The organism is Gluconobacter cerevisiae, assembly GCF_015244675.1.
In the GTDB taxonomy this organism is placed as follows: domain Bacteria; phylum Pseudomonadota; class Alphaproteobacteria; order Acetobacterales; family Acetobacteraceae; genus Gluconobacter; species Gluconobacter cerevisiae.
This window is the reverse complement of the sequence record NZ_JABCQO010000008.1, coordinates 1-57,671: the sequence shown is the minus strand read 5'-3', so window position 1 is coordinate 57,671 and position 57,671 is coordinate 1. Positions and strand designations below refer to the sequence as shown.

The window sequence follows — 57,671 nt, the reverse complement described above, 5'->3', positions numbered from 1 at the left end:
GAGCATAGTATCTGCTGTCTAGGAAAAGTCGTACCTTTGGGCGGCGCTGACTTGAAACCGGAAAAATTAGCTGAACATCGGGGTAGTAGACTCTCTGGCGTCGGGGAATATCGACTGCGTGGCCCCGATGAAATGATGTACCCGGTCATAGGGGGAGGGGCGCATCCGAACTTGCTGCCATGGACTGGAGGTTTTTGTGATCTCCCGGTTCAACTAGGCCTGGGGTATAGGTCGAGCAAATTCTGCGTCATGCCTTGTCCCCCGGACCTTCCAGATACAGGGCGGACGATTGTTCAAGACCTGCTTGCCAGTTTTATTTCAACGCCGGTCTCTGCCGAAGCGGTGCCAAGCAGGCAATAATCAAAAAAATATATCTTTCCAAACAAATGCCGCTCAATATGTAGAATAAAAATATTTAAATTAATGAAACCTGATCTATTTTCATATTAGAAAGAAAAGTTCCATAAAATAATTTATTGCCGTATATTGTGATAATATTCTATTTTATTTAATAAATAATTTTAGTTAATTTAATTTTTTTTGCTTATTGTAAAAAAAGTTTATACGTATTTTGGAGACTATTATGTCATCTTCTTCTGTGGGGGAAGTATCTCCTTCACGGCCCACGGAGCAAGTTAAAACAAAAAACACAGACTCAGATCTTAATTTAGATACTTTAAATTCAACAGAAATTCAGAATAAATTTTCTGAATTAAAAACATCGCCTAAGGGTTTGACTTCTATAGAAGCTCAGGATCGTCTCGCGAAAGATGGTCCAAATGCAATTCAGGCGCACGAAGAGAGTCGTTGGAAGAAACTTCTGGGTTATTTTTGGGGACCAATTCCCTGGATGATCGAGATTGCAGCGGTTATTTCATTTTTACGCGCCGATTGGCCAGACTTTTTCGTTATAGCTGGTTTGCTTCTTTACAATGCTGCTATCGGGTTCTGGCAGGATAATAAAGCCGCGAACGCTCTTGCGGCCTTAAAAAAAGGTTTGGCTCTCAAAGCCTCCGTCTGCCGCGATGGAGCCTGGACTTCGATTGCAGCAACCGATCTTGTGACAGGAGATGTTGTAACAGTTGCCGCAGGAGAAATTATTCCTGCAGACCTTCTGTTAATTAACGGAAAATATCTGTCAGTTGATCAGGCTGCTTTAACGGGCGAATCTTTACCTGTTTCTAAAAAAATTGGTGACGGGGCATATTCTGGATCGATTGCGCGGCAAGGATCCATGATTGGTTTGGTTACAGCGACAGGTAATAATACTTTTTTTGGTCGTACGGCCAAGTTGGTGGCATCTGCTGGTAGCAAGTCGCATGCAGAACAGGCTGTTCTGCGTATCGGCGACTTCCTGATTATTCTTGCCGCAGCACTTGCTGTTGTGTTGGTTGGAGCGCAACTCTGGCGCGATTTAGCTCATAACGCTATCTGGCATTGGAGTGAAGCAGGGGCTATTGCCCAGTTTGTCTTGGTTCTTCTTGTAGCCTCCGTGCCGGTGGCCATGCCCGCGGTTATGTCCGTTACAATGGCACTTGGAGCGCTCGCCCTTTCGCGACAAAAAGCCATCGTATCCCGTCTGTCAGCTATTGAAGAACTGGCGGGCGTAGATGTGCTGTGTTCGGATAAGACAGGAACACTCACCCAAAACAAGCTGACATTACAGGCGCCGATTCCATTTGGAACTGCAAAGGCAGATGATCTGGTCATCGCAGCCGCTTTGGCAACGCAAAAGGAAAGTACGGATGCGATTGACCTTGCTGTTCTTAAAGCGCTTCCAGAAAATAATCCGTTTGGCACCTATAAGCGCGTGGACTTTATTCCGTTTGACCCTGTTAATAAAAAAACAGTCGGAATTGTGCAGGATACTGCCGGACATAACCTTCGTTATGCCAAAGGAGCACCGCAGGTTATTGCGAAGTTATGCGGGTTGACGGAAGGAGTAATCAGCTCAAATGATAGTACTCCAACAACCGAGTATTTCGGCAAGGTTTCCGAGTTAGCCAGTCACGGAACCAGATCTTTGGGCGTGGCTGTTTCTCACGACGACGGTAAGACTTGGGTCTTGTTAGGGCTTCTGCCTATGCTGGACCCCCCGCGTCCTGACGCAGCGGCTACAATTGCCCAAGCAAAAAAGCTTGGGCTATCCGTGAAAATGGTCACAGGTGACGATGTCGCGATTGGTTCTGAAATTGCACATCAATTAGGGTTGGGGGAGCACCTGCTTAAGGCAAGTGACATATTTTCACCTGATATGAACCCAAATAAAATTCCGGTTGATGCGGCACGCGCGGTTGAAGCTGCAGATGGGTTTGGGCGGGTCTTCCCTGAACATAAATTTGAAATTGTTAAAGCTCTGCAGGAACGCGGTCATATCGTCGCCATGACAGGAGATGGTGTTAATGATGCTCCGGCTTTAAAACAGGCAGATTGCGGTGTTGCTGTGAGTGGAGCTACTGATGCAGCCCGTTCCGCAGCAGCACTTGTACTGACAGCACCGGGATTATCAACGATCGTAAATGCGATAGTGGAAGCTCGAGCAATTTTCGAACGTATCACATCATACATTTATTATCGTATCGCAATGACGATCGATATTATGTTCTTGGTTGTCGCCTCTTATCTTGTTTTCGGCTTTCAGCCTTTGACTGCCATTATGATTGTGGTTTTGGCCCTTCTTGACGATATCCCGATTATGACGATTGCATACGATAATGTTGTGACGTCTCCTCAACCCGTGCGCTGGGACATGCATCGCATTATTTCCTTTTCTTCAATTATGGGTATTGCGTCTTTAGCCGAGAGTTTTGGTATGCTACTTCTTGGTATTGCCTGGATGCATACACCATGGTTGATGGAAATAGTTCCGCTAACAACCGCTCATCTCCAGACAATGATCTTCCTCCAACTTGCTGCCGGTGGCCATCTGCTTCTGTTAGTCGTGCGAACGCGGCATACGATTTTTAGACCTCCTTATCCTAGCCGCCCGCTCTTTCTTGCAGTAGTTGGAACACAGATTGTGGCAGTTGTGCTCTGTGTATTCGGTATTCTTGTTCCAGCGTTACCTTGGATAATGATTGCTGTTGTTTGGGCATATGCTCTTGTTTGGATGGTAATTATTGACGGGATTAAGATTTTCACTAACTTGCAAATGATGAAACGTGAGAAAAATAGCCAAAAATTATCTCACCCTATTTCCGACAAGTAACTAACAATAATTATTAAGGAATGTATGTCATGGATTTACGTCGTAAACTCATCGTCAAACCAGGAACAGCCGTTCGCCTGAAAAATGTAGATGCCTCTTATCATGCTCACTACAAATCAGAACATGAAGCTGAAAAAGACATTGAAAATCATCAGGCTCGTGTTGGGGAGCACCAGCAGAAACTATATGCTGAAAAGAAGCACGCTCTTTTAATTGTTCTTCAAGGCATTGATGCTGCCGGAAAAGACGGCACTTGCTGGCATGTCATGAAAGCAATGAATCCTCAGGGAACATCCGTACAGGGTTTCAAGCAACCGACAGAAGAAGAAAAGCTTCATGACTTCTTGTGGCGTGTCCATCCACACACACCTGGCCGAGGACAAGTCGGAGTTTTTAATCGATCACATTACGAAGATGTGTTGGTAACAAGAGTGCATGAGCTTGTTCCAAAAAAAATCTGGTCAAATCGATATGATCTCATCAATGATTTTGAAAAAATGCTGGTCGCGAACAATGTGACTATTCTGAAATTCTTTCTTTATATTACTCCAGAAGAGCAATTGGAACGCTTTCGTCAACGTCTGGATGATCCTGCCAGACAATGGAAAATCAGTGATTCTGATTATAAAGAGCGAGAGTATTGGGATAAATATACCAACGCATATCAGGACATGATGGAAAAATGTTCAACAAAACACGCGTCTTGGTACATCATTCCGTCAAACAACAAATGGTTTAGGAATCTCGCTGTATCCAATATTATATGGAAGACCCTTCAGGATATGAATCTGGCTTTCCCAGAGCCTACCGTTGATATTGAAAAAATCAGAGAAGAGTATCATCAGGCTAAGGAGAAGAATCTTTAATTTAATCGTTTAAGATTGCCCTTCCGGCTTGAGCTTTAATGCTCTTGATGTTTTGAATGGTACAATTCATGAATGTAACTCTTTTTATTTTCTTAATGGTTTATTTGGCGATGGGGCTAGGCAAATTGCCTGGCTTCAAAGTCGATCGTACCGGGGCGGCCATGATTGGCGCTATGGCTATGATGGCTGTAGGTAGTATTGGCGCTAAAGCAGCTTGGGTGGCGGTAGATTATCGAACGATTGGCATGCTTTTTGGCTTAATGGTCGTATCAGGCGCGTTTGCTGAATCTGGTTTTTATGAATGGGCAGCACGTAAAGTCGCTACTTTATCTGTCGGTCCAATAACGCTTTTGGCCGTCTTTGTTGCTGTTTCTGGTTGTCTCTCTGCACTTTTAACAAACGATGTTGTTGTCGTCGCTATGACGCCTCTTTTAGTATCAGTCACTTTGGCTCGAGGACTTAATCCTGTACCATTTTTACTCGCTTTTTGTTTTGCAGCCAACACCGGATCAGCCGGAACTTTAATCGGCAGTCCACAAAATATGATCGCGGCACAAGAGCTCGGGATTTCATTTACAGGATTTTTATCTGCAGCTGGAATACCTGCTTTGTTATCGCTGCCGGTTGTATGGGGCGTTGTTGCCTGGATGTATCGGGGAAATTTCGACTTAAATAAATCAGATACTTCCAGCAGCGTATCAACAACGAATCCTGTAATAACGCCTTTAAATATTCACGAAACTTGCAAGGCAGCCATCATTACCCTTGCTGTTATTATAACATTCGTTTTGGATTTTTGGCCAAAAGAATTAGTTTCTCTAACTGCCGCCGCAATATTGTTGCTAAACCGTAAAATCTCTTCTAAAGATGTTCTTCATAGGGTCGATGCTAATCTTTTGCTTTTAATATCTGGATTATTCATTGTAAACGCAGCCTTGTCTAATACAGGATTGCCACAAAATATTTTGTCACATCTTCACAAAAGCGGTGTTGATTTAAATAATCCCATAGAATTGTTTTTAAGCAGCGCTACTTCGAGTAATATTATTGGAAACAATCCGACTGTTATGTTGCTCGTTCCATTTTTAAATCCTGGAACACATGTTAACGCTATGGGTGCAGCCATTGCTTTAGGAACTGGTTTTTTTAGTAACCTAATAATTTTCGGAAGTCTTGCAGGTATTATCGTTGTTGAACAGGCCGCTCTTTGTGGAGTGAAGATTTCATTTAAAACATTTACGCGCGTGGGCGCTCCAGTTTCTATAATTTGTATGTTGATGGCAGTGGTCTGGATCTTTTTTCTTATGAGATCTTAATTAATAGGACAATAAAGATCCTGCTATTTTCCCCTAATTATTATTGTGTTTCTTGGGAGCCGTTTGCAAAATCTGACAGTCAAAACTTAAGAACAGGCATTTCGAAAAAAAATCATGGCGTGAATTTCGGCTTTCCCTTAAATTCAGACCATGCATCATATCGGATTTTTTGTTTGCCAGAACCACCGCATCCTCGACCTTGCGGGCCCCTTAGGCGCTTTCGAAGAAGCGAATATTCTCATTGAGGGGGAGGCCTACCGTTTAACGGTAATTTCTGAGTGCGGAGGCGTCGTTGTAGGGAGTTCGGGGGTCCCCATCCATACTCAGTCTTCCCGTAACGCGGCCTTTGATACGGTTCTCTTCATAGGCGGAGATATCGACCCTTTTCAAAGTCATGACGTAGTCGCAGCAGCAAAAAATCTCACACTAAACACTGTCCGCGTCGCGAGCGTGTGTACAGGCGCCTTCCTCCTTGCAGAGACCGGACTGCTCGATGGTCGCCGTGCAACAACCCATTGGCGTCTCGCACCGGAACTGCAACAGCGTTATCCCCAGATCAGGGTCGATGCGGATCGTATTTTCATCTCAGACCACAACGTATGGACTTCCGCAGGCATTTCGGCAGGGATCGATCTGGCACTGGCCCTCATCGAAACCGACCACGGCATCGCAATCGCACGCGACGTGGCTCGTGAACTTGTTGTTCCTTACCGCCGCTCCGGCGGACAGTCGCAGTTCTCGGCCATGTCCCAGATGGAACCGGAATCAGACCGTATCCGCATGGCTCTTGCTTTCGCACGTGATCATCTGGTCGAACCGCTCCCTATCGAACGTTTAGCGGAAGCCGCCCGGTTAAGCGTCCGCCAGTTCGGACGTGCTTTTCGCAGTCAGACTGGGGAGACACCGGCCAGAGCAGTGGAACGCCTACGCGTGGAAGCGGCCTGTGGCCGCCTGCAAAGCGGGTCGGAACCGATTGAGCAGATCGCAAAATCCGTGGGGTTTTCCGATCCGGAGCGCATGCGCCGCGCGTTCGTCAAGCTGCACGGTCATCCACCGCAGGCAATCCGTCGCGCCGGTCGTCAGGACAACTCGCTCTGAATGACGACATCGCCATGATCTCAAAAAGATATGACGCCCATCAGTGCCTCCACCGAATCATGAATGAACCCATCAGCCTTGAGCATGACCAGACCGTGGAGTTGCCCCCATCTGACATGCGCGGACAGATGTGATGTCGGCGAATCCAAAGCCGTAACGCGATCAAGAAGCGGCTGAAAACTTGCGCTCGCTGCGCGTTTGAGGGGGCTGTCGGATGCAGCCCCCGGAACCAGACCCGATGCAAACATAAGGCGGTAAAGCTCTACATTCCGTTCCCCGAACACAAGATAGGCAGCCGCCATCCTGCTCAGCGCGCTCATATCGTCTCCGTCCGACGCGGCTTCGAGAAGAGCTTCGGTAAATCGCTCGAACCCATCTGTCGCAACGGAGAAAAGCAGGTCTTCACGGTCGCTAAAATGACGGTAGGGCGCCGACTGCGCCACGCCAGCCCTGCGTGCCAGTGATGCCATGGAAAGACCCCGCGCCCCATGAGCGGCGATTTCCGCCCGCGCTGCATCGAGCAACACCTTCCGCAGAGCGCCATGATGATAGGTTTTACGAGAACCGGAGGATTTTGCGCCTGCGCTGTGCTTCATGTGATGACGTATAACATTTAAGTTGACACTGGATCAATGCATGACAATGTGATGGTGTATCACATTGGAGACCATTATGCCGCTGACACCAAATTCCTCCATTCCCAAACATTCAGGTGCATCTTATCTCGCCAATAATTTCAAACCGATCGAAGCCGAAACGACCACTTTCGATCTGGAAGTCATCGGCCATATTCCCGAGGCTCTGAATGGCCGTCTGCTTCGTATCGGTCCCAACCCCGCCAGTATTCCAGACCCCGTACAATATCACTGGTTTTCAGGATCAGGCATGGCGCATGGCTTACGTCTGCGGGAGGGAAGGGCAGAGTGGTATCGCAGCCGTTATGTCAGGGATGCGTCCGTAGTTGCCGCTCTGGAATTGCCAAGGCTTGGAGGGCCTGGTGCCGGTCTGCGCGATGGCAGCGTGAACACGAATTTTACCAGTGTTGGAGGAAAGCTCTATGCCGTTGTCGAAGCAGGCAGCCTTCCAGTCGAACTAAACTACGAGTTAGACAGCATCGCGCGTGCGGATTTCAATGGGACTCTTGAAGCCGGCTTCACCGGTCATCCAAAATTCGATCCCATAACTGGCGAACAGCACGCTCTCGCCTATGAACCCGGGCAGCCTGTTCGCTATATTTCGCTCGGGCAGAACGGATATGCCACGACGAAAGCGCGGATTGATTTGCCCCATATTCCACTGATCCACGATATGGCATTTACCTCGTCGTTCGTCGTCATACCCGATCTGCCTGTCACGTTTCAGCCCGAGCATGCGAAGGCGAAATTCCCCTGGCTCTGGGATGAGCGACGGGATGCGCGGATTGGGTTGTTACCCCGCAACGGAGACGTCACGAACATCCAATGGTTCGAAGCCCCACGCTGCTTTGTTTTCCATTTCATGAATGCTTATGACGATGGCCACCTGACCCTCATTGATCTCGCCCGTCATCCCCGCATGTTCGAGTGCGATCATAATGGCCCGAACGAAGGTGCGCCCAAACTTGTACGCTGGACGCTCAACCGGCGTTCCGGACGCTTGAGCGAGACGCTCCTTGACGATCACGGAACTGAGTTTCCACGCATCAATGAGCGGTTCGGTGGCCAGTCCTATCGCTTCGGCTACACAGCCCATTGGGGCCAGGACGTGCGCTTCGGACCGGCCATGAAACATGACATGCTGCGGGGAAGTACAGAAATACATCACTATGGCCCGGACCGAATGACGCTTGAGCCTATCTTCGTGCGCAAGCCAGAGGCACTTGCCGAAGATGAGGGTTGGATCATGTCTTACGTATACGATGCAGCCCGAAATCTGAGTGACGTCGTCATTCTGGATGCTCAGGATTTTACCGGAGAGCCTGTCGCTACTATACGCCTGCCAGTCCGGGTTCCGTTTGGTTTTCACGGAGAATGGGTCGCGGATCGCGCCACTATGTCCGCGACAGATTGACTTCGAGTTTCTGGTTGTCGGGAGAGGGGAGCAAGATTTCCCCTCATTATCGACACCAGAAACGGGAAACAGCTCAATCGTAATTTACAAAATATTTATTTCTGTCTACAGACCTTTTGCGAGTTTAGGGACTAGAGAAATAGCCTCATATGGTCTCGACAGTAGTGGAGAGATTTCCTCAAGAAGCGTGGACATTGATGCTATACTTTCATCCCGTTTGCACGCGTCCATATCTTCGAAAGTCTGGATCATCCATATATCGTCTTTGTCATCCAGTGAGTTTAACAAGGCGCAGATTCGAATCTTATTATCTGCGCTGGCTGCCCTGACCAGCGGTTTGAGCTTTTGCAATAGTGTCGATGCTTGACCGGGCTTTGCCTTTAATATCCGCACCACTGCGAAGTCCGCGATAGTCTGGTCGCCTCCGTAAGGCCAGATCTTTTCATTCGGTTTCCGCACCCGGCCCCTCAGTGCACTTGGTTGGGGTGAGGGGCCATCGGCGGCAAGAAGTTCAGGAATATCAGTGAACAGCCCGAGGACGCGCTTCTTCCATGCATTCAAGTAGTCGACGCGACGGTCCGAACTGACATGCGCAACGGACCAGACGTAGAAGGGAGGCATTACATCGAACCCTGCGTAAGCCAGCAAGCCATTCTGGATTGCCTCAAACCGCTCGGATTGCCTGCTTGGGACGGCTCCCTGACGCGGTTCAGAGGCACCAAGGGTCGTGCCGATCAAGGCACGCTTGCCTTTCAGACCACCTTTCCCGTAAGCACCGAGACTTGGGTGTTCATTGCTATATATCCGGTCATACGCAAATACCCTGTCGAACCAGCCCTTAAGAATTGCCGGAACGTGGAACCAGTACATCGGGAATAAAAAAATAACTGCATCGGCCCAAGCCAGCTTGTTCAGTTCGTCAAGAATGTCGGGGGTGTATCCCGCATTGATTGAAGCAACCCGCTGGCGTGACTGGTAGTCAGTACCCGAACCCGGTCCGCTGCCCGGCCGAGGCGTGATAAAGTCAGCGTCATCTGCGACGGCTTTGAACTTCATGGCATGCAGGTCAGATACGCGCGTGTTATGCTCCTGCTGAGCAAGGGCTTTAAGAGCGCAATCCAACATTGCTTTGGCGAATGAATTCGGATCATGATGCGCGTAGAGAATAAGAACATTTTTGCGCATGGGGCACCCAATAGTAAAATTATTGAATCAGCGGTCATCTGACTTTAATGGACCATCGTCGTTCCAAATATCGCGATGAAGTTTCCAGCCATTGCTCTGCTTTAAAAAAATGAGAATTTGCTTGCCACGTGACTTTAATTTTCCGTCATGATCCCGAACAATCGAATTCGAAACTTCGGTTACTACTTTATCATTGCCGTAGAACTCAAAATTATTGAACGTCACCGTATCCGGTGCTGTCCCAGCATATCCGTCCGTAAAATATTTCGAAATTGCTGCAGCGCCAGTAATCCGCTTGCCGCCTGGCTGTAGCAATGTTCCATCTTCAGTATAAAGACGACCAATAGCTTGGTAATCGCCTCGCTTAAAAGCATCGGCCCAACGATTGTTTTCAGCTTTGATAGCTGTCTCTACAGATTTTTGAGGACGATCAGCATAAGCTGCAATCGGAGTGATAGTGACGCTTGCAACGATACAAAAAGGAGCGATCTTAGTAAGAACTAATTTCATATGAATTGCTCAGGGAGCCCTCTAGGTAATTTAAAAATGTCTGGAGATCACTGACAGGTTGGTTTCCTGTTATGCCGCACGATTATTTATCGGATCTTGCAATAAATAATCGCTTGTTTTTAGGATCAGAAATCTCCGCGATCTGCTCACCCAATTAAAGAATTGGGCGCATTAAACCGTCTTTGGATCCGGGCAACATTTTATAAACAGTGTCGCGGATTTTGGGGGGCGCCTCAGCAGGGCTTCCGGCATGAAATGGCGGCTGCGGATCATACTGCACAAGAAGCTGCACTTCCTGCGCGGCCTGCGCCCCACGGAGTTCAGCCGCAATCGCCAGACCGAAATCAATACCAGCCGTCACCCCACCACCGCTCATGAAACGGCCATCTTTCACGATACGTGCGGAATCCGGAATAGCTCCATACTCCTTGAGTACGTTCAGGAATGCCCAATGACAGGCACTTCGACGTCCCTTCAGAACCCCTGAAGCTGCGAGAATAATCGAGCCCGTACAGACGGAGGTCACATATCTCGCCGTCTCGGACAGACGCCGGACATGCCCCAGCATCTCGGGCTTCATCATGGCCGAAAGATTCAGGGCGCCAGGCACGCAAATGACATCGACTTTGTCGATATCGGAAAGTTTCTCCGTCGGCCCGAAAACAATGCCCTTTTCCAGCGTGACGAAACCGCCCTCAGGACTGGCAAAACGAACATTCGTGTTGGGAATGCGAGACAGGATTTCGTTGGGACCGGCAAAATCGAGAAGTGTCCCGTTCGGATAAATCGCAAACAGAAAATCGATAGGCTTTTCGGCTGTTCCCAGCACAGCCGCCCGTGCGCTTTGCGGCAGAAGGCGCGTTGCCGCCGTTGCGGCAATCGCAGCGCTCCCGATTAACATCATGCGCCGCCGTGTACTCCCTGCCTCGTTCAACTCTTCCAAGGTCGTTTCATCGAATATTTCTGGCATCTCTGCCTCCTCGTTTCTTCTGCCTCTAAGGCTTGTTGTCGGACGGTCTTGAGACGTAGTCCCCCACGATAATTTCCCAAAGGACCTATTTCCCTTATTTTGCGCCATAACCTAAGTCGCGAATTATCATGTCTCGAAAAGAGGGAAATATGTCCTTTAGGTCGCAAACCTTTTGGCTAGTATCAACGGGAACGATGATCAGCGTCCGGAACGCTTGTCACGTTTTTCTAATATGAGGATCTGATATGAGACTTTCGGGAAAAACTGCCCTTATCACGGGTGGTACGAGCGGTATCGGCCTTGCGACCGCAAAGAGATTCATCGCAGAAGGTGCCCGCGTTGCCGTGACTGGTCGTGACGAAACCCGGTTTGCCGATGTTCATGCAGAACTCGGCGGCGAGGCGCTGGTTCTTGCTGCTGACGTGCGGTCTATCGAAGATATGAAATCCGTTGTGGACAAGGTTCAGAAATCATTTGATGGCCTCGATATTCTGTTTGTGAATGCCGGCTACGTCATTCCGACACCATTACAGTCAATCGATAAGCATCAGTATGACGACGTCATGGATGTCAGCGTCAAAGGCGCTGTGTACACGATGCAGGCGGCATTGCCTGTGCTGCGTGAGGGATCATCCGTTATTTTGACGACTTCGTTCATCGACCAGACCGGCAAGCATGGTCTGTCGCTGGTTGCAGCTGCCAAGGCGGCGGTTCGCTCATTCGCACGCAGTTGGTCCTATGAGTTTCTTGATCGCAAAATCCGCGTCAACGCTGTTGCCCCCGGCGGTATCGAAACACCGCTCTTGAGCAAGATCGGTCTCTCAGAAGCGGAAGTGGAAAACTTCAAAACCCAGTTCGCTGCGAGCGTCCCTCTTGGGCGAATGGGCCAGGCCGAAGAAATTGCTGCCGCCGTTCTCTACCTCGCAAGCGACGAATCCCGATACGTCGTCGGCACAGAACTGGTCGTCGATGGTGGTTGTTCACAGCTTTAAAGCATCAATCCGACCGCCTCAACGACCTTCCATTACAAGGACAACCATTATGACATTTACAAAACCGCTCTCCTGTTTTTTGGCCGCCTCTATGGCACTTGCCCTGCAATGCGCTCCTGCTCTGGCGGCCAATACGCAATCGCCAGATGCGGACGCCGTGAAAGGGGTGACCGAAGAGTTTGCTGCGGACCTTGCCAAAGGTGATCTCAAGGCGATTTCGCGTCTCTACACCGATGATGCCAAGCTGCTGCCCCCCAACGCAGACCCGATTTCCGGCCGTGCTGCAATCCTCGCCTATTTTGAGAAAACTCTGCGGCCAGATCTCGTCGGCGGCGCCACATTCGATGACTACGAGATCTATGGTGGCGAAGCATCCGCGATCAGCCTCTCTCAAATCAGAATGCTTGATCCCAAAGGACAGGTTATTGAGCACGGCAAACAGACGATCGTTTTGCTCAAACAGGATGGAAAATGGAAAATTCATCGGGATATGTGGTCAGATAATTCACCCACCAGTCCTTGAGCTTACCGAACAGGACCTTGGTACGATTGCGGCGTTTATAACGCTGTTTATCGTATTGGATGGGAAGAGCGCTGGATTTTCGGCTGTAAATACACGCCCTGATCACTTCCGCCTTTAGAACTTCACAACGCCTATCGGCTGCATAACCCCGATTCATCAACAAGCATTGGGCATTTTTCAGGCTTTCGATAGGGGCATGATGCCTATATTATCGCAACCAATTCGCCAGCGCCTAAACCGAAACGTCGGCATCTCCGATGCGGGTGTGTGATGATTATTTCGAAACCAACTGTTCTTTGTTTGCAGATCTTGCTTCGACGAGGGCGAAAGGGCTTCCTAAAATAATCGGACTATGCTGATGGACAGGGCTCATATATGTCTCGCGAAAATTTTAATGACCGGATTGCATTTCTGGCCGTTGCTCGTGAGAAAAGCTTTACGCGTGCTGCCGCAAAACTCGGTGTCTCACAGTCGGCACTGAGCCATACAATCCGGTTATCGCTTCATTCACCAAAGGAATAAATCGCAAAACACTATTATTGGCGCTGATGAGCATGATGATTGTTTCAAAAACGGTTGTTTCGCTGATGCCGAACTACGTCATCTTCATGCTTGGCCGGGCGATGATCGGCGTCGTGATTGGTGGTTTCTGGTCGATGTTTGCCGCCACAGCGATGCGTCTTGTCGAAGAGCATCATATTCCACGCGCGTTGGCGATCCTAGATGGCGGAAATGCGTTAGCGGCAGTGATTGCTGCGCCTGCGGGCAGTTTTCTAGGGAATCTGATAGGCTGGCGTGGTGCTTTTTTCTGCGTAGTACCGGTTGCTGTGATTGTTTTCGTCTGGCAGATTCTCAGCCTCATTCCATGAAAATTATGGAATATAATTTGAGCGTGCCACAATAAGAAAAATTACATTGTTTTCTGTGGAAAAATGAATGATCCGTTTGCAAACGGGATCAGAAAACTACCTGTTTGCAAACGGATTCTGGTAGATGTTCCTCTATGCCCACTGAGGAAAAGGATCGGTTAGGTTGTCGTAATGCCAAGGCATAAATACCTCGTTTTGTGAGGGAGGGACAAGGCAGTCGTCCAGAGCCGTGCGAAGAGCGGTTTCATCCATTCCAGCACCGATAAAAACGAGTTCCTGTCGGCGGTCTCCATAAATATCATCCCAATACCCTGCGAGAGTAGTGCGCCAGGCTTCATCATCTGGCCAGTTTTGATGCGGGACGCTGGCCCACCAGCGTCCCGCAGCCTGGTGGCGGGCCAGGGCGCCTGCGATACTCAGATCACCAACCCAGTCTGGTCGTGTCGCGAGCCAGAAATAGCCTTTGACCCGGACGACACCCTCCCATGATTTTTCGATGAAGGCGGCAAAGGCTTCCGGGTTGAAAGGGCGTCGGGCACGATAGACGAAACTGGTGATGCCATATTCCTCTGTCTCGGGACGATGCTCGGCATGTCCGTGCAATTCCCGGAACCAGGTCGGGTGCTGGTGTGCGCGGTCGAAGTCGAAAAGACCTGTATTCAGGATCTTGTCTGGTGAAACCTGACTCTGCTGTGTTTCGATGAGCTTTGCATCGGCGTTCAGGGAGCGGATGATTAGCCGTGCCGCCTCAGCCTCCGCAGCCGAGGCCGTATCCATCTTGTTGAGGATAATGACATCCGCAAACTCAATCTGATCGACGAAGAGATCCACAAGTGCGCGTTCATCGTCCTCTCCCGCCACTTCACCCCTGTCCCGCAGAAAATCGGTCGAGCCATAATCCCGAAGCAGGTTTACGGCATCCACGACTGTAACCATCGTATCGAGGCGCGCGATATCGCTCAGGCTGCGACCGGCTTCATCGCGGAATTCGAATGTTGCGGCCACGGGAAGGGGCTCGGCAATTCCAGTGGACTCGATCAGGAGATAATCGAACCGCTTTTCCTGTGCCAGCCGGTTCACTTCCGTCAGAAGGTCGTCGCGTAGAGTGCAACAGATACATCCGTTGGTCATCTCGACCAGTTTTTCGTCTGTTCGCGACAGATTGCTGCCGCCGTTGCGGACGAGGTCTGCATCGATATTCACATCGCTCATGTCGTTGACGATGACTGCGACCTTCAACCCTGCACGGTTATTGAGGACATGGTTGAGGAGTGTTGTCTTGCCAGCGCCCAGGAAGCCGGAAAGGACAGTCACGGGCAATCGGGTATCCGACATGGGGGAGATCCTTGGGATGTGAGGCGGGTTGATGTGCTTCTATTATTAGATATGTTATAACATATCAACAATGAGGAGTATTTTTCGTCATGTCTGCATGTCCGACATGCTGCTTTCTGGAGCGTCAGTTGCCGTTCGGCGGTATCCTGTCTGTACATCGCAGTCTTGAGCTACATCGGATGGACATGTCCTCAGCCCTGACGACGGCAGCGTCAGCATATCTTGCGACGGGCCCGCGTCTGCTCATGGCAAAGGGGGAACTGTCGGAAATAGCGGCGCAGCTTGCTTCCCGTTGTCCGGAACCTGCGCTGCTTCTAATCCCGGATATGCTTGAGCTTGCGGAACTTTACAGTGTGGTTTCTGAACACCGAAACCTGCGTGTGCGGCTGGAGAAGATCACCACGGACAGTTGCCGGAAATTCCACGTGGACTGTGTAGACCTGCGGCTGCTTCGGGCTTATGTCGGGCCGGGCGTGCAGTGGACCGCTGACGAGGGGCGGACCGTACAGGAAGCCCCGACGGGAGCTGTTGTCTTCCTCAAAGGGAAGCATTTTCCGGGGTGGGACGAGGCGGAGAAAATTCTCCACCGCTCGCCGCCTTTATCATGCCGCCCCATCGAAGAACGCATCAGACTCCTCCTGACCATCGACGAAGTGAATGCTTGCCCTGATGCACCTTTCGACATGACCACCTGATTTGCATTTGGCTCTAGAAAACCGGTCACACATGTCCAACCAGAAGGAAAGCATCATCAAAGACGCCATCCAGATCCCTACTCGTATCGTAGCTTTTGTCGGATTTGATACTCCCTTTCGCTTTTAGGACGAGGAAGCGTGTACCGTTTTCATCACGTTCTCTACGAAAGCTGCAAACTGGCGTGCTTTTGCCGTTATCATCCGTCCCGCGGGAAAGACTGCCCACAGATCGATCGAAGGCAAAGACCAGGCATCAAGAACACGAACGACAGTGCCATCTTCGAGCTCTGGTACAAACATCCAGTCGGACGCGATGGTTAATCCCATATTCGCCAGAACAGCAGCCCTGAGGCCCTCGGCTGCACTAACCCTGAGCCTTCCGCTTACGGAAACCGATATCGCAGCGCCGTCTCGGAGGAACGACCATACAGTCGGCAGTTGGCTGTATATGATCGCTTCATGGTTCGGCAGATCTGCCGGAGAGCGGGGCGTCCCTGCCTGATTCAGGTAGGCAGGTGTGGCGAGGACCGAGCGTCGTCCCGTTGCAATCTTCCGGGTGATTGCAGTGGAATCCGCAAGTGTCCCCATACGAAGGGAAATATCGACGCCTTCTGCCACGAGGTCGATCATCCGGTCATCAAGGAGAATTTCGACTGTCAGATGAGGATGTTCCTCCAGAAAGCGAGGCAATTCTGGAATGATATGTAGTCTTGCGAACGTTGTTGCCGCTGAAACCCGCAACCGTCCCGACAGGGCAGTTCCCGCTCCCTTAGCTGCAAGTTCCGCCTCATCGGCCTCCTGAATGGCGTTTCGTGCCCGGTCGTAAAAATTCTGCCCGGCTTCGGTCGCCGTCAGGCCATGTGTGGAGCGGATGAGAAGACTGACCTGAAGATGCGCCTCAAGCTGCGCGATGGTCTTGGACACCGCTGGTTGCCCTACGCCGAAATGTCGGGCGGCGGCTGAAAACGATCCTGTATCTACCACGCGTATGAACGTGGCCATTGCCTGATAACGGTCCATGACATTCCTCCAGGGAATGACCTTTATCGCCTCAAGACATCTGCTCTGTCGAGCGCGGAAGAGGCATCTCTTGGGCATAAACTCCGGACAGGCCGGAGCGAAGACGGAAAAGAAATTGCCGAAGACCTTCTTGAACAGATCATTTCCTACCCGTCTTCTACAAGCCAGGGAATAATCGCCGATGCTGGACATCTATGCTTTCGCGACGCCCAACAGCGTCAAAGTCACAATCGCACTGGAAGAACTGGACCTTCCTTACACGCTTCATGGCGTGAATGTTCGCAAAGGGGAGCAGAAAACCCCGGAGTTCCTGGCCTTGAATCCCAATGGCAAGGTGCCCGTTCTCGTGGAAACGGATGAAGCGCGACGCATGTTCGTCTTAACGGAATCGGCGGCCATTCTTGTATTTCTTGCCGAGAAAACAGGCCAGCTTCTTCCGACTGGGGCTCAATCCCGGGCCCGGGTTTTCGAGCAGCTTTTCTTCCACGCCTCCGGTCTTAGCCCGGCTTTTGGACAGTCGGGGTTTTTCCAGAAATTTGCGGCAGCGCCGGAACCGATTGCTCTTGAGCGTTTCTCGACCGAAGCAAAACGCACGCTCCACGTGCTCGATACAATTCTGGCAAAAAGCTGGTTTGTAGCAGGGGAAGAGTTCACCATCGCCGATATCGCTCATTTTGGCTGGTTGTGGCGTCGCAACTTTCCCAACATCACCCTCGACGACACACCTCATGTTGCTCGCTGGTATGCAGACATCGAGAGCCGACCTGCCGTGCAACGCGGTATCGCCCGTATCGAAGCGCTTGCCCCTTAGGAGTGAGCCATATCCGTCAGGGCGGAGGCGCATATGGCTACACCTCAGACCCACGCACTTAATGCTCCGACTGACGACCATTCCGGCACGGAATGAGCAATAGTCCTTCTTCGTGTCATCCCAGACCGTTCCAGCCAGTCTAACCTCAGACTTCCATAAATTAAGGAAATAACCCATGTCCCTTCAGGCAAAACTTGATGCTTTCAAAGCCGATTTCGAAGCTGGAAAGCCGCCCTATCGCGTTCCTGCTTCAGTGATCGAGGTCATGCATCGTGCAACCGCTGAACTGGTCGCTTCAGGTGCAGCAGAGAATACGCTTAAGGCTGGTGACAAGGCTCCGGCGTTCACCCTGAACGACCCAGACGGTCATCCCTTGTCCAGCGCCGATCTGTTGGCCAAAGGCCCGCTGGTCATCAGCTTTTATCGCGGCGTGTGGTGCCCATACTGCAATATGGAGCTTCAGGCTCTTGAGGCCGCACTTCCATCCTTCCGGGAACTCGGTGCAAACCTGATTGCCATCTCGCCGCAGACAGCCGTGAACAGTCGTAAGTCAGTCCGTCAGAACCATCTCGACTTCCCAATTCTTTCAGATACGCACAACGACGTTGCAGCAGCGTTCGGTCTGCGTTTCGCACTGCCGGACTATCTTGTAGAACTCTACACCAACCTGAAAAACGATCTTCCGTCCTTCAACGGAGATAATAGCTGGACTCTGCCGATGCCTGGCCGTTTCGTCATCGGGCAGGACGGAGTGATCCTCTACGCCGAGGTTAATCCAGACTATACTCGCCGCCCAGAACCAGAAGATATGCTTCCGGCGCTTCGGAAAGCAGCGCAGTCGCTTGCCAGCTGAACATCGATGCTATGGCGGTCGGACACTTCTGTATCAGGATCAGTCCGGTCGCCATCAGGCAAAAGTTTTCCTGAGTTGACTCGAGAAAAGTGATACGTGATTCATTTTTACTACGGTCCCGGCCCGAACCCGGAAAAAATTGCCCTGTTTCTGGCTGAAACGGGAATGCCTTTTGAAGCCATTCCCGTCGATACCTATCGCGGCGCGCAGCATGATGCCGCATTCCGGACCATCAATCCCAATGGTAAAGTTCCTGCTCTTGTGGATACAGATGGTCCGCAGGGCAGCAGCGCAACGCTATTCGATTCCACGGCCATCCTTCTTTATCTGGCCGAAAAAACGGGACATTTTTTAGCTAGAGCGCAGGATCGTCCTGAACTTCTATCCTGGCTTATGTTCATTGCAACAGGCCTCGGACCCTTTTCGGGGCAGGCTGTGCACTTCCAGCATGCGGCGCCGGAAGGTCTGGATTATGCGACCACCCGATACCGCCGCGAAGCGGAACGACATTATCAGGTCCTGAATTCTCATCTGGAAGGCCGATCTTTCATTGTCGGTGATCGTTATACGATTGTGGACATGTCAGCATGGGGCTGGCTTGGTCGGGCAACACGGGTCATGAAAGACGAAGACAGACCGCTGGAACGCTGGCCCAATCTTGCTCGTTTCATGCAGATGATGAACGCCCGTCCGGCAGTCGATCGTGCACATGCCATCATGAGCAGGCACACATTCAAAACCGTTATGGACGCCGATGCGCGTCAGGCCATGTACCCGACCAGTTTTTCCACTGCCTCAAAAGAGAGAGTGTCATGAGCGGAACCTCAGAGTACGTACCCCCCAAAATCTGGACATGGACGACCCCGAATGGCGGCAAGTTCGCCCGCACAAACCGCCCCACCGCGGGGGCTACCCATGAGCAGAAACTTCCGGTTGGCCGTCACCCCCTGCAGCTCTACTCCCTGGGAACACCTAACGGTGTAAAAGTCACGATCCTGCTTGAGGAACTCCTTGCTGCAGGACACACACAGGCCGAATATGACGCCTGGCTTATTCGCATTGGAGAAGGGGATCAGTTCGGATCTGGCTTTACGGAAATCAATCCGAATTCCAAAATTCCGGCCCTTGTCGATCATAGCGGTGACGAGCCTCTGGCAGTCTTTGAATCAGGTTCTATCCTGCTGTATCTGGCCGAGAAATTCGGCGCTTTCATTCCGAAGGATATCGCTCACCGGACGGCCTGCCTGAACTGGCTTTTCTGGCAGGTTGGCAGCGCGCCTTACCTTGGCGGCGGCTTTGGGCATTTCTACACCTATGCACCCGAGAAAATCGAGTATGCGATCAACCGTTTTGCCATGGAGGCCAAACGACAGCTGGATGTGCTTGATCGACGGTTGGCGGAAAGTCCGTTCATAGCCGGCCAGGAATATACGATTGCCGATATGGCCATTTTTCCGTGGTATGGAGGGGTTGTGGAAGGCTGGCTTTATAATGATGCGGCCACGTTCCTGAACGTACAGGACTATCCCCATCTCAAGGCATGGGCCGACCGACTTATGAAACGGCCTGCCGTGCAGCGTGGACGGATGGTCAACCGGACGTCAGGAGAACTTTCCAGCCAGCTTCATGAACGTCATGACGCTTCTGATTTCGAGACTAAGACACAGGATCGGCTGGTCAGCAAAGATTAATCCCGAATTCGCACAACGGATTTTGGAAAATCTGGCTAAAAACCTTCTGATGAAGATTTGCGGCGACCACCGAGACTGTATCGGTTTCCCGGGTATGTGAAGATACCTTTCATGACAACCCGGCCCTTGACCCATGTACGACGTACCAGCTGGAGACAGGGTTCGTGCGGGGTAATGTCCAGCAGGGCCTGAAGTTCGGGCGTAGGCGAGACGGCAAACACGACATGCTCGATCTCATCTGGGCCCGATATATGATACAGATGCCGATGTGGATGTGTCAGGGTAAAGTCTTGCTGAAGGTATTCTGGGGCGAATGCAGGGGAGACAAAACGTTCTTCCACCTGAAGGGGGATATCGTCTTCAAAATGCACGATTACCGAATGAAACAGCTTGCTGCCGGGCCGCATATCGAAGGAAAATGCCAGATTGACGTCGGCGCGGATGGCTTCCAGCGTAATAACACGGGCCGTATGGGCGTGGCCGGAGCTGAGAATATCGTCAGCAATGTCATGAAGCTCCAACAGATCTGCTTTCGGGGAAGGGGGGGCAACGAATGTTCCCACCCCCTGTGCCCGGATCACGATCCCTTCGGTCATCAGTTCCCGAAGAGCCCGATGGACCGTCATGCGTGAAACGCCGAGAAGATCAACCAGCTCGCTTTCTGAAGGAAGTTTCTGACCTTCTTCCCATTCTCCGCCCAGAATACGCTCGGTAATGTGGAGCTTGACCTGTTCGTACCGAGCGGGAGAGCGCTCCCGGGAGACGTCTATTTTCACGTCGCGGCTTGTCCTTCAGCTAAGAAGCGGCAATCCAAAAAAACATCCTGACGAAACTGTTATTTAGACAAGAAGTTGTATGGATAAGACTATAAGAATTTATACCACAGGAAGCGGTTTACCGTCAAAAATTCGCTGAATGGGCCTCTTGCCGCCGATCCAGTATGAAAGTTCGTGCGGTCCGGCAATATCCCACAGAAGCATGTCTGCGGCCCGTCCGGTCGTGAGGGTGCCAGTGACGTTCTGAAGGCCCAAGGCCTGGGCGCCAATCCGCGTCACGGCCGAAAAGGTCTCTTCAGGCGTCATACGAAACAGGGTGCAGGCCATATTCATTATGCCTGTCAGGCTTACGCTTGGGGATGTGCCAGGGTTGCAATCTGTGGCAAGACCCATTGGAACATTATGTTTTCGGAACAGATTGATGGGAGGCATTTGTGTTTCACGAATGAAATAGAAGGCTCCCGGAAGCAACATGGCTACCGTGCCCGCATCAGCCAGATCAATAACATCGTCTTCCACGACGTATTCCAGATGGTCGGTCGAAAGAGCGCCGTAACGTGCAGCCAGTCTGGTTCCACCAGTGTTGGAGAGCTGCTCGGAATGCAGGCGGACAGGAATTTTAAACGCAGATGCGGCAATAAAGAGCCTTTCAATCTGATCAGTGGTGAATGCAATATTTTCGCAGAAGCCATCAATACTGTCGATTAGCTTTTCTTCTGCGGCCTGCGGTAGAATCTCTTTGATGAGATGCGAGACATAGTCGTCCTGGCGGTCCTTGAACTCTGGCGGAAGCGCGTGGGCGCCAAGAAAGGTTGTGTGAACCCGCACAGGCAAGGCTGCGCCAATGGCACGGGCAACCCGGAGTTGCTTGAGCTCGTCCTTTAGAGTCAGACCATATCCGGATTTCATTTCGATTGTGGTCGTGCCTTCAGCGATCATACGCAGAACGCGCTGCACAGTCATGTCAAACAATTCGTTCTCGGAGACAGTGCGCGTAGCGTTGACTGTCGAGAGAATACCACCACCTTTACGCGCAATTTCCGCATAGGAAACGCCTTTGAGGCGCTCCGCAAACTCCAGGCTGCGATCTCCAGCATAAATAACATGGGTGTGAGCATCCACAAGACCTGGCGTCATCCAGAGGTCATGCCCTGAATAAATGTTGCGCGCCAGAGGCTGCGAAGCTTCAGGAAGGTCCTTGGCCGCACCAATCCAACAAATTTTTCCGTTTTCAATACCAATAGCGGCGTTGTGGATGCAGCCATAACCGTCCTTTTCCGACATGCGTGCCGGATCGGCAGTTGCAACATGAATATCTGTCCAGAGCGTATCCCACATCCGCTTTCTTCCTTGCGACATCAAATCCGTTGTTATGGTATATACAAGTCTTATAATTCCATTATCATCACGCAACCAACGGGAAAAGAAAAGACTTTCCGCACACCAAGGGAAGGGGCGTTGAAGTTATGGAACTGTTTGCTGAGCAGGCGTTTCTGCTGGAGGGCTGGCACAGAAATGTGCGAATTTCCGTTGCTCCTGACGGACGATTTGACGCGATCACCCCAGATTCCGATGCGCCTGCCGGGATAGAGCGCAAAGCGGTTGTTGTTCCATCACAGTTAAGCCTTCATTCCCATGCGTTTCAGCGTGGCATGGCGGGACTGGCAGAAAGCCGCCAGAATCCATCGGATACGTTCTGGACCTGGCGCCGGCTGATGTATCAGCTCGCACATCGTATCTCGCCTGAGCAGATGCAGGATATCGCAAGCTACCTGTATATGGAAATGCTGACAGCAGGATATACGCAGGTCGCAGAATTTCATTATCTGCATCATGCACAGGGCGGCGCATCCTATGGGCAGGTGGCGGAAATGTCTTTGCGGTTAGGCGGGGCGGCACATGCAGTTGGGATTGGCCTGACGCTTTTGCCGACGCTTTACCAGCGCGGCGGCTTTGACGGTCGTCCTTTACAGGAGGCACAGGAGCGTTTCGCGACGACGCCTGAACTCATTGAGAAGATCATCAGCGAGGCCCAGTCGGCTTGGTCGGAAACGTCGCTACTTTCCGTAGGGCTGGGACTGCATTCACTGCGTGCGGTTGACCTGAAGACGGTTGCAGATCTTCTGTCTGCGCAGACAGGGCCGGTGCATATCCATGTGGCTGAACAGCAGAAGGAAGTGGAGGAGTGCATTGCCGCCGTCGGCGCGCGGCCTGTGGAATATCTTTTGTCTCAGGCGGATGTGGATGAGCGGTGGTGCCTAGTTCATGCGACCCATTTGTCATCTTCCGAAGTTGTGGATATGGCGCGTTCCGGAGCTGTGGCGGGGCTCTGTCCGATTACGGAAGCTAATCTGGGAGACGGCCTGTTCCCGCTGGCACCTTATATTAATGCGAGAGGCCGTTTCGGAATCGGGAGCGACAGCAATGTGCTGATCAGCCCCTGGGAAGAGTTGCGTACTCTGGAATACGGTCAGAGACTTTTTACGCAGACGCGATGCGCAGCTCTCCCGGCGAAGGCGCTGGGATCTACGGGTGGATGGCTATATCGGCAAGCGCTGGATGGCGGACGTCGTGCCTGTGGGTTGGAGTCTTGGGGACTGGTTGCCGGAGCACGGGCTGATCTGTGCGTGTTGGACGAGGACCTGCTGCCACTGCCAGACCTTCAGGGTGATGCTGTTCTTGACGCGGCTATTTTCGGATCGCGTCAACCTCCCGTGAAGGATGTGCTGTGCGCTGGCCAATGGCAGGTTCGCAATGGCCGACACTTAAAACAGGAAATAGTGACGACTGCCTTCAGGCGCACCGTACGTACCCTTCTCGATCTCTGATCTTACAAGGAAATCCTGATCATGACGGATATTTTTTCCTTTATTCGCGGCACGATGCCCGTATTGGTGACGCTCCCTCATTCCGGCTCCCATCTGGCGCCGGGTATGGAAAGGCGCATGACTGCGCAAGGACGTCAGTTGCCCGATACCGATTGGTATATGGAACATCTCTATGCGGGCGCGCTGTCGAAAGGCATGGGCGTGCTAAAAGCCAATCATTCCCGTTATGTGGTGGATCTGAACCGCGGCGCAGATGATGCGGCGCTTTATCCAGGGCGCCCTAGTACAGGGCTTGTGCCATCCCTGACATTTGACGGGCAGCCCATTTATCGGGCTGGTCAGGAGCCTGACGAAAGCGAGATCGCCGAGCGTCGGGAAGCGTACTGGCGCCCTTATCATGAGGCTGTTGCAGAAGAACTGGAGAGATTGCGCCAGAAATGGGGGTGGGCCGTTCTGTGGGATGGACATTCCATCAAATCAGCTATTCCCCGGCTGTTTGAAGGTACGCTTCCGGACCTCAATCTGGGAACAAACAGCGGTCAGTCCTGTGATGGAGATCTGCAAACGCTGCTGGGCGCCCAGCTAGAAGCAAGCGTGGCTTTCAGTCATGTCGTCAACGGTCGCTTCAAAGGCGGATATACGACGCGGCACTACGGGCAGCCCGAGCGTGGAATCCATGCCATCCAGCTTGAAATTGCACAATCCACTTATCTGCGGAGCGAAGAAACACCTTGGCCGATCGACCTGCAAAAAGCGACGCGTTTGTCCCGGATGATCGACAGCCTTCTTGAAACCGCACTGTGCTGGCGGCCGAAGGCAGCAAGCTCGCGAAAATAAATCCTGATATCATTTCATAAATGCATTGACAATTCCGCGATGCGATCTGAGTATTGGTATATACAAGTTCATACAGGATGAAGCCCATGAGTGATCCCGGCAACCGCCTTTCGAATGATCGTGTCATCCGCGCCCCGATTGGCCCTGAACGTTCGGCAAAAAGCTGGCAAACAGAGGCGGCGCTCAGAATGCTGATGAACAATCTGGATCCCGAGGTCGCGGAAAAGCCATCCGAACTCGTTGTTTATGGTGGCATCGGTCGGGCTGCCCGAAACTGGGACTGCTACGACAGGATTGTCGAGGCGCTGCGCGATCTGGAAGATGACCAGACGCTTCTGGTGCAGTCCGGTAAGCCGGTTGGCGTGTTTCGGACGCATGCGGATGCTCCGCGTGTGCTGATCGCAAACTCCAATCTTGTGCCGCACTGGGCCACCTGGGAGAAGTTCAACGAACTCGATCGGGCCGGGCTCATGATGTACGGGCAGATGACGGCGGGATCGTGGATCTATATCGGCTCGCAGGGCATCGTTCAGGGTACGTATGAAACCTTCGTAGAAATGGGACGCCAGTATTATGGCGGCAGCCTGAAAGGACGCTGGATTCTGACAGGCGGTCTTGGCGGCATGAGTGGTGCGCAGCCTCTGGCGGCTGTCATGGCCGGTGCGTCCATGCTGGCGGTTGAATGCGAGCCGTCCCGTATCCGCAAGCGTCTGGAGACGGGATATCTGGATCGTCAGGTCGACACGCTCGATGAGGCTCTGGATATGATTCAGGATGCCTGTGCGAAGGGTGAGGCGGTTTCCGTGGGGCTTCTTGGAAATGCCGCGGAAGTCTTCCCCGAACTGGTGCGGCGCGGTATTCGACCGGATGGCGTGACGGATCAGACTTCCGCCCATGATCCGCTGAACGGCTATCTGCCTGCGGGATGGTCGCTGGAACAGGCCGAGAAAATGCGGATCACCAATCCGGAAGCAGTCGAGAAGGCAGCACGGGAGTCCATGCGGCTTCAGGTTGAGGCCATGGTGGCATTCCACCGTCAGGGTATTCCAACCTTCGATTACGGCAACAATATCCGCCAGATGGCTTTTGATGAGGGCCTGGAAGACGCCTTCGCCTTTCCGGGCTTCGTTCCGGCCTATATCCGCCCGCTGTTCTGTCGGGGTATCGGTCCGTTCCGCTGGGCTGCGCTTTCGGGAGATCCAGAGGATATTTTTAAGACGGACCAGAAGGTCAAAGAGCTGCTGCCAGACGACAAGCATCTTCACAACTGGCTCGATATGGCGCGGGAAAAAATCCACTTCCAGGGACTGCCTTCGCGTATCTGCTGGGTTGGCCTAGGGGACCGTCACCGCCTCGGGCTGGCGTTCAACGAAATGGTTGCCAGTGGTGAACTCAAGGGCCCGATCGTGATCGGCCGTGATCATCTGGACAGTGGCTCGGTGGCCAGTCCGAACCGTGAGACCGAGAGCATGCGGGACGGATCGGATGCCGTATCCGATTGGCCACTGCTGAATGCGCTTCTGAATACGGCATCGGGCGCGACCTGGGTGTCGCTGCATCATGGCGGCGGCGTCGGTATGGGCTTCTCCCAGCATTCCGGCATGGTGATCGTGGCGGATGGTACACCCGATGCGGCGCGGCGTCTGGAGCGGGTGTTGTGGAACGACCCGGCTACGGGGGTCATGCGACATGCTGATGCGGGTTACGACATTGCAACAGATTGCGCCCGCGAGAAGGGCCTCGACCTTCCCATGATTACGCGCGGAGCCTGAGATCATCATGACGACCAGCATTTTTACACTCATCCCCGGCAAGATTGCACTCAACAACCTACGGGGCTTCTATTTCGGGCAGATGGATGTTCGCCTTGACGATGCGACCTTCGAGGTTCTGCAACGTGCAGCGGAATCCGTGGAGCGTATCGTCGGGCGTGGCGAGCCGGTTTATGGGGTGAATACGGGTTTCGGAAAACTCGCGAAGACCCGTATTCCCGATGACCGCCTGCGGGATCTTCAGCGCAATCTGGTGCTAAGCCATGCTGCGGGGATCGGCCAGCCGATGCCGGAGCGTGTGGTCCGGCTCATCCTGCTGCTTAAGGCCAATGGACTGGCGCGCGGCTATTCAGGTGTGCGTCCGCAGATTGTGCAGCTTCTGCTGGACATGCTGAACCGCGGGGTTGTGCCCGTCATTCCGGAAAAGGGATCGGTCGGGGCTTCCGGCGATCTGGCTCCGCTGGCGCATATGTCGGCTGTGGTGATCGGCGAGGGTGAGGCATTCTACGAAGGTCAGCGTCTGAAGGGTGACGAGGCCCTGAAAGCTGCCGGACTTGAACCTCTGGTTCTGGGAGCCAAGGAAGGGCTGGCTCTTCTGAATGGCACGCAGGCCTCTACGGCGCTGGCGATTGCAGCGCTTCTGGATGCCGAGCGTCTGTTTCACGCCGCCCTCATCACAGGTGGCCTCACGCTTGATGCAGCACGCGGCACGGATGCGCCGTTCGATCCGCGTTTGCATGAACTGCGCGGACAGAGGGGACAGATCGAGTGCGCGGCGGTTTATCGTTCGCTGATGCAAGGCTCTGCCATCCGCGCGTCGCATCTTGAAGATGACGAGCGCGTTCAGGACCCATACTGCCTGCGGTGTCAGCCTCAGGTCATGGGAGCGTGTCTGGACAATCTGCGTCAGGCGGCGCGGGTTCTGGTGATCGAGGCGAATGCGGTTTCGGACAATCCGATCCACTTCCCGGACACGGACGAAATGATTTCGGGTGGTAATTTCCATGCCGAGCCGGTGGCCATTGTTGCGGATCTCATGGCGATTGCCGTGTCCGAGGTAGGCGCGATTGCAGAGCGGCGTCTGGCGCTGCTGGTAGATGCGCAGATGAGTGGCCTTCCGCCATTTCTGGTGCAGGACAGCGGGTTGAATTCGGGCTTCATGATCGCACAGGTCACGGCAGCGGCTCTGGCGTCCGAAAACAAGACGCTGGCCCATCCGGCGAGCGTGGATAGTCTGCCGACGTCGGCTAATCAGGAGGATCACGTCTCGATGGCGACGTTTGCCGCGCGTCGTGTCGGCGATATCGTGGATAATGTCCGGACGATCATTGCGGTTGAATATCTGGCGGCCGTGCAAGGGCTTGATTTTCTGGCGCCCCTTGAAACGTCTTCGCCACTGCTTTCAGTCGCAAAGACATTGCGGAAAACCGTGCCATTCTTTGCGCAGGACCGCCTGTTCACGCCGGATATGGAGGCGGCCCGGGCGCTCATCATTGATGGCGCTCTTGGAGAGTGTGTCGGGCCGGATGTCCCCCTGCCTGTTTTAGAAGACTGATCAGGACGGGAGAATAACGGGGGATGAACCATCATGGCGTCGCGGCTTTGCATCGTCAGGCTGACAGGGTTCTTCCCCGTATTTTTCGTGATTATGTAAATGGCGGTTCTCATTCGGAGCGTACCGTCCGCGCCAATCGTCTGGCCTTTGACCGCTGGGCGGTTGTTCCGAAATGTCTGGTTGATGTTTCGGACTGCGATCTGTCCGCGTCTTTTCTGGGAAGCTTCCATTGGCTTCCCTTCATGTTGGCACCGCTGGGATTTGGCGGCCTCATGTGTCCGGACGGTGAACTCCGGGCTGCGCGGGTCGCGGCCTCGGCGGGTTTGCCGATGGCGGTGTCCACATTCGCCATCCAGTCCCTGGAGACGCTCTCCCGGGTGCCGGGGGTAACGCTCGCGGCACAGATTTATATCTTTCGCGACCGGGGCATTACCCGTGACATGCTGCGTCGGGCGGAGGAGTGCGGCATCCGGACCATCATCCTGACGGTTGATACGCCGATCACGCCGCTCCGGCTGCGCGACGCCCGGAATGGCTTTCGAAATCTGACACGTCCGTCCCTGCGGCATCTCCTCTCCATGGCCACGCATCCGCGCTGGACGGCGGGGATGCTGAGGAACGGGATGCCGAAAATCGGCAATCTGGCGCCCTACGGCATGGGGAACACTCTGATGGAACAGGCCAGAAATGCGGCGTCCCAGATTGATCCAACCCTGACCTGGAAGGATCTGGAGTGGCTGCGGTCTGTCTGGCCGGGGCATCTTGCTGTCAAGGGAATCATGGATGCGGGAGATGCGCTGGCCTGTCAGAAAGCGGGGGCGCAGACGGTCATCATCTCCAATCATGGGGGGCGGCAGATGGACCCGGCCCCATCGTCGCTTTCCGTCCTGCCGGACATTGCCGAAGCCCTGAAGGGCGAGACCGAGATCATTCTTGATGGGGGTGTCCGCTGGGGCGGGGATGCTGTCACCGCTTTGGCGCTGGGTGCTCAGGCCGTAGGGATCGGACGTCCCTGGGCCTGGGCGCTAGCCGCGGGTGGCGAGAAAGGGGTTAACAGTTTGGTAAGCGGATTAGGCGATGAGATCCGCGATGTCCTGCGTCTGGGTGGGATGGTTGATCTTGCGTCGCTTTGGTCTCAGGGCAGGGCGATGCTTCGGCCTGTCAGCTGATACCATAGGCGATCTGACCCGGCTTCAGGATGCTGAGTTCAAAGGAGGCTTCGTCGAGAAGCATGTCGCCAGGCGCAAGCGTGTAGTGCCGACCGCCTATCATGACGTCCCATTGCCCTTCTACGGGCATAAAACCTAACAGGACATTTGAAGGAAGCGTATCCTGTTTGATGCTAATCAGGTTTGGACCTGATCTGTCACAAAAGCGCATCAGGTTCAAAACATTGACGGAACCATTCAGGGGCGTTCCAGTCAGCGGAAGGTCGCCGCTGAACCGAAGAAGATCACCGGGCTGATCCAGTAGAAGGGGGAGGGCGCCTGTTGGGGGAAGAAGCCGAACGCCATCTCCCGTCAGAAGTCCCATCTGTCTGAACAGACCCGGAAAGCTGGAGAATGGTGCAGCCCGGATGATGGTGGCGACGCTAAGACGCCATTCAGGCTGTTCAATCAGCAGTCGGGTCGTGCCCGCGCCGTTCTTCCAGAGTGTACAGGGAACGCTGTTCAGACGGATGTGACGGAGGGTCATGGGGCGTCTGCGGGAACGAGTTTTCCAGGGTTGAGAATATTCTTCGGGTCCAGAGCGGTTTTAATGGCGCGCATGACTGAGAGGGCTGCGGGGTCGTGTTCTTCTGTCATGAAGAGCTGTTTTGCGAGGCCGATCCCATGTTCGCCACTTGCAGAACCCCCGAGTGAGAGGGCGCGACGGATGATTTTATGATCCAGTTCGAGAGCACGTCTTTCCGCATCCACGTCATTGGGCGGGATCAGAATGACCGTGTGAAAATTACCGTCGCCGACATGACCGACAATAGGAGCCAGCAGGCCAGAAGCGTCGATATCGGCTCTGGCACCTGTCATGAGTTCCGTCAGCGCAGCAATGGGGACGATGGCGTCGGTCGTGATGCCTCGGTAACCGGGGCGATAGGCCATGCAGGCCCAGAAAGCATCATGGCGTGCTTTCCAGAGAATGTTACGCTCTTCGGTGGCGGTGGCCCAACGGAAAGACTGTCCACCCTGTCCTTCCACGAGATCGCGCAGCACTGTTTCCTGTTCCGCAACGCTGGCGGGCGAACCTGTCAGTTCGAAGAACATGGTGGGGAGGGCTTCATAGCCCTCAAGACGGGAATACTGGATACAGGCATCCATCTGGACATCGTCGAGCAGTTCCATCCGTCCGACCGTCAGACCGCACTGGATGACAAGAACGGCTGTCTCTACGGCGCTGGCCAGTGTTGGAAACTGGCAGACCGCAGCGCCTACGGCCTCGGGGATGGGATGGAGTTGCGCCTGCACTTCCGTAATCACGGCCAGTGTGCCTTCCGAGCCGATCAGTAGCCCTGTCAGATCATAGCCTGTAGCGGCTTTGCGGACGGCGCCTCCCGTGCGGAGGATGCGTCCGTCGGCCAGAACAGCCGTCAGCCCCAGAACATTCGCACGCATGGTGCCATACCGCATGGCACCGGTGCCGGACGCCCGGGTGGCGCACATTCCGCCAAAGGTTGCCTCTCCGCCGGGATCGACCGGGAAGAAAAGGCCTTGTGTTCGCAGATGGAGGTTCAGATCCTGCCGCGTCACACCCGCCTGAACACGACATGTCAGGTTTTCCGGTGAGACATCAAGAATGTCTGTCATCATGGACAGATCGAGGCTGATGCACTCCGGAACAGGAGTAAGCTGTCCTTCAAGGGACGTTCCGCCGCCGAAGGGAATGACGGGAACATTCTCCTCATGACAAATTTTCAGAGCGTCGGACACGTCCTGTGTGGTGCGGGCAAACAGAACATAAGCCGGCAGAAGGGTCTGATCCGGGTGACGCCACCCTTCGCCATGAGCATGATGCTCCCGGACTGTCGCGTTGGCCGTCAGGCGATCTCCGAAAAGAGGAGCGAGACGCCGGGCGGCGCATTCGGCGGCGGAAGAACCGGTCATGGCGCTTTCCTTTTCAAACTGTGGGAGAGTTGAGGGGCTGTCGGACATGATCGAAGGCCTGTAGGAAAGCATGACTGTCTTCGGAGCGCGCAATGCTGACCCGGATCCAGCTTTCGTAGCCTTTCTCCTTCCAGGGTTTGACGATAACCCCGTGTTCGAGCAGGCGTTCAGCCAAGGCTAAAGCAGATTCGCGTGCGTCGAAGAACAAGAAGTTAGCGAAGGACTGTGCGACGAAATAGCCGCGCTCTTCCAGAGCCGATTTCAGGACACGACCTTCGATCAGGGTTGCGTCCACCGTCCTGAGCATGTGGTCTTGGTCGAGCAGGCTCAACCGCGCCATTTCCAGCGCTGCGCCGTTGCTATTGAACGGATCGCGGACCCGCGTCATGACGGCGGTAAGTCCGACATCCGATGTGAGGGCATAACCGACCCGCAGCCCGGCCAGACCGTAAGCCTTCGAGAAGGTTCTCAGAACCATCCAGGGGCGGGACTGTTTTTCGAGAATGGACAGACTGTCGGCATAATCCTGGGTGGAACGTGCATATTCCCAGTAGGCTTCGTCAATGACGATCAACGTGTCTTCCGGACAGGCATTGATCAGTGTCTGCATGGCATCGCCTGTCATCATGCACCCGACAGGATTGGAAGGGTTCGAGAACATCAGGACTTTGAGTGGAGCAGACGTCACGGCCTCATACAGAGCGGGAAGATCGAAACGGACCTCTGGCGTCATTGGGATCGCCTCTGCCCGGGCTCCCATCATCTGCGGCCAAATCAGATGCAGCCCGAAGGAAGGTAGAACCGTAACGAGGCGATCTCCGGGCCCCAGGAACGCCTCGCAAATCATCCGAATGATCTGTTCAGATCCATTTCCGATAACGATCCGATCCGTGTCGATCCCGGTCTGACGAGACAACCCTTCACGAAGCGCCTCGGCTGACGCATCCGGATAGCGGAACAGGCTGGAAGCGATTTCTTTCCAATGGTCTAGAGCAAATGGAGATGGGCCGTAAGGATTTTCGTTACTTCCCAGTTTGGTAACCTGAGAAATGCCGTATCTTTCCTTAACAGCGCCTTCCGACAAGCCAGCATTATAGACCGGCAGTTTACGGACTTCAGCCCGAGCTAGGGAGAGGGGAGATATCCGATGATCAGGAGTGACAGTCATGCAAAAGCTCCACGGAAGGAATGCCTTCCAACTTGTAAATACAACCATAGATTCTTTACGATATCCAGAGCTCCAAAGAGGTATGAGGATATTTTTCCAATCTTTTGTACAGCACTTCAAGCAGACCGGAATAGAGAAAGATCAGGCTGGATAGGCAAGGGATAAGGTATTGATTGAAGGAGATTTTACAGAAGATTTCATAGGATATCCTTGTTTGTTAAAATGGCATCCATGACGTTGCAAACGCCAAAAAACCAATTCGATATCAGAATAGACATAGACAACCGTTTTTTGTAATGACATGGTTTATCCCGGAAAGGCAAAATGCCTCTCAGTTTCCTCTGTAGCCTGTCAGCGGCTGATGGTGTCTCCTCAACGACTGCTTTGGGAAAGTGCGGGAATATGGTACCGAAAAATAACGTTTCATTATCAAATCAGAGTGCCTGTTGTTTTCCCGCGTCAGGAATCGGATTTACATCGGACATAAAACGAAAGGGAGCATCTTCCTTCCTTGTCTGGATACTCGCAACGACTGCGTTTTCCTGCTACTCAGCTCAGGCTGCAGATCCCAAAAAGCAGACCCGTTCTGTTGCCCATCATACTACGGACACGACACCCCCAGCGAGTTCCATCCGGCCGAAAGCTATACGGTCCCGCCGCGTTACAGCGCACGAAGCGCTGGAAAGCGAGAATATGCAGGTGACGGCCCGTCATGTGCCCCGTGGTGCCGTCACAACGGTATCAGCGGCAGCATTGGCAGACGCTGTACCTGGGACCAACCCACTCAAGATCCTGGCACGTCAGCCAGGCGTGATGTTCCAGTCCGATGATCCGCAGGGTGTGGATACCTGGTCTACCCAGTTTTACATGCACGGCTTTCTACAAAATCAGATCGGCATGACACTGGATGGCATCCCACTGGGCGATCAGGAATTTCACACGTTCAATGGTCTAAACGCCGTCAATGCGATCTCAGCCGAAAATGTTGGACGCCTGGATGTTTCCATGGGAGCCGGAGCTGAATCCGTTGCCAGCACAAGCAATCTGGGTGGCGCTGTCGAATATATTTCTTCCGACCCCAAGCACAAGGCTGGCGGTCTTGCATCACAGACATTTGGCTCAAATAGCGGTTTTCATACGTTTTTGCGGATGGACAGTGGTGACCTGAACAAGAGCGCTACGCGATTTTACGTCTCCTACATGCGCAACGCGCAGGATAAATGGAAAGGTGGCGGCGACCAGTTTGGTCAGCAGGTTAATGCAAAATTCGTTCAACCTATTGGTGAGCGCAGCAGTATTTCGTCTTTCTTCGATTATAACCTGACACAGAGTTACCTGTATCAGGATATGTCCTTTGATATGCTGAAGAATGGCGGATACAGGATCGATAATTTCTACGGAACACCCAACGCCTACAGGAAAGCGTATTTATCCGCGCTTTCAGCAAATGGTCTACCGGGAGGGGCGTTGCCGCCGGGTTACTCAAAGATGTCCGATCCTTGGGATGCATCCTATTACGATGGTGCATTGGTCGAGCGTGACTATCTGGGGGGTCTGAAGGCCAATTTGGCTCTGACGGATCGTCTGCGCTGGGAAAGTGTCGTTTATGGGCACGGGCAGTATTTGCGTGGGACCTGGGCGAACCCTTATGTTTCATCCCCCAATGGAGCGCCGCTGATCGATCAGGCGACCGTAACTCACTCCCAACGTTTCGGTTTTACGTCTGCTCTTCATTACCAGATCGCACATAATGATATCAGCAGTGGCGTCTGGTACGAAAATTTTCATACGGACGTCGGACGTTTTGCCTACGAGGAACCATTGCTTTCGGATGTGGAAGCCGGCAAGGCCAAACCTGTCAATTCAGTAGGAGAGCTTCCCGATCCATACGCTACACTATGGGGGCAGAACTTCAATTCAAACAGCTTTACGGCTTTTGTACAGGACACGTACCATGTCCTTCCCAATCTTTCCCTGCATTTTGGTTTCAAATCACTTCTACAGACTGTGAGAGGCGGACAATACGCCAACGACGAGAGCTATACGGGCGTTGGGCAGATTGCCGGTGGCAGCATCACGACGGCCAGAGCGTTCCTGCCGCATTTCAGCGGAGATTGGCATTTTCTGAAGAATCATGAACTTTATTTCGATATTGCTGAGAACGTAAAATCCTATCCTGTCCAAGCGTTCAAGGAAGGAGCCTCACCCTTTTCTGTCTCGCAGTCTGCATATAACCAGATGTTGCAGAATGGTGGCCTGAAGCCAGAAACGGACTGGAATTTTGCGGTCGGATATCGTTTCACGCACAAATATGCATTGGCATCTGTGTATGCGTATAGAACGAACTTTCACAACCGCTTGCAGCAGGTGACGTCAGGCTCGATCGTCAATCCGGTTTCCACGGTTGCAAATGTCGGCGGTGTGACCATGAACGGTGTGGATGCCGGACTCACACTGATGCCCGTCAAGGGACTCTCGCTGTATAACAGTATCAGTTACAATCATGCGACCTATGACAATAACGTTACAGAAACCGGAACCACCTATCACATCAAAGGCCAGCAGATCGTTGCTTATCCACGCTTCATGTACAAAGCCAGTCTGGCCTATGAGTGGCAGAATTTTTCAGCGCATCTCGATACCCAGTTCCTCGGAACACGCAACTATAGCTATACAGGGGATATGAAAATTCCTTCTTACTGGATCGAAACGCTGGGGGCGCGGTACCGCTTCGGTAATCTTGGAAAATATTCCAAAAGCCTGAATTTCGTGCAGAACCTGACCTTCGAGTTCAATGTCTATAACCTGACGAATACGAAATACATTTCTACGATGGGGGAGACAGGGATTCCGATGTCTGGCGATTATCAGTCGTTTCTCGTTGGCGCGCCCCGTCAGTACTATGGCACACTCAAGGCGGAATTCTGATGGTAAAACAGGGGCGCAGGGCTGAATTCACCCAGTCCGTCGAAGTCCATACGATCTATCGGATTCCGACAGAACACCGGCATGGACGTGTCCGCGACCTGTTCACGGTCTGGTTCAGTACGAACATGACGCTCCTGACCATCGTGACCGGAGCATTAGGGCCAAAAATTTTCGATCTTTCCCTGATCTGGGCGATTGTCGCGGTTATAGCAGGGAATCTGGTCGGCGCGGTTTTTATGGCGCTCCATGCCGCACAGGGGCCGGTGCTCGGTGTACCGCAGATGGTACAGAGCCGGGGACAGTTCGGCGTCTGGGGGGCCGTCCCCATTATTGTTCTGGTCGTACTGATGTATATCGGCTTTGCGGCCTCGAATTGTGTGGTAGGCGGCGAAGCGCTTGACGACGCACTCCCTCTACTCGGGCGCATTCCCGCAGTTCTTCTGCTGGCGTTTATCAGCCTTGTACCTTGTATTTTGGGGTATGGCGCTATTCATGCCTGCTCGAAGATCGTGACGTGGCTGTCCGGAATTGCGGTCATGTACTGTCTCGTGGTGGGGTTCTGGCATATGCCAGTCACGCTTCTGACGGAAATGCATGGCTCGATCGCTGGTTTCTTCGGTATGTTTTCGATCTCGGCACTCTGGCAGATCGCCTATGCACCTTACGTTTCAGACTCATCACGGTATCTGCCTGAGGACAGCCTGTCCGTCAGGAACACATTCTGGGCGAGTTACGGAGGCACAGTTCTGGGGACGATCCTGCCAATGATACTGGGATCCTTTCTGGTTCTGCAGTGGCCTGGCGAAAGCGTGGTGCAGTCATTGGGGCATCTGGCAGGCTTCTGGGGAGTACCGGTTCTGGTGGTCCTGTCCATATCGATCGCTCTGGCCAATGCGATGAGCGTCTATTGCGGGGCGCTGTCGAGCATCACGATCATTCAGACTTTTCTCCCTGAGTGGCGTGCCGCGTTAAGGAGCCGGGTGGTGCTGACATGCGCACTGCTGGGACTATCTCTTTTTTTTGCACTGGGAATGGCGGACAGCTTCATGCAGTCCTATGCCGCTTTTCTGGATATTCTCATGGCCGTCATGGTGCCATGGACTGCAATCAATCTGTATGATTACTATATTTTGTGTCATGGGGATTATGATGTTGAGTCGTTCTTCCAGAAAGACGGCGGCATATACGGATATGTAAACTGGGCCGCTGTTGGAAGTTACGTTCTGGGTGTTCTGGTTGAAATCCCTTTTCTGAAGAATGAATTCTTTACAGGTTTTTTGGTTCCCTATGTTCACAAGGTGGACGTTTCCTGGCTGGTCAGCCTGATTGTGACCACTCTGTTTTATGCATTTGTGTCTCGAAGGAGCAGTGTCGGTGATGTCTCCCGCACCTCTTCCTGCTGACATGTCCGAATGCAACTGGCGCCGATGGTGTCAACTCGGTATGCTTGTTGTCGGGGTCTCTGCGGGCATGCAAGGCGCGTCTGCGCAGTCCGTTCAGCGTTATTCTGATCCAAAAGATGATTTTCCGATTTCGACAGCCGTTCAGGTCTCGGCTGGATCAAGAACGGTTTATGTCTCAGGGTTGGGCCCTGCGACGGACAGGATATCTGGCACAACAACCGCTGAGCAGACGCGAAGTGCATTGGATCAGATCTCGGCGGCACTGAAACATTACGGGATGACGCTTCAGGATATCGTGCAGATGCATATCTATCTGGTCGCTGATCCACGGCTGGGACATATGGATTTCGACGGCATGATGCAGGCCTATCGGACTCAGTTCCGAAGCGCTTTTCCTGCACGGACCGTCATCGAGGTTCCGCATCTGGGCAATCCTCACTGGCTTGTCGAGGTGGACGTGATTGCATCCAGAAGCGACGCAAAAGATAAAAAAATTCCCACGAAATGATGTGTCTGGCGCGATTGCCGGACGACGTTGGCTCGTAGTTTCGGCTTTGAATTTTCAGGCAATCAACAGGAGCAAAGCATGAAAGTACTCAAACGGACGCAGCCTCCTCAGAAGCGGATTGGCAAGGCTGTGCTGAAAAGCGGGTTCCTGCTGCTGACTTGCGATTTGACGCTTGAGCAGGGGATGGGTGCACCCCAAAACCATGCTGCCATCCATCATGCCGCAGCCGCACAGGCGCTGGATCTGGCTGAAAAATCGATTGCCTTGCGCTCAGTGGCAGGGCCAGGAAACCAGACGCCGGACGTGGCCGCATTGTTCCGTGATGCGCTGATCAAGGGTGGGTTTGCTCCGTCCGACATTACCATCACCCCTTACAAGGATACGGCCTATCTGATCGCCCGATGGCCCGGACAGGACCCGTCTCTCAAGCCGCTGGTAATTTCGGGGCATATGGATGTCGTGGAAGCCAAGGCCGCGGACTGGGCGCATGATCCGTTCAAGCCACAGATCGAAAATGGCTATCTTTTGGGCCGTGGCTCAACGGACATGAAGCTGGATGACACGCTGGCGATCGTCGCCCTGCTGGAACTCAAACGCGAAGGTTACAAACCACGGCGAGATATCATCCTCGAGTTTTCTGGAGACGAAGAAACGACGATGGCGACGGGCGCCATCATTGCGGACAAGCTCTCCAATGCCGAGCTAGTTCTGAATATGGATGGCGCAAACGGGACGCTCAACGAGAAGACGGGTAAGCCGGATTATTTTACCTGGGAAGGAGCGGAAAAGAATTATGCAGATTTCCGTCTGACCGTGACCAATCCAGGGGGCCACTCTTCTGAACCACGGCCGGTGAATGCGATTGATGAACTTGCGGCAGATCTTCTGCGCATTCAGCAACATCGTTTCAAGCCAGAGGTCAATGAGCTGAGCCGCAGCTATTTTCTGAATGCTGCACGCTGGCAGAAACCTGAAATGGCTGCCGCTATGAAGGCTTTCGCTCAAAATCCTGCGGACGAAAAAGCCATTCACACCCTGTCTGAAGATCCATCCTATATTGGTCGAATAGGGACAACATGTGTTGTGACCATGATCGACGGTGGCCATGCGCTTAATGCACTGCCGCAAAAGGTTACGGCCAATATCAATTGCAGGATTTTCCCAGGCCATCCGCGCCCAAGCATCATGGAGGAGTTGCAGCAGGCCGCACAGGATCCCTCGATGAAGATAGAGGATGTAACAGAAGGTTCAGTCCAGACTGCTGCGTCTCCGATGCGGCCGGATATCGTCAAAGCTATTGAGCACGGAATGCAGGTTGCCTATCCGGGAGTGGCTGTTTTCCCAGCACTGTCGTCGGGAGCCAGTGACAGCATGTGGTTTCGTTATCACGGTGTGCCGAGCTATGGGATCAGTCCGATTTTCATCAAGAACTCAGACTCCTTCATGCATGGCCTGAACGAACGCACGCCTGTATCCAGCATTGCACCGGCTCTGGAAAACCTACTGGTTCTAATACCGGACTTGTCTCACTGAGAGCAGTACGCATATCGTGAAAGGGTAGGCATTTGTTTGATCTTGTGATCCACACAGGCTGTTCGTTTACCCTGAGACATGTCTCCAGCAGCCCGGTGGTGCGGGATGGCATCGTCCAGAATGTCGGGGCCGTTTCCGGTGAGGCAAAGCAAGGAATCGATGCAATAGGGTTCGTGACTACGCCCGGATTCATCAATTTCAACACCACGCTCAATGCACAGCGTCCGAGCATATTCAGGTAATCGTCAGGTGGTGATTGTTAATTGCGAATTCTAGAGAGACGCTTTTCCGAGCAAATCCGTCCTGCGGACATTTCGGCACGTCGTAAGCAAGACGATTGTTTTGAGAGCGGCTATTCCGGCCCAAGTACTGGGCAATTTTCTCGGATTAGGCAAAACTACTTTGCTCAATCGCCGTACCATTCTCGTCAATGAATTTGGAGGGCATTAACATTGACGAGCTACTTGTGAGATGGAGTGATGAGGATATGCTTGCACTGAAGAGCGGCCTGTATCTACTGCTCTTTGTAAACAGATTCATTCTTCACCTTAGGCTAAGACTCCATTGATTTGATTGTGTAAATCTGATTCAGGCTTAGTGAGAAGACTGGAAATGAGCGGCCTGTTTTTTGCGGACGGATGACCAGATGGAGCGTCTGCGGCCCTTTTTTCCACAGAGCCACGGCAGACCGCGAATTGATGACTGCCGCGTGCTGCGCGGCATCATCTTTGTTAATCGGAACGACCTGCGCTGGCGTGACGCACCCCGGAAGTACGGTCCACACAAGACACTGTACAACCGTTGGAAACACTGGGGTGCCATGAAGGTCTTCGCAGGGATGATGAGCGGTCTGACTGACGGAAAGACCGAGCCTCAGACCATCATGATAGATGCGATCTACCTCAAGGCACACCGCCCGGCTTTGAGCCTGCGGCTAAAAAAGGGGTTCCGGGCCACCTGATCGGACGAACAAAAGGTGGCTGAACATGAAACTCCTCCATACGCTCAACGATCAGAAAGGACGACCGTTGAGCTTCTTCATGACAGCCGGACAGATCAGTGATTATACCGGCGGCCGCTACCGCTGTCCTGCTGGAAAGTCTTCCTGCTGCACAGTGGATGCTGGGAGACCGAGGTTATGATGCCTTGGAAGAGAAAGAGATAAAGCCCTGCATCCCGGGACGGAAATCTCACGAAAAACCCGTCAAATATGACAGGCGGAAATACAAACGCCGTAACCGCATCGCGCTCATGCTTGGAAGGCTCGAGGACTGGAGGCGGATCGCGACATTCTACGACAAACGCCCGACCGTCTTCTTCTCAGAAATCTGCTTCGCCGCAACCCTCCTGTTCCCGTTATGAGGCCCAAGCTTAGGGTAGATTACACTCCATTAGACGTACAGAAGGCAGTCGACGCTATCGAAGCGCAACTTGTTTTCACAATATTACGTAGCCAGGAAAGCATAGGATCACGATGCCGTCTCTCATGCCATACTTGTTGGTATTGCAAAGACGGAAGCTGTAATGGCGGCTCAAAAATCCTCAAAGAGGGATATAGACTTAGATCTCGGATCGATCGTCGCGCGATAGTCAAAATTAAATCTGTCCCAGCTATTGTCGCTACTGCAGCGCTCCAATGGGGCATGACAAGCATAAGACGACGATGGTAATTTTGATCGAGTAAAACCTGTTCGATCTCATCCTGAGCATCAGGTCGTAAGGCAACCATAACATGCGGTCTGGAAAACCACTCTTTTAAAGAGAGTGGTTCTGATGGTAACCGTTCTGAAGAATCTATAATACTTACGAAATGATCTTCAAATAAATTCTCGCGATTTATATCTTCTGGGCACACGGGAAAGATACCAAACGCGAGATCTACTTCTCCATCGCGTAATTGAGATAATGCTGTGTCCCGGCTCGCTTGGCTTATCCCGAGATCAATGCCCGGTGCTGTACTTCGGAGTATTCGAGTGAGGTGCGGTAAAATAATCCCGGATGCGTAATCAGAAAGAGAAAGTCTTATAAGGCCTTTATAGGAACTCGGGTCAAATTCCGGGGTCTCCAATAGTGTATGAATGCCACTTAAGGCTTTTTCCAAAGGTTCTAAAAGCTGCAGTGCTTTATTCGTTAATATCATATTGCCTCTCTGGCGGACCAAGAGAGGGTCTCCAAAATGCCCACGGAGTTGAGCGAGGGCATGACTGACGGCTGGTTGGCTTTTATTTAAACGTATTGCAGCACGCGTGACATGTCCTTCCGTGAGCAGCGCGTACAGCGTCGGAAGCAAGTTTAAGTCGATACGTCTCAGCTCATTCATATGGTGAATATATCAGATATTGAATCATTATTTCCATTCGAAGATCCTGCATGCAAGAAATTCATCGCACTAAATTTGTAGTTCAAAAAAATGTCAGGAGCTGAAAGCGTGTCGAATAGAATTCAAACTTTACCCGCTGCCATGTGGTTGTCAGGTCTACATCCCTGGCGCGGGCATTTTGACGGCACGACGTTTGGCGTGAATGTCACTGTTCTAAATTTTACCCAAGAAACGCGAGGTGACGGTCCGACACTACATGTCCATACATACGATGAAATTTTCATTGTACGTCGTGGTCAAGGTGTCTTCAAAATCGGCCATGTCTGCATAGAAGCAAAAGAAGGTGACGTTCTTTTCGGACCCGCGAATATCCCTCATGCATTCAAAAATAATGGCGATACACCACTTGAAACCATCGATATTCATCTGAGTGAGAAATGGACACAGAAAGACCTTGTCGATAACGACCCTGATTGGTGGCTTCGACCCGGAGCGGCTACCTTAAGATAGTGCATTCAACTGCTTACGTCAGATAAGAAATCAAGAGTAGCTTCTCAGGCGAAATAATCCGCTCGCTTTGAAATATGTAAAATCGGTCGCTACAAGCAATATCTCCACACGATTTACGCGACCAAAACATTTTTTATCTACGGAGTGTGCTGTGCGCCCCAAAGACACCTTAAAGAAGTTTCCAGAAATCCAGACACCACGTCTGCTTATCAAGGCTCTCAGCGGAAATGATGCGGCAGCTTTACAAAAACTGACCAATCACCCTGAAATTACGGATATTGTACATTTTCTACCAACACCTTTCACAATGCTTGACGCCCAGAAACTGATCACCGGGGAAGATAATGGGCGTGACCAGTTCATCGGCGTGTGGATGCATGGGCATGACGAATTGACGGCCGTGATTGGTACGCACTTACATAATGAATGTGAGATTGAGGTCGGATATTGGGTTCATCCTGCGCAACAAAGGCAAGGAATTGCAAGAGAGAGCGTTGCCGCCCTGCTAGCAAAGCTAGTCGATATTTTTCCAGAACGTCAAATTATCGCGGAATGTCGTCCAGAAAATCAGCCTTCGTGGCAGCTTTTGGAAAAACTCGGGTTTAAAGCGACCCGAGATCCAGGACAAAGACCTGGACGATATCGCTTCATTTGGAAGGGCAAAATATCCTGACGAATACCTTTTTTTGTTTATTATCACTCGAAATCATGCTGCAGAACAACCACGACACTCGTTGTAGTATTCCCATATCAATTTTTTGCGTTCCGAGCCAAGAGCTACCAGTATTCTCGCGCGAGATGTGAAGGGATGGTATGAAGCAGCTAGGTTTCTTTGGTGTTGAAGAGCGGCTTACTCGGTTGAATGAGCTTAGCGACCAATTCTAATCTTTTTCCCGAACTGTAAATTTTGAAATATGCTGCCCTAGTATAGAAAAGGCACTGGCCTATTCAGACGAGAGCAAAGGAGGACGTCCTGCGTTTGGACTAATTACGGTTTGTGCCGGTATGTGATACTGTTAGGCGGCTTTAGTCTCTAAAGCGATAGGGCTGTGATGTAGCCGAGATATGAATGCATCATCCTACATTCCGTCAGTTTCTTCTGGAAATCGTGTAAAGAATATTGGCTGCAACACCAAGGAATGACGGCTATCAATTGTGACCCTGTGGTGAAGGGTGCGCACTGGGCGAATCCCGTTGAGTTTCATCAGCCGCCCCGCGCGACATTCTTCGACATCGAGCCCCATCTCCTTGAGTTCATAATTATTCGAGGACGACCATAATTGGAGTTGCTCAGGACAAAATTCTCCCGGATGAAGGCGAACCTCATGGCTTTTAGCTCACGAAAAACTATGTAGCGGTTTTTTAAGGTTTCACTTTCCTCCCGCAGAACGCGGTTCTTCTGGCGTAGGCGCTCGTTCTCCCGGGCCAGGTCGGACTGCGGTTCAGGTACTGGCAGATCCGCGCTGCCATGGTCTAGTATGTCCCCCGATGCGAGCTTAAAACGCTCAGTCAACCGGCACAAAACCTTAGCAGGTCCACTATCCAGAACTATCAATTTCTGCCGGTTGAGTACAGATTCAAGCTGCGAAGGACGTCAATCAACGGTGATTCGGTTTCTCAACGTCCGAACTCAAACTGGGACAATTCGAAAATTACTTTGTGCTTATTCGAGCCGCTGTCATGATCTGTTGACACAAATCGAGATCAGCCCACGCGTCCTGAAGAGGGGTGGAAACGGGCGTGCCTGCGACGATAGCATCATGGAAATGTTCGAGTTCGACACGGAATGGATCCTTGTAGAAAGGACCGAAATTCTGAACGGTATTATCTGTCTCCGTGCTCGTCTGAAATACCGTACGTCCTGGGAGGTTACGGATATACGGGGTATCGTAATAGATATCGAGTTTTTCGCGGGCGGAAATGACTTCAATTGTAGCGTCGAACCGAACGACGTCGTCAATCAGGCATTCATAACTCGTTATGAACTGTCCATAGTCCAGAAGTGCGTTGATCTGTGTTCCACCCTGCGCGATATGGGCTGAGATAACCTTTTGTGGCGAGCCTATCAATACGCGGAGGGCTGAAAGAGAATGGATGCCCAAACCGGTCAGAACTTCATAAGCTTTCAGGATCGCGGGGGACGCGTCTTCTCCACAGACAGCTTTCATGTCCGCAAGGCGTTTAGCGCGGCCTGAATCGATCAGGTCAACTGCTATGTCGCCATCCGGTGTGGCAACATGGCCCCAGCTGTTAAAAAACCATGGTCCTTCGCAGATCAGATCCCGGACGCGGACGTAGCGTGTCTCTCCCATGTGTTTCAGAAGGGACTGAGCCTGTGTGAAAGCAGGTGCATAACAGCGCATGTAGCCAACCATCGTCACCTGATTGCTCTCTCGTTCTACTTCAATCAGAGATTTGAGATCCGTAAGGGTCAGGCAAGCAGGCTTCTCAAGAAAGACATGCTTTTGGGCCCGCAGAGCAGATCGGGCGTGGTCCCCATGGAACTGGTCCGGACTCAGAACCATGATGGCATCAATGGTCGGGTCAGACAGGAGGTCATCGAGTGTCGTGTAACGATGAGGGATATTCCAGTTGCTTCCGACCTGCTCCAGAACAGAAGGAGAGGGATCATACAATGCTGTGACCGCATAATGATCCTGTAATTGTTTCAGAATTGGCAGATGAATGAGTTGGGCGACTTCGCCTGCACCAATCAGGCCAAGAGAGATTTTTTTCATGATTATTTCTGTCCTGTGTCTGAGAGAGACTGCTTCCGTGACTGAGTACTTTTTAGGGCAAACAGTAGTTCGTCGATCGTGCAGAGATGCGTGTCAGCTTTGCAGATTGGTATTGATGGAAAGCTGAGCGAAGGCCACGCGGTTTCAGGTGTCGTTCGGAGATCTTGCGGTGTCTGGGACTGGAAAAATACGCGGACGAAGGTTGCGCCGACGTCGTTATCGTACAGGGCAAAGCCTAAAGCAGACCCGACCGGGATTTCATCTGCTGCATAGCCTGGTGCTTGTATATGCGCATCCAATAGGCCCAGTAAGGGGGCTATAGTGTCATCATGCCCGACATACAGGCGATAATCAGGACCGTTTTTTTCAGTCAAGTCCGTGATGATGCGCTGTCTCAGGTTACGAGACAAGGGCTCACCGATTGCAGGAGGGCGTACGATGGTCTTCAGCATCGCTGCATGCAATGCAGAGAGTGGCCCCAGTGTCGTGGCGTCGATGCGTTTTCCGCTGAAGCTGCTTATTTCTGGCTTCCCATCCAGATAGGCCAGCATCAGGGCTTCAGCGATGGATGAGGCGTCGCGGATCGGGCCGGAGAGTGTCAATTCATGATTGGTGCTGTCCGCTTCTATGTGACTTGGTGCTGTGAGGAAATCGCAGGAACCGGTAGTGCACCGGACAATGTTTGAAAGTGCGTTCAACATGTCCTTGTGGGGCGCGAACATCTCGTTTGCGTCAGGCAACTGGGAGATGATCGTCCGCATATCGAAACGCGCGGGGTCCGCTTCAAGAGGAGAGAAAAGGGGATCTGCCGTCCCTTCTGGTTGATGCGCGATGGTGATGGAACAGGTTGGTGCAAAGCCGTTCGCGAATGCCTGGGCGCTGGCTATGGTTCGCCGCTCCGAATTGGATCGCATTGCGATTTTTTCAGAGGAGGGACATCCAGCGTTTGAAATGAGACCATTTTCGCTAAGCCACTGACGTTCAAATTGTCCCAGAGCGCGCATGCCTGTAGCGCCGTGGGGCGTCAGGTCTCCGGGAGCAACTTCCCATTTTGGCCAACCACCATTAACAGTTGCCGTCGCAGGCTCCTGACCCGGCAACGCCGAGCGTATGCCGTGACGCATAACCATAACGACGCGGCGCAAATACAGTTTTTGTGCGTCCGCTGCATCTATGAGGCGTGAAACACAGCCCGTAGGAGATGTGACTGGATTACAGCGCACAGACCCACCGGCTGGAAAGCCGACCCTGTATCCACTCCAGCGTGCTGGTTCGCTATTCGGATAATCTGTGCTGATAATTTGTGCGCCGCTCGCCAGCATGGCATTCGGTCGGGCGGGATCTCCCTCGCGCGCTTCAGCAGTGTTTACGTCTGCTCTTGTCCGCACAAGAAGATGTTTCCGGACCAGTTTCGTGATCTGGGAAACAGGACCATCGTTGAGTTCGGTAAATGCCGCGTCAGGTGCGGAAGGGTCTGCATTGGTGAACGCAACGCGACCGCGCAGACCTTTATGACCTTCCAGATAAAGTGGCCCATTGCTGCGTTGATCCAGAAGAAAAATAACTTTTCCGCGGCTTTGGGCTAAAGTTGGCCACCCGTGTGCCTGTACGGCTTCCGAAAGCGTGGTGGCATTTCCACGCACGTCGTCCGGGGTCAGAAGGTTGTGTATTGAAAAAATGGACCGGATCGTTGCGTCGAGATCATTGAATGTTCTGGCATTGAAGAGTTCGACAGGTGTCGCCCCAGGCAGATCGTTGGATTGTTCTATTTCAAGAATAACGAAGACCGGAATATGATGAGGATGCGCGTCAGACCAGTTGCGAATGTTCTCAAGGCAGGCCTTAAGCGGCTGGCAGTTGGCGTGCTGGTCTATGTCAGGGATATGCATGACCTTGAAGCCGGGCTGACGCATGAGCGCTGCTTCTGCCGGCGGAAGAGGCCATTTTTCTGTCGGAGCGTAAGGATTGTGCGGGTTTGAAAACCGGCCGCCGTGATTATCAGCGTAAATATCGAGTTCGACCTGACGGATGCCTTGATCAAGTTGTGTCGAAAGAGCCGGATGTTTATAGTCAAGTAGTTTTGCGAGGGCAGGAGAGATCTGTTGTATTCTTGAAAGAATACCTGGCTCTACGCCGGAATGATAGCTGTTGTGGGATCCAATAACCTGCAACTGGTCCAGTCGCAGGTTATTGGGATCAAGCGGGTTATCAGCTTTTGCCGTGCCGATCGTTGCAAGAAGAGGAGCGACCAATAAGGCCACTCCCCAATAGAAACGGTACGTTTTATACATCGTCATCAAAACTGTCCGGTTAATCCTACGAGATATGTGCGCCCAGTCTGGACGAATGCGCCGTTAGCTGAACCATCATAGGCAAGATAGGACTTACCTTTACCCATTGTCTCCCAATAAGCAGGCGTATTCAAAAGGTTCTGCATCGCCAGTGTTCCTGTCAGCCCCCAGCCGAACTTGTATTTCATGCTGAGATCAAGACGCTGTGTCGGTTGCAGATAGAAATCAGGAAGAGACGAATTGACACTAAGAAGCTGCGTTCCAATGTAATTGTAGTTAAGATCGAAGTGCATCGGACCGTAATTATAGAATACCCCGAGATTATACATCATTTCCGGTGCGCGCGGGAGTGCCGTGTTCGGGTGTCCGGAAATATTACTCTGGGCATTTGAATGCTGGAGTGTAATATTTGCATTAACACCGAAGCCACTCAGCCAGTCTGGCAGGAAATAGAGTGTTTGCTGAGCGTTCAGTTCGATGCCTTCCAATGTCGCGCTACCACCGTTCATAGGCATCTGATATTCGGTGCCATTATTGGTATAGGCATTGGTTGGCACGTTACCGCCAAGCGTCGTGCTGTTTGTCGTGCCTGAAACAGATGTAAAAACAAATTTCTGGATCTGCTTATAATAAATGGAAGCGGAAACAACTCCGGAATGATGATTGTAAAGCTCTCCTGAGAAATCAAAGACCGTAGCGGTAGTCGGACGTAGATTTGGGTTGGGTTGGGATACGGAAATGACCCGGTTGGTCAATGAGTCAAGCGTTAACGATGTTGCGCCGTTGATCAGGCCGAAGGCGGGGCGTGTAAGGGCGCGACGTACGGAAAATCGCAGGACGCTGAGGTCTGTCGGGCGATAATTGATGTTGAGGTATGGAAGCGGTGTACCGTAGGATTGCTTGATATTGATGAACTCTCCGGTCGCATCATCGCCATTGGATTTCCAATGTGATCCGCTGAAATCTGTATATTCATATCGAAACCCTGGGTGGATATCGACAGGACCGGCCTGAAGATTGAGTTCAACAAAGGCCGCGTAAACGCGTTCAGATCCACGACTGGTATTCGCATTCCAATCGTTTTTTGTGTAATTACCCGCGCCGTTGGGGTCATTTTGATATTTATGGGGGACGGTCGTGTTCTTGACCCAGTCCCGGTCCAACAGGCGGAAATCACCGGCTGCGCCTCCGAAGGCATTGACATTTTTTCCAGGAATATTGCCGACCATAGGACCGGCTGCATTATTGTAGGCCCAGCTCTCGCCGCCGAAAAAGGGACCATCATAAACGAAATTATTATCGTCATGAAAATATGGGTGACGCCAGGACTGGCGTTGGGTATCGCTGATTTTAAAGCCGAAGACGATGGATTTCAGGATATCCAAATGGAAATGATAGGCGGCGTCAGCGTGAATACCGAACATGTCCGCCGTACTCTGGGAGTCACGCCCCTGTGTTTTCCAAAATTTATTGGTGTTCTGATTGTAGAGTTCTGCGAGGGCGCCAGAAGACGCAACTGCGCGGGGCAACGTTGTGTTGGCGACATCAAAATTGAAAGGGCCATTGACAGTTGTGTTACCATACATGCTTGCCTCGACCTGGTTCGGGCTTGATTGTACGCCATAGCTGTTGAACACGTCGTAGTTGATGGTCCAGTTCTGGGCGCGAGTAATTCCTCCAATTTTCTGTGTTGTTAACAACTGGGCTGAGTCGTCAGTTTCAAAATACTGGCCCCGGGTTGCATTTGCGGATTGATAAATTCCGCTGGCATTATAACCGGAATCTGCGCCGCGCAATGAAATCTGGTTATCGTCCATTTTGACATTGTACTGACCATAAGTTCCCAAGGCATAGAACTCTTGATTATCGCCCTTGTAGTTGAGCGAAAGAGAGCCACCATACCGTTTGATGGAACTGGAGAAGAGATCGTACTTCAATTGCTGTGTCGAGAGCTGCGATGCCTGGTTCAGGCTTGTCACCCCTGACTGTGACAGAAGCGTTGGAGAATAGGAGGTATTCGGTGCAACGGCGTCTGCCAGTACCCCTTTGGAAGAATAATAGCCCGTGGCGTAAATACCAAAGCGATTATCTTTTCCAAAGCGACGGGCGAATTCTACCTGCGCGGTGCCTCCAAGATCCTGCGTACCAATCTGTGCCGCCTTGTCGTTTAACTGGCCTTGCAGAGTAATTTTCTGATACGGGCCAGAAAAATCGAAAGCAGTGGGGGTTCTGATATCGATTGCGCCGCCGATTGCATCGCCATCCATATCGGCCGTGGTGCTTTTGGATACTTTAATTGATGTGATGCCATACGGGGCAAGCATATCGAATGATACGGCGCGTGTGGACGGGTCGGCTGGAGCGATGCGTTCCCCGTTCAGGGTGTACGCGTTGTAGCTTGAGTCAAGACCACGAATGGTCATGTACTGAGACTCTCCTGTTGCAGCCTGGGCGCCTCCCATGTCGCTATAGGCCGAGACGCCGGGAAGACGTGTCAGAATATCTGAGAGGTTTGTCTCTGGGGCCTGTTCGAGTTGCTCACGCGACATGACGCTTGCCACCCCTACGCTGTGGCGCTGCTCGTCAAGGGCTGCTGCAACGCTCCCGCCACGCGTTCCCGTAACATTGATGCTTTCGGCCTTGCTGGCGGAAGCAAAAATCTGCGGACGCGGCGGGATAGACGATGGTTTTGACACCGGCGCTGTCGGCGTTTTGCCCCGAGCCAGATTGATGGCACGCGATTCTTGTTTCTTGCTGTGAGTTCTGACCTTGTGGGAGGTTGGCTGCGCCAGTGCAGGCGCAATAACGCCGACTGTCGTCAGCGGGATCAGATATCTCGTCAGAGCTTTTTTAAACGATATCATCGAACGGACCCTCTTGAAGGAAAGAGACGAACCACGCACTGCGCACGTGGACCTATTGGGTGTTGCCAATGGCAGGGGCGAAAAATTCGGCGATCAAAAACATGAGGAATTGTCCTCTATGGCTTCTGAGTTTGGCCTATAAAACAAATGTTTTGATCTAAGTTTTTCTCTTTCGAACATGCAACGGAGAAACATACGGCCCCCTTCGTTCTGTCGATTCGTCCTTCTGGAACCCTCTATAAACATGGAAATCCGCTGTCCGAGTGGGCTTAATATGTTTCTGAGAAAATTTGTGTGAAGCCTGTGTTAAATATCGACCAGCACTATTTTGTAACAAAATTACAAAAACATTTGGATATAAATACGAGTTATGTATTTAATATGACCTGTAGGCTTTTAAGGGCATTCCAGGCTCTCATTGTTTTTCGGTGTCGCGTAACGAAAGAGGGCGGAGATGTCGGGCATTCTTCGAAAGGCGCCGGGAATTTTTGGCATGGTTGCGTGGATTTTCTGGTCGGGTTCCTGCCTTGCTAAGACAGTGGATTTTTCGAGAGCGCCCCCTCTGCAGCAGGCCAGAATGGCGCTGGATATTTTGTCTGCGCACTACGCTCGTGAGCTGCACACTCATCATGACGGGGACGCGTTTCATGCCTGGCAGCGTTTCGTGTCTGTTGGGACATTGATGGACTATGAAGCCGCCTCGGGTGATTCGCACTTTCACGCACTTGCCGGTGAGTTGCTGGCAGATCATCGGGGGTTGGACGGCAATGATGATGATCTCTGGCTCGCAGAAGCAGAACTGGATTGGGCCGTTCAGGATGGGAATCGGGAGCGGCAACGCAATGCTCTAAAAAATGCGGCCCGTATTTTCAGCAGGCTCACTGTGCATGCCTGGGACGGAGCCTGCGGTGGTGGTGTATGGTGGGATCATGCGCACACCTATAAAAACGCGATTACCAACGAACTTTTCATAGATGTTGCCGCACGTCTGTCCGTTATGACCGGGGATGCTTCTTATAAAGAGTGGGCATTGAAAAGTTGGCGATGGTTCGAGGGTAGCGGCATGATCCTGACATCTCATGCAATCAATGACGGTCTTGATGCGCGGTGTCTTAATAATGGCTCGCCCACCTATAGCTATAATCAAGGAGTCATTCTTGACGCCTTGCGGAATTTGACGGTGCTGACAGGGGATCCTTATTTTCTGCTACAGGCTGCCCATATCGCTCGGCAGGCTATTGGTGAACGTACCATGCTCGATGGAGGCTTTCGCGAGGCTACGGGAGTGATGAATATCGATAGCCGAATTTTCCGCGGTATTTTCGTGCAGGCTTTAGGCCGTCTTGTGCCGGCATTGCCTGCTGGCGGAGATCAGGAAGCTTTAAAGACATGGCTCACCGACGAAAGTATGCGTCTATGGGCTAACAGGTTTCCGGATGCGCAGTTCGATAGCGACTGGAGCGCTACGCCTTTTACTCCCTCGGCACAGGCCCAATTGACCGCGGCCAGTCTGTTCGTAGCGGCTGCCCGTGTGTCCGGGGAGGTCGCGCGATGAAAAGACGGTTATCAGTGTTTCTGGCAGGATGCGCGCTGATTTTGTCTTCTGGCGTCCGTGCTAAAAATCTTACGGTATTTTGCTCGTCGAATGGCGCAGAAATGGCTCTTTGTGCCTCCGAGACACAGGCTTGGGCACACATGACCGGCAATACCGTGACGCTTGTCCCGCTACCGTCTGACTGGGGTGCGATCCTGCCGCTATATCGACAGCTACTTTCCGCGCAGTCGCCTATGGTTGATGTTCTGGTTATGGACGGAACATGGCTGGGCACACTGGCACCAAGGCTGGGAATTATTCCCCGCGCTGCGGCTGATGATGACCTGACGCCTGGCCCGTTCGTCAGTTCGGGCCATGACGTTGCGTTACCCTGGTATCGCGATGTCGGACTTCTGTTCTATCGACGGGACCTGTTGGAGAAGTACCGATTTCCTGTGCCGCAGAGCTGGGACGAACTGGGTGCCGAGGCAAATGCGATCCAAAAAGCGGAGCGTGCCCGTGGAGACAGCGCATTGTGGGGGTATGTCTGGCAGGGACGTACGGCAGAAAGTCTCGTATGCAACGTGTTGGAATGGTTTGGTCCTGAAGGTGGAACCATCGTTTCAGGAGATGGGCAGATTACTCTGGATAACGGAGTGGCTCGTGCGGCTATGAAGCGTGCCGCGGGATGGATTGGTACGATTTCACCCTCTGGCGTTCTCTCCGATGATGAAGAAGCTGCCCGTGGGGCTTTCCAGTCTGGCCATGCGGTATTTATGCGGAACTGGGTCTATGCCTGGGCTCTGGCCAATGACCCGCAGAGTGTGATTGCCGGAAAGGTCGGCGTTGCAGCTCTGCCGCGTGAGAAGGCATCCGACCCACCGCGTGGTGTTGACGGGACTGTCTATCTTGGCATGGCCCGGAATAGTCCTCATCCCGAAGAAGCTCTTTCGCTGATGCGCTATTTGACATCGCCAGAGGTTGAGCGCGAGCGTGTTGTTAGGGGGGCTTATATCCCTGCGCGTCGCGCACTCCTCAACGATCCCGCTGTGCTCACGGCGTTGCCGGTTCTCAGCACAATCAGGACTGCGCTTGCGCGTCCCGTCCTGCGTCCTGTGGCTCAGACCGGAACGGATTATCCACGCGTGGCGTGGCTGGCGGCCAACAGTTTTCACCAAACGCTGAGTGGACAGCAGGATGCTGCCGGCAGCTTGCGCCGGCTTTCAGAAATTTTCGAGTTTATGGCCCGTCGCGGCCGTTGGTCTGAAAGCCGGGCAGGTGAGGATGTTCTTGAGGAGAAAACACAATGACCATTCGTATTGGAACGGCCCCGGATGCCTGGGGGGTGTGGTATGCTGAGGACTCTCGCCAGACGCCTTGGGAGCGGTATCTCGATGAGGTGGCGCAGGCTGGCTATGAGTGGACTGAACTGGGACCATGGGGATATCTCCCCACGGATCGCAGCCGACTGACGGATGCGCTTGCGTCCCGCAATCTTGGGCTGTGTGGTGCGGCTGTCGTGCATCCACTTGCGAAGCAGGATGCCTGGCAGACGCTGCGAGCTCGGATTAAGCCACTATGTGAGACACTGGTTGCGACCAATACGCCGTGGTTTCTGCTTATGGATGACTCGGACGTCTATTCTTCCCGACAGGCTCGCGTTGCCTCTCCGGAAACATGGCGTCACATGATGGGTGTGATTACCGAGGCCGGACGCATTATTTCGCAGGAATATGGGTTGCGGCTTCTGTTTCACCCGCATGTGGGCACGGCGGTGGAGAGCGAAGAGGAAATTCTGCACTTGTTAGCCGATACTCCTGCTGACCTGGTCGAACTCTGTTATGATTTTGGCCATCATGCTTATGCAGGCGGGGATGCTTTGGCCTTCATGCGTGCTCATGCCGACCGTATCCCGTATTATCATTTTAAAAATATGGATGCCGCCATACATGCGAGAGCCATGGCGGAGCAGACACCTTTCATGGACGTCTTTCAGAATGGTGTCATGTGCGAACTGGACAAGGGAGTCATGGACTTTGCAGACGTCGTAGCTTTTCTTAAAGGTCGACGCTTTGATGGTTTTGCTGTGGTGGAGCAGGACATGTATCCCTGTGTGCCGGAAAAGCCATTACCCATTGCTCGACATAATCGTGACGTTCTACGGCGACTTGGCCTGTGACAACGCGGGCATCTTCTTCCTATGCCATTGGGATTGATGTTGGAGCGACCAAGATCGCGGCAGCATGGGTCAACATGGAAACCGGCACTCTTGGGCCTGTCTGCCGCATTCAGACCCGTCGCAATGCACCGGGCGAGGGGATTGTAGATGACATTGCCATGCTGTTGGATTCTATTCTGCCGCCTGATGGTATCCATAACGGGGCAACGGCCGCGATCGGCGTAGCTGTTCCCGAACTGGTGGATCTGTACGGCGAAATCCGGAGTGCCTGGAACTTTCCTCTGCCAGGCCTCATCGAGCGTTTGTCGAGCATAACGGGAGCTCCGGTTCGGGCAGAGAGTGATGTCCGCGCGGCAGCTTTTGCCGAAGCCCGATTTGGTGCCGGGCGAGGGTGTAGCAATTTCGCTTATTTCTCCCTTGGTTCGGGGATGAGCTACACGCTATGCCTTGAGGGACGTCCTTACGCAGGAGCGCATGGTTTTGCGATTCATTTTGCCAGTTCTGAAATGGCTGTGCCGGTGAGGGACCGTTCAGAACTCGCATCCGCAATTCCTGAGGATTATGCTTCGGGAATTGGCATGGCGCGCCTGTGGGAAGAGCGTGGGGGCGAACCATTGCTGCATGGGGTACACAGCTTAGAGGAACTGGCGGCACTGGAGGATCCTATGGCACTACGTGTCATTGCGGATGGCGCCGGAATGGGAGGGCGTCTGATTGCCCAGGTTGTGAACATGCTCGATCCCGAGAAGATCATTCTTGGGGGTGGCCTTGGCTGTTCGACAGGTGTTTACCGCACAAAGCTGGAAACACAGATACGCTCGCACATCTGGGAGCAGTCCTGTTCTGATATTCCACTACTTGTGGCGGGGTTGGGGGAAGAGGCAGGGATTATTGGAGCAGCCTTAACGGCGTGGGCGGCGCGACAGGCACTGGATGTCACGTAAAATTCTGCAACACAGAATGTTTGTTTGGCAACCATGGGTATTACTGGCGCCCTCACTGCTGACGCTTATGGCGCTCGTTCTTGTGCCGTTCATCCAGACGTTACATCTGGCTTTCAGCCATGATCCGCACGGTTTCGTTCCCGCTCAGACCGGAGCGACACTGGAGAATTTCTGGATCATGATGGGAGATTCCAGTTGGTGGCGATCAGTCCGCACGACAGTTATTTTTGCGCTGGGATCGGTAGTCGTAGAAACCGTTCTTGGCGTCGGCTTTGCAGTCATCCTTCAGAAGTTGAACACCGTTATCCGGGGGATTGTGCTGGCAGTTATGCTGCTGCCATGGGCGGTTCCTGGCGTGGTGGCGGCACGGTTATGGAGCTGGATGCTCAACGAGCAGTACGGCGTTATCAATGCCGTATTACTTGAGAGCGGATTGATCAAACATGGTGTGGCGTGGACCGCTGGACCAAATGGTATGCTCGCTACGATGATCGTGGTCGATATATGGCAGGCAACACCCTTCATGACGTTGCTCGCTCTCGCCGGGCTTCAAACCGTACCAACGGATGCGCTGGAAGCAGCCCTTATGGATGGCGCGACGCACTGGCAGTGCTTCCGTTACGTCACCATGCCGCTGATCTGGCCAATGCTGACAGTTGCTGCTCTGTTTCGTTTGCTTGATGCGCTGAGAATGTTTGATCTTTCGAGCGTCCTTTACGGTGTAGACATGAACGGCATGACTTTATCCGTTTTCATTCATACGCAGATCGTACAGCTTGGAGCACCGGGTTACGGCGCTGCGGCTGCATTGGCGACCCTCGGCGTCATAACCCTTACCGTGGTCCTGTTCTGGCGGTGCATTACCCTGCCGCAGCGCAGAGAGCCCTTCTGATGCGTGCGATTTCGCTGTCCTGGCGCTGGGTAGCTCTTGCTGCAGCATTAGGGCAGACAGTGTTTCCACTTTATTGGGCGCTTGTGACGTCCTTTCGGCGTGGACCACAGCTTTTTTCCGCCGCGCTTCTGGCAACGCCTGATTTTGATAATTATCGCCAGATACTGTCAGACCCGACATGGTGGCGAGATGCGGCCAATTCACTGATATCGGCTGGTGCAGTGGATCTGATTGCCCTTATTCTGGCACTTCCTGGAGCTTATGCATTAGGGCGCATGTCTTTTCGTGGTCATAGTCTGGTGCTTGCGTCGCTCCTTGGTTGTTCAATGCTTCCCCAGATTGCGCTCCTGTCGGGTCTGTTTACTCTTATTTCCCGGCTTGGGCTCTATAATCGCCTTGAAAGCCTGATTTTTGCTGATCTTTTTTTTGCACTACCTTTTGCGATCTGGCTACTTGCCGGCTTTTTCCGTGACATCCCGCGGGACCTTGATGACGCTGCATCTCTCGATGGATGTGGGCTACTGCGGCGCCTGATCATGATTCATTTGCCGTTAATCTGGCCTGGCATTGTCGCGACGGGGCTTTTGATTTTTATGAATTGCTGGAATGAATTCCTTTTCGCGCTGACTTTTACCCTGAGCGACTCTGCGCGGACGTTGCCAGTAAGCATTGGTCTTATTTCTGCTCCTAGTCGTTTCGAGCTCCCTTTCGGAATCATCATGTCTGCCTCTCTCCTTGCAATTGTGCCTCCTGTTTTACTTGTTTTGCTCTTCCAACATCGCATCGCGGCCGGATTAACGGCAGGAGCAGTCAAATGAGCGAGCATGATGTGCCAGATGGGGCAGGGCAGGCTTTTTCACGTATCTATAACCGTCGTCTTGTTTTCGAGTTACTTCATCAGAACGGCCCACTAAGTCGTGTTGACATTGCACAACGCGTCGGTCTTAAGCCGCAGACCATTTCGGGCATTACCCGTGAACTGCTTGACCAAGGATTGATTCGGGAAGCGGGACGTTCCACCGGCTTACGGGGGCAGCCGCAGACATATCTCGCTCCTAACCCGGAAGCTGGATATGCGATTGGCATACATGTGGATCGTGGACGGATTTCTGCAGTTCTTGGAGATCTTTTGCTCAACATCGTAGCCCGGGTCGACTGGTCTGGTGACACAAGCGATCCAGTTGCGACCATGTCGGTTATCGTAGGGATGGTCGGACAGTTAATGACGGGTAGTGGAGTTAAGCAGGAGGGCCTCTGGGGTTTGGGTCTCGTGCTACCGACGCTCAATGCCGATAAATACGAAGTTGAGATGCGTATGCCGGGTTGGGAAAAGTGGCGTGGTTTTGACCCCGTGACTGATCTGGCAGATCGCCTCAAAATACCAGTGTTAATGGAAAATGACGCTACTGCGGCGGCAGTTGGCACGCTTCTGCATCAATCTGGCGGTTCGATGCGTAATTTTGTTCTTGTCTATATTGGTTATGGTACCGGAGCAGGCATCGTAGCTGACGCAATGCCGATGAAAGGCGTTCACGGCAATGCTGGTGAATTCGGTCTGCTTCCTGCTCCTGGTGGCAAAGGCGTGATTGATGATCTGCTGTCGCTTCACGCCATCGCTCAGCAACTGGAGGTCCCCGTCAAAGAACTGACTCCAGAAATTCTATCCGAATTGCATCGGCGCCGTGATACCCGTCTGATGCATTGGCTTGAAGATGCCGCTGCAACTTTACGCTACCTCGTCTCCATTATGGAAACGGCTTTTGATCCTGAAACGGTATTGCTGGGAGGAGCGCTGCCAGAGACAATTCTGTCTGCGCTCGTTGAACGCAGCTACCCACTTCTGCCGTCGCTCTGCGCTATACGGGAGCGTGATCTGCCGCGCTTTTCTGTTGTGGAACTGGCGGACGGACCAGTCATCGGTGGTATGAGCCTGCCCATTTTCGTCAATACGCGTTCGGATTTTCGCCATCTCTATATCCGCCACCTTGCGGCAAGCGACGAGAGACCTTTTGATCATCGCTGAACACATGTTTCCTCGTGTAGCCGAACCTAGGCTCGGGGCTCAGCCCCCTTCTTTCCGGCTTTCCTTTTCAACCCGGCAGTAGCGCCCGTCCACGGGTTGGGGGCCCTTCAGAATGTGATTCTGGATTGCATAGATCCACATGGCCTTGAGAGGCGTGATGCGGTTCCCGGCAATCTTGGGGCTGAGACGCTGCTTGTTCATCAGCCACTCAGCAAAGCCCCCAAGGACCATATCAGGAACATCCTCGATCACCTGTGCCCGCAAGAAGGCTATCGGGTCCTCAGGCGGTTTAGGGGGCGTCCTGCACATCGGCCAGATAGTGTCCGAAGTTGTTGAGGGTGGCCCGATCCAGAGAAATGACGGAATGGGACGCATAACTCTCCCGATCCTTCATCCATCTATCCAGCACCAGAGCAAAAGGCGTCCTTTCGCCAAGCGCGATTTCCCGGAACTGCCTCACATAGCCTGAAGAGTCCTTATCCAGCCTTCTCAAGCCGTTCCGCTCGATCCTCCAAGTAGTCCATACCCTCGATCAGACGGCGTTTAGGGGCGGTAGGTCCCATCTGCCTGTCACCACCGTCCTGTCTGAAGTGGCCGCTATCTCCCGCCGGGCCTCAAACGCCCCATTGAGCAGTCGATCTTCAGCCATCCAGCCTGTCAAGTCCTCTCGCATCGCTGCAAGGGCCTTGTCGCGCCTTCTGATGGCTTCCTGTTTTTCACGGGTTCCAAGAGAGCGGACCACTTCCTGCTTGATGCCTGTCTTAGTTCCAAACGCCTTTCCGGCATCAGCCCAGCGATCACGCGGAATAGACAAATGGGCAGAGTATGCTTGGCCACCCGTCCGCCTCAAGCCGTGCATATCATCATCTTCTAGGCTCAGGACCTATTAATTTATTGAACTGAGCGAGAGGTTGTGATTCACAGGCTTACCGATGGAGGGTAGGCCTGTGAGTGAGGTATTTTTGTTGTCTGAGCGCCA

At 52.7% G+C, this 57,671-nt stretch carries 47 protein-coding genes and 4 pseudogenes; 34 read left to right on the top strand and 17 right to left on the bottom strand.

Features of this window, described 5'->3' with window-relative positions; all coding sequences use genetic code 11:
• The first annotated feature begins 583 nt into the window (after window positions 1-583).
• The 4 genes from HKD21_RS10060 (at window position 584) to HKD21_RS10045 (ending at window position 6,488) form a co-directional block, all read left to right on the top strand.
• On the top strand, window positions 584-3,208 hold the full coding sequence (locus HKD21_RS10060) for a plasma-membrane proton-efflux P-type ATPase (protein WP_194255572.1): 2,625 nt from the start codon (window positions 584-586) through the stop codon (window positions 3,206-3,208).
• 29 nt (window positions 3,209-3,237) lie between these two features.
• Window positions 3,238-4,074: a polyphosphate kinase 2 family protein gene (locus HKD21_RS10055; protein WP_194255571.1), complete on the top strand. Its 837-nt coding sequence runs from the start codon at window positions 3,238-3,240 to the stop codon at window positions 4,072-4,074.
• 68 nt (window positions 4,075-4,142) lie between these two features.
• Entirely contained in the window at window positions 4,143-5,390 is a 1,248-nt protein-coding gene (locus HKD21_RS10050; RefSeq protein WP_194255570.1) for an ArsB/NhaD family transporter, read from the top strand.
• Between the two features lie 150 nt (window positions 5,391-5,540).
• Window positions 5,541-6,488, top strand: a complete 948-nt coding sequence (locus tag HKD21_RS10045) for a GlxA family transcriptional regulator (RefSeq protein WP_194255569.1) — start codon at window positions 5,541-5,543, stop codon at window positions 6,486-6,488.
• 20 nt (window positions 6,489-6,508) lie between these two features.
• On the opposite strand, the gene HKD21_RS10040 is transcribed toward HKD21_RS10045, so the two are convergent.
• Entirely contained in the window at window positions 6,509-7,084 is a 576-nt protein-coding gene (locus HKD21_RS10040) for a TetR/AcrR family transcriptional regulator (RefSeq protein WP_194255568.1), read from the bottom strand.
• Between the two features lie 76 nt (window positions 7,085-7,160).
• Here HKD21_RS10040 and HKD21_RS10035 point away from each other — a divergent pair, with 76 nt between their 5' ends.
• The gene (locus HKD21_RS10035; RefSeq protein WP_194255567.1) at window positions 7,161-8,537 is read left to right on the top strand and encodes a carotenoid oxygenase family protein; all 1,377 of its coding nucleotides are present in this window, start codon (window positions 7,161-7,163) and stop codon (window positions 8,535-8,537) included.
• Between the two features lie 105 nt (window positions 8,538-8,642).
• On the opposite strand, the gene HKD21_RS10030 is transcribed toward HKD21_RS10035, so the two are convergent.
• From HKD21_RS10030 to HKD21_RS10020, 3 genes are all read right to left on the bottom strand, one after another.
• Window positions 8,643-9,722, bottom strand: a complete 1,080-nt coding sequence (locus HKD21_RS10030) for an NAD(P)H-dependent oxidoreductase (RefSeq protein ID WP_194255566.1) — start codon at window positions 9,720-9,722, stop codon at window positions 8,643-8,645.
• A gap of 27 nt (window positions 9,723-9,749) precedes the next feature.
• Complete coding sequence (locus HKD21_RS10025; RefSeq protein WP_194255565.1) at window positions 9,750-10,232, bottom strand: YybH family protein; 483 nt, start codon at window positions 10,230-10,232, stop codon at window positions 9,750-9,752.
• Between the two features lie 154 nt (window positions 10,233-10,386).
• Window positions 10,387-11,202, bottom strand: a complete 816-nt coding sequence (locus HKD21_RS10020; protein ID WP_194255564.1) for a DJ-1/PfpI family protein — start codon at window positions 11,200-11,202, stop codon at window positions 10,387-10,389.
• A 245-nt stretch (window positions 11,203-11,447) separates the two neighbouring features.
• Here HKD21_RS10020 and HKD21_RS10015 point away from each other — a divergent pair, with 245 nt between their 5' ends.
• The 4 genes and pseudogenes from HKD21_RS10015 to HKD21_RS10000 all read left to right on the top strand — a co-directional run bounded on the left by HKD21_RS10015 (window position 11,448) and on the right by HKD21_RS10000 (window position 13,586).
• Entirely contained in the window at window positions 11,448-12,194 is a 747-nt protein-coding gene (locus HKD21_RS10015) for an SDR family oxidoreductase (protein ID WP_194255563.1), read from the top strand.
• A 91-nt stretch (window positions 12,195-12,285) separates the two neighbouring features.
• A complete protein-coding gene (locus HKD21_RS10010; RefSeq protein ID WP_194255562.1) occupies window positions 12,286-12,717 on the top strand; it encodes a YybH family protein in 432 nt (143 codons plus the stop codon).
• Window positions 12,718-13,092: 375 nt separating this feature from the next.
• A pseudogene (locus HKD21_RS10005) lies at window positions 13,093-13,212 on the top strand (LysR family transcriptional regulator); the annotation flags it as partial.
• A 53-nt stretch (window positions 13,213-13,265) separates the two neighbouring features.
• Window positions 13,266-13,586, top strand: coding sequence for an MFS transporter (locus HKD21_RS10000; protein ID WP_252348996.1), 321 nt, complete (start codon window positions 13,266-13,268; stop codon window positions 13,584-13,586).
• A gap of 132 nt (window positions 13,587-13,718) precedes the next feature.
• Here the strand turns inward: HKD21_RS10000 and zigA are convergent, their stop codons facing one another.
• Window positions 13,719-14,921: a zinc metallochaperone GTPase ZigA gene (gene zigA, locus HKD21_RS09995; protein WP_194255561.1), complete on the bottom strand. Its 1,203-nt coding sequence runs from the start codon at window positions 14,919-14,921 to the stop codon at window positions 13,719-13,721.
• Window positions 14,922-15,010: 89 nt separating this feature from the next.
• Here zigA and HKD21_RS09990 point away from each other — a divergent pair, with 89 nt between their 5' ends.
• A complete protein-coding gene (locus tag HKD21_RS09990) occupies window positions 15,011-15,616 on the top strand; it encodes a DUF1826 domain-containing protein (protein WP_194255560.1) in 606 nt (201 codons plus the stop codon).
• A 123-nt stretch (window positions 15,617-15,739) separates the two neighbouring features.
• Here HKD21_RS09990 and HKD21_RS09985 read toward each other — a convergent pair whose 3' ends face one another.
• Window positions 15,740-16,636, bottom strand: coding sequence for a LysR family transcriptional regulator (locus HKD21_RS09985; RefSeq protein WP_194255559.1), 897 nt, complete (start codon window positions 16,634-16,636; stop codon window positions 15,740-15,742).
• Window positions 16,637-16,817: 181 nt separating this feature from the next.
• Here HKD21_RS09985 and HKD21_RS09980 point away from each other — a divergent pair, with 181 nt between their 5' ends.
• The 4 genes from HKD21_RS09980 to yghU all read left to right on the top strand — a co-directional run bounded on the left by HKD21_RS09980 (window position 16,818) and on the right by yghU (window position 19,991).
• Window positions 16,818-17,447, top strand: coding sequence for a glutathione S-transferase family protein (locus tag HKD21_RS09980; protein ID WP_194255558.1), 630 nt, complete (start codon window positions 16,818-16,820; stop codon window positions 17,445-17,447).
• A 175-nt stretch (window positions 17,448-17,622) separates the two neighbouring features.
• On the top strand, window positions 17,623-18,300 hold the full coding sequence (locus tag HKD21_RS09975) for a peroxiredoxin-like family protein (RefSeq protein ID WP_194255557.1): 678 nt from the start codon (window positions 17,623-17,625) through the stop codon (window positions 18,298-18,300).
• 96 nt (window positions 18,301-18,396) lie between these two features.
• Window positions 18,397-19,116 (top strand): glutathione S-transferase family protein, encoded by a 720-nt coding sequence (locus HKD21_RS09970; RefSeq protein ID WP_194255556.1) that lies wholly within the window; start codon window positions 18,397-18,399, stop codon window positions 19,114-19,116.
• Window positions 19,113-19,991: a glutathione-dependent disulfide-bond oxidoreductase gene (yghU, locus tag HKD21_RS09965; protein WP_194255555.1), complete on the top strand. Its 879-nt coding sequence runs from the start codon at window positions 19,113-19,115 to the stop codon at window positions 19,989-19,991. The genes HKD21_RS09970 and yghU overlap by 4 nt, the downstream gene beginning before the upstream one ends.
• Window positions 19,992-20,026: 35 nt before the next feature.
• Here yghU and hutC read toward each other — a convergent pair whose 3' ends face one another.
• Together hutC and hutI are read right to left on the bottom strand one after the other, a co-directional pair.
• Window positions 20,027-20,767 carry a histidine utilization repressor gene (hutC, locus tag HKD21_RS09960; protein WP_194255554.1) on the bottom strand — a complete coding sequence of 247 codons (741 nt, stop codon included), beginning with the start codon at window positions 20,765-20,767 and terminating at the stop codon, window positions 20,027-20,029.
• Window positions 20,768-20,866: 99 nt separating this feature from the next.
• Window positions 20,867-22,180: an imidazolonepropionase gene (hutI, locus tag HKD21_RS09955; RefSeq protein ID WP_228121324.1), complete on the bottom strand. Its 1,314-nt coding sequence runs from the start codon at window positions 22,178-22,180 to the stop codon at window positions 20,867-20,869.
• 53 nt (window positions 22,181-22,233) lie between these two features.
• On the opposite strand from hutI, the gene HKD21_RS09950 reads away from it, so the two are divergent.
• The 5 genes from HKD21_RS09950 to HKD21_RS09930 all read left to right on the top strand — a co-directional run bounded on the left by HKD21_RS09950 (window position 22,234) and on the right by HKD21_RS09930 (window position 28,928).
• The gene (locus tag HKD21_RS09950) at window positions 22,234-23,595 is read left to right on the top strand and encodes a formimidoylglutamate deiminase (protein WP_194255553.1); all 1,362 of its coding nucleotides are present in this window, start codon (window positions 22,234-22,236) and stop codon (window positions 23,593-23,595) included.
• A 21-nt stretch (window positions 23,596-23,616) separates the two neighbouring features.
• Window positions 23,617-24,432, top strand: a complete 816-nt coding sequence (hutG, locus tag HKD21_RS09945; RefSeq protein ID WP_194255552.1) for an N-formylglutamate deformylase — start codon at window positions 23,617-23,619, stop codon at window positions 24,430-24,432.
• An 86-nt stretch (window positions 24,433-24,518) separates the two neighbouring features.
• Window positions 24,519-26,204 (top strand): urocanate hydratase, encoded by a 1,686-nt coding sequence (gene hutU, locus HKD21_RS09940; RefSeq protein ID WP_194255551.1) that lies wholly within the window; start codon window positions 24,519-24,521, stop codon window positions 26,202-26,204.
• 7 nt (window positions 26,205-26,211) lie between these two features.
• On the top strand, window positions 26,212-27,759 hold the full coding sequence (gene hutH / locus HKD21_RS09935; protein WP_194255550.1) for a histidine ammonia-lyase: 1,548 nt from the start codon (window positions 26,212-26,214) through the stop codon (window positions 27,757-27,759).
• A 23-nt stretch (window positions 27,760-27,782) separates the two neighbouring features.
• The gene (locus HKD21_RS09930; RefSeq protein ID WP_194255549.1) at window positions 27,783-28,928 is read left to right on the top strand and encodes an alpha-hydroxy acid oxidase; all 1,146 of its coding nucleotides are present in this window, start codon (window positions 27,783-27,785) and stop codon (window positions 28,926-28,928) included.
• On the opposite strand, the gene HKD21_RS09925 is transcribed toward HKD21_RS09930, so the two are convergent.
• From HKD21_RS09925 to HKD21_RS09915, 3 genes are read right to left on the bottom strand one after another with little or no spacing between them, the layout of a single operon-like run.
• Entirely contained in the window at window positions 28,921-29,454 is a 534-nt protein-coding gene (locus tag HKD21_RS09925; protein WP_194255548.1) for a HutD/Ves family protein, read from the bottom strand. The genes HKD21_RS09930 and HKD21_RS09925 overlap by 8 nt on opposite strands.
• Window positions 29,451-30,857, bottom strand: coding sequence for an FAD-binding oxidoreductase (locus HKD21_RS09920; RefSeq protein WP_194255547.1), 1,407 nt, complete (start codon window positions 30,855-30,857; stop codon window positions 29,451-29,453). Before HKD21_RS09920 ends, HKD21_RS09925 begins: the two co-directional genes overlap by 4 nt.
• A gap of 13 nt (window positions 30,858-30,870) precedes the next feature.
• Window positions 30,871-32,025 carry a histidinol-phosphate transaminase gene (locus HKD21_RS09915; RefSeq protein ID WP_194255546.1) on the bottom strand — a complete coding sequence of 385 codons (1,155 nt, stop codon included), beginning with the start codon at window positions 32,023-32,025 and terminating at the stop codon, window positions 30,871-30,873.
• A gap of 693 nt (window positions 32,026-32,718) precedes the next feature.
• Between HKD21_RS09915 and HKD21_RS09910 the strand changes: the two genes are divergently transcribed.
• From HKD21_RS09910 to HKD21_RS09890, 5 genes and pseudogenes are all read left to right on the top strand, one after another.
• Complete coding sequence (locus HKD21_RS09910; RefSeq protein ID WP_228121322.1) at window positions 32,719-34,953, top strand: TonB-dependent receptor domain-containing protein; 2,235 nt, start codon at window positions 32,719-32,721, stop codon at window positions 34,951-34,953.
• Window positions 34,953-36,356, top strand: a complete 1,404-nt coding sequence (locus HKD21_RS09905) for a purine-cytosine permease family protein (protein WP_194255544.1) — start codon at window positions 34,953-34,955, stop codon at window positions 36,354-36,356. Before HKD21_RS09910 ends, HKD21_RS09905 begins: the two co-directional genes overlap by 1 nt.
• Complete coding sequence (locus HKD21_RS09900) at window positions 36,331-36,864, top strand: Rid family hydrolase (protein ID WP_194255543.1); 534 nt, start codon at window positions 36,331-36,333, stop codon at window positions 36,862-36,864. The genes HKD21_RS09905 and HKD21_RS09900 overlap by 26 nt, the downstream gene beginning before the upstream one ends.
• Before the next feature lie 78 nt (window positions 36,865-36,942).
• Complete coding sequence (locus tag HKD21_RS09895; RefSeq protein ID WP_194255542.1) at window positions 36,943-38,397, top strand: M20/M25/M40 family metallo-hydrolase; 1,455 nt, start codon at window positions 36,943-36,945, stop codon at window positions 38,395-38,397.
• Between the two features lie 646 nt (window positions 38,398-39,043).
• Window positions 39,044-39,759 (top strand): annotated as a pseudogene (locus HKD21_RS09890) (IS5 family transposase).
• A gap of 19 nt (window positions 39,760-39,778) precedes the next feature.
• Here HKD21_RS09890 and HKD21_RS09885 read toward each other — a convergent pair.
• On the bottom strand, window positions 39,779-40,717 hold the full coding sequence (locus HKD21_RS09885; RefSeq protein ID WP_194255541.1) for a LysR family transcriptional regulator: 939 nt from the start codon (window positions 40,715-40,717) through the stop codon (window positions 39,779-39,781).
• A 108-nt stretch (window positions 40,718-40,825) separates the two neighbouring features.
• Between HKD21_RS09885 and HKD21_RS09880 the strand changes: the two genes are divergently transcribed.
• From HKD21_RS09880 to HKD21_RS14395, 3 genes and pseudogenes are all read left to right on the top strand, one after another.
• On the top strand, window positions 40,826-41,227 hold the full coding sequence (locus HKD21_RS09880) for a cupin domain-containing protein (RefSeq protein ID WP_215748049.1): 402 nt from the start codon (window positions 40,826-40,828) through the stop codon (window positions 41,225-41,227).
• A 151-nt stretch (window positions 41,228-41,378) separates the two neighbouring features.
• A complete protein-coding gene (locus HKD21_RS09875; protein ID WP_194255540.1) occupies window positions 41,379-41,900 on the top strand; it encodes a GNAT family N-acetyltransferase in 522 nt (173 codons plus the stop codon).
• A 140-nt stretch (window positions 41,901-42,040) separates the two neighbouring features.
• Window positions 42,041-42,208: pseudogene (locus HKD21_RS14395) on the top strand (IS5/IS1182 family transposase); the annotation flags it as partial.
• A 671-nt stretch (window positions 42,209-42,879) separates the two neighbouring features.
• On the opposite strand, the gene HKD21_RS09870 reads toward HKD21_RS14395, so the two are convergent.
• The 3 genes from HKD21_RS09870 to HKD21_RS09860 are packed head-to-tail and all read right to left on the bottom strand — an operon-like array spanning window position 42,880 to window position 49,120.
• On the bottom strand, window positions 42,880-43,965 hold the full coding sequence (locus HKD21_RS09870) for a Gfo/Idh/MocA family protein (RefSeq protein WP_194255539.1): 1,086 nt from the start codon (window positions 43,963-43,965) through the stop codon (window positions 42,880-42,882).
• Between the two features lie 2 nt (window positions 43,966-43,967).
• The gene (locus HKD21_RS09865) at window positions 43,968-46,262 is read right to left on the bottom strand and encodes a Ca2+-dependent phosphoinositide-specific phospholipase C (RefSeq protein WP_194255538.1); all 2,295 of its coding nucleotides are present in this window, start codon (window positions 46,260-46,262) and stop codon (window positions 43,968-43,970) included.
• Complete coding sequence (locus tag HKD21_RS09860; RefSeq protein WP_194255537.1) at window positions 46,262-49,120, bottom strand: TonB-dependent receptor; 2,859 nt, start codon at window positions 49,118-49,120, stop codon at window positions 46,262-46,264. The genes HKD21_RS09865 and HKD21_RS09860 overlap by 1 nt, the downstream gene beginning before the upstream one ends.
• Window positions 49,121-49,574: 454 nt before the next feature.
• Between HKD21_RS09860 and HKD21_RS09855 the strand changes: the two genes are divergently transcribed.
• The 7 genes and pseudogenes from HKD21_RS09855 (at window position 49,575) to HKD21_RS09825 (ending at window position 56,692) form a co-directional block, all read left to right on the top strand.
• A complete protein-coding gene (locus tag HKD21_RS09855; protein ID WP_194255536.1) occupies window positions 49,575-50,675 on the top strand; it encodes a glycoside hydrolase family 76 protein in 1,101 nt (366 codons plus the stop codon).
• A pseudogene (locus HKD21_RS09850) lies at window positions 50,672-51,691 on the top strand (extracellular solute-binding protein); the annotation flags it as partial. The gene HKD21_RS09855 and the pseudogene HKD21_RS09850, both read left to right, overlap by 4 nt.
• 269 nt (window positions 51,692-51,960) lie before the next feature.
• Window positions 51,961-52,833: a sugar phosphate isomerase/epimerase family protein gene (locus HKD21_RS09845; RefSeq protein ID WP_194255534.1), complete on the top strand. Its 873-nt coding sequence runs from the start codon at window positions 51,961-51,963 to the stop codon at window positions 52,831-52,833.
• Complete coding sequence (locus HKD21_RS09840; protein ID WP_194255533.1) at window positions 52,830-53,777, top strand: ROK family protein; 948 nt, start codon at window positions 52,830-52,832, stop codon at window positions 53,775-53,777. The genes HKD21_RS09845 and HKD21_RS09840 overlap by 4 nt, the downstream gene beginning before the upstream one ends.
• A 67-nt stretch (window positions 53,778-53,844) precedes the next feature.
• Window positions 53,845-54,669: a carbohydrate ABC transporter permease gene (locus HKD21_RS09835; RefSeq protein WP_228121316.1), complete on the top strand. Its 825-nt coding sequence runs from the start codon at window positions 53,845-53,847 to the stop codon at window positions 54,667-54,669.
• Window positions 54,669-55,487 (top strand): carbohydrate ABC transporter permease, encoded by an 819-nt coding sequence (locus HKD21_RS09830; RefSeq protein WP_194255531.1) that lies wholly within the window; start codon window positions 54,669-54,671, stop codon window positions 55,485-55,487. Before HKD21_RS09835 ends, HKD21_RS09830 begins: the two co-directional genes overlap by 1 nt.
• Complete coding sequence (locus HKD21_RS09825; protein WP_194255530.1) at window positions 55,484-56,692, top strand: ROK family transcriptional regulator; 1,209 nt, start codon at window positions 55,484-55,486, stop codon at window positions 56,690-56,692. The genes HKD21_RS09830 and HKD21_RS09825 overlap by 4 nt, the downstream gene beginning before the upstream one ends.
• A 39-nt stretch (window positions 56,693-56,731) precedes the next feature.
• Here HKD21_RS09825 and HKD21_RS09820 read toward each other — a convergent pair whose 3' ends face one another.
• Window positions 56,732-57,001 carry a hypothetical protein gene (locus HKD21_RS09820; protein WP_194255529.1) on the bottom strand — a complete coding sequence of 90 codons (270 nt, stop codon included), beginning with the start codon at window positions 56,999-57,001 and terminating at the stop codon, window positions 56,732-56,734.
• Window positions 56,982-57,185 carry a hypothetical protein gene (locus tag HKD21_RS09815; RefSeq protein ID WP_194255528.1) on the bottom strand — a complete coding sequence of 68 codons (204 nt, stop codon included), beginning with the start codon at window positions 57,183-57,185 and terminating at the stop codon, window positions 56,982-56,984. Before HKD21_RS09815 ends, HKD21_RS09820 begins: the two co-directional genes overlap by 20 nt.
• Window positions 57,186-57,671: the final 486 nt, after the last annotated feature.

What these genes read in the sequence shown, in the direction of transcription:
- HKD21_RS10060 (WP_194255572.1), top strand. Translation starts at nt 584, where the DNA reads ATGTCATCTTCTTCTGTGGGGGAAGTATCTCCTTCACGGCCCACGGAG.
- HKD21_RS10055 (WP_194255571.1), top strand. Translation starts at nt 3,238, where the DNA reads ATGGATTTACGTCGTAAACTCATCGTCAAACCAGGAACAGCCGTTCGC.
- HKD21_RS10050 (WP_194255570.1), top strand. Translation starts at nt 4,143, where the DNA reads ATGAATGTAACTCTTTTTATTTTCTTAATGGTTTATTTGGCGATGGGG.
- HKD21_RS10045 (WP_194255569.1), top strand. Translation starts at nt 5,541, where the DNA reads ATGCATCATATCGGATTTTTTGTTTGCCAGAACCACCGCATCCTCGAC.
- HKD21_RS10040 (WP_194255568.1), bottom strand. Translation starts at nt 7,084, where the DNA reads ATGAAGCACAGCGCAGGCGCAAAATCCTCCGGTTCTCGTAAAACCTAT.
- HKD21_RS10035 (WP_194255567.1), top strand. Translation starts at nt 7,161, where the DNA reads ATGCCGCTGACACCAAATTCCTCCATTCCCAAACATTCAGGTGCATCT.
- HKD21_RS10030 (WP_194255566.1), bottom strand. Translation starts at nt 9,722, where the DNA reads ATGCGCAAAAATGTTCTTATTCTCTACGCGCATCATGATCCGAATTCA.
- HKD21_RS10025 (WP_194255565.1), bottom strand. Translation starts at nt 10,232, where the DNA reads ATGAAATTAGTTCTTACTAAGATCGCTCCTTTTTGTATCGTTGCAAGC.
- HKD21_RS10020 (WP_194255564.1), bottom strand. Translation starts at nt 11,202, where the DNA reads ATGCCAGAAATATTCGATGAAACGACCTTGGAAGAGTTGAACGAGGCA.
- HKD21_RS10015 (WP_194255563.1), top strand. Translation starts at nt 11,448, where the DNA reads ATGAGACTTTCGGGAAAAACTGCCCTTATCACGGGTGGTACGAGCGGT.
- HKD21_RS10010 (WP_194255562.1), top strand. Translation starts at nt 12,286, where the DNA reads ATGGCACTTGCCCTGCAATGCGCTCCTGCTCTGGCGGCCAATACGCAA.
- HKD21_RS10000 (WP_252348996.1), top strand. Translation starts at nt 13,266, where the DNA reads ATGAGCATGATGATTGTTTCAAAAACGGTTGTTTCGCTGATGCCGAAC.
- zigA (WP_194255561.1), bottom strand. Translation starts at nt 14,921, where the DNA reads ATGTCGGATACCCGATTGCCCGTGACTGTCCTTTCCGGCTTCCTGGGC.
- HKD21_RS09990 (WP_194255560.1), top strand. Translation starts at nt 15,011, where the DNA reads ATGTCTGCATGTCCGACATGCTGCTTTCTGGAGCGTCAGTTGCCGTTC.
- HKD21_RS09985 (WP_194255559.1), bottom strand. Translation starts at nt 16,636, where the DNA reads ATGGACCGTTATCAGGCAATGGCCACGTTCATACGCGTGGTAGATACA.
- HKD21_RS09980 (WP_194255558.1), top strand. Translation starts at nt 16,818, where the DNA reads ATGCTGGACATCTATGCTTTCGCGACGCCCAACAGCGTCAAAGTCACA.
- HKD21_RS09975 (WP_194255557.1), top strand. Translation starts at nt 17,623, where the DNA reads ATGTCCCTTCAGGCAAAACTTGATGCTTTCAAAGCCGATTTCGAAGCT.
- yghU (WP_194255555.1), top strand. Translation starts at nt 19,113, where the DNA reads ATGAGCGGAACCTCAGAGTACGTACCCCCCAAAATCTGGACATGGACG.
- HKD21_RS09950 (WP_194255553.1), top strand. Translation starts at nt 22,234, where the DNA reads ATGGAACTGTTTGCTGAGCAGGCGTTTCTGCTGGAGGGCTGGCACAGA.
- hutG (WP_194255552.1), top strand. Translation starts at nt 23,617, where the DNA reads ATGACGGATATTTTTTCCTTTATTCGCGGCACGATGCCCGTATTGGTG.
- hutU (WP_194255551.1), top strand. Translation starts at nt 24,519, where the DNA reads ATGAGTGATCCCGGCAACCGCCTTTCGAATGATCGTGTCATCCGCGCC.
- hutH (WP_194255550.1), top strand. Translation starts at nt 26,212, where the DNA reads ATGACGACCAGCATTTTTACACTCATCCCCGGCAAGATTGCACTCAAC.
- HKD21_RS09930 (WP_194255549.1), top strand. Translation starts at nt 27,783, where the DNA reads ATGAACCATCATGGCGTCGCGGCTTTGCATCGTCAGGCTGACAGGGTT.
- HKD21_RS09925 (WP_194255548.1), bottom strand. Translation starts at nt 29,454, where the DNA reads ATGACCCTCCGTCACATCCGTCTGAACAGCGTTCCCTGTACACTCTGG.
- HKD21_RS09920 (WP_194255547.1), bottom strand. Translation starts at nt 30,857, where the DNA reads ATGACCGGTTCTTCCGCCGCCGAATGCGCCGCCCGGCGTCTCGCTCCT.
- HKD21_RS09915 (WP_194255546.1), bottom strand. Translation starts at nt 32,025, where the DNA reads ATGACTGTCACTCCTGATCATCGGATATCTCCCCTCTCCCTAGCTCGG.
- HKD21_RS09910 (WP_228121322.1), top strand. Translation starts at nt 32,719, where the DNA reads ATGCAGGTGACGGCCCGTCATGTGCCCCGTGGTGCCGTCACAACGGTA.
- HKD21_RS09905 (WP_194255544.1), top strand. Translation starts at nt 34,953, where the DNA reads ATGGTAAAACAGGGGCGCAGGGCTGAATTCACCCAGTCCGTCGAAGTC.
- HKD21_RS09900 (WP_194255543.1), top strand. Translation starts at nt 36,331, where the DNA reads ATGTCTCCCGCACCTCTTCCTGCTGACATGTCCGAATGCAACTGGCGC.
- HKD21_RS09895 (WP_194255542.1), top strand. Translation starts at nt 36,943, where the DNA reads ATGAAAGTACTCAAACGGACGCAGCCTCCTCAGAAGCGGATTGGCAAG.
- HKD21_RS09885 (WP_194255541.1), bottom strand. Translation starts at nt 40,717, where the DNA reads ATGAATGAGCTGAGACGTATCGACTTAAACTTGCTTCCGACGCTGTAC.
- HKD21_RS09870 (WP_194255539.1), bottom strand. Translation starts at nt 43,965, where the DNA reads ATGAAAAAAATCTCTCTTGGCCTGATTGGTGCAGGCGAAGTCGCCCAA.
- HKD21_RS09865 (WP_194255538.1), bottom strand. Translation starts at nt 46,262, where the DNA reads ATGACGATGTATAAAACGTACCGTTTCTATTGGGGAGTGGCCTTATTG.
- HKD21_RS09860 (WP_194255537.1), bottom strand. Translation starts at nt 49,120, where the DNA reads ATGATATCGTTTAAAAAAGCTCTGACGAGATATCTGATCCCGCTGACG.
- HKD21_RS09855 (WP_194255536.1), top strand. Translation starts at nt 49,575, where the DNA reads ATGTCGGGCATTCTTCGAAAGGCGCCGGGAATTTTTGGCATGGTTGCG.
- HKD21_RS09845 (WP_194255534.1), top strand. Translation starts at nt 51,961, where the DNA reads ATGACCATTCGTATTGGAACGGCCCCGGATGCCTGGGGGGTGTGGTAT.
- HKD21_RS09835 (WP_228121316.1), top strand. Translation starts at nt 53,845, where the DNA reads ATGGCGCTCGTTCTTGTGCCGTTCATCCAGACGTTACATCTGGCTTTC.
- HKD21_RS09830 (WP_194255531.1), top strand. Translation starts at nt 54,669, where the DNA reads ATGCGTGCGATTTCGCTGTCCTGGCGCTGGGTAGCTCTTGCTGCAGCA.
- HKD21_RS09825 (WP_194255530.1), top strand. Translation starts at nt 55,484, where the DNA reads ATGAGCGAGCATGATGTGCCAGATGGGGCAGGGCAGGCTTTTTCACGT.
- HKD21_RS09820 (WP_194255529.1), bottom strand. Translation starts at nt 57,001, where the DNA reads ATGTGCAGGACGCCCCCTAAACCGCCTGAGGACCCGATAGCCTTCTTG.